This is a genomic window from Capnocytophaga granulosa ATCC 51502 (genome assembly GCF_000411115.1).
Lineage (GTDB): Bacteria > Bacteroidota > Bacteroidia > Flavobacteriales > Flavobacteriaceae > Capnocytophaga > Capnocytophaga granulosa.
Genome location: NZ_KE150242.1, coordinates 157,791 through 215,461, shown reverse-complemented (window position 1 = coordinate 215,461; position 57,671 = coordinate 157,791). Strand labels below are relative to the sequence as shown.

Genomic DNA, 57,671 nt, shown 5'->3' with positions numbered 1-57,671 from the left:
ATCATCAAAGAAGGAGAAGCCTTAGCGGCACTCCACTCTCAGATTGTGGTTAAGGTGCCTATGATCAAGGACGGGATACGTGCCATTCGCTACTTCTCTCAAAAGGGAATCAGAACCAACTGTACCTTAGTCTTTTCAGCAGGACAAGCGCTCTTGGCTGCCAAAGCAGGTGCTACTTATGTATCCCCTTTTATCGGCCGCTTGGACGATGTCTCTACCGATGGGCTTGGTCTGATTGCCGATATTCGCCTGATTTATGACAACTATGGTTACCAGACTCAGGTACTTGCCGCTTCAGTAAGGCATACTATGCACATCATAGAGTGCGCCAAGATAGGTGCCGATGTCATTACCGCTCCCCTTTCAGCCATTTTAGGCCTTTTGAAACACCCCCTTACCGATATAGGTTTGGCCAAGTTCTTAGCCGACGCTAAGGGATAAATAATTTCTTATAAAAACTTAACTCCCTCAGATTTCACGGATAACCTTCAAATCCATGTAATCTGTGGGAGTTTCTCTGCCTAGAAAGGTCTTTATTTTTTCAATCGAAAACGAATATAGGTAATAGGTTTGCCCTGAGCTAGATACTGCTTTTCATAAGTGGTCTGTATGGTCAGTACTTCCTTAGGAGCGCCTTCGTTACGATAGATATGATGATTGGCATAGAGAATCTCATGTCCCATACCATGCAAGAGTCCCAAGGTATATCCGTGCAAGTATTCACTATCGGTCTTCAGGTGTATAAGCCCTTCAGGGGAAAGGATATGCTTATACTTGGCCAAGAAATCCTGATTGGTAAGCCTATGCTTGGTACGCTTGTACTTGATCTGAGGGTCGGGAAAGGTAATCCATATCTCGGATACCTCTCCTTGAGCGAAAAGGTGGTCTATCAGTTCTATTTGGGTTCTAAGAAAGGCCGCATTGGGGATTTGCTCCTCCAAAGCAGTTTTCGCCCCTCTCCAAAAGCGTGCACCCTTGATATCCACACCTATAAAGTTCTTATCGGGGTACTCTTTGGCTAGATTTACCGTATATTCTCCCCTTCCACAACCCAATTCCAAGACGATAGGGTGGTTATTTTTGAAAAAATCCCTTGCCCACACCCCTTTGAGTGGGAAATTACCCGCGATTACCTCCTCTCGGTTAGGCTGAATCACATTGGCAAAGGTTTCGTTTTCTCTAAATCGTTTGAGTTTGTTTTTACTTCCCATGATAATTAATGTTTAATGATTAATGTTTAATGATTAATAACAAGGATATTAAAGGGATTAATAACAATTAGCCCTCCATTGATCATTAATCATTATTGGCATTAATCATTATTACAGTTCTTCCGCTTGTTCTATCAGCAAAGCAATATCGCTAACGGGGACGATTTCCCTTTGTTGGTTTTTCACCCCATCGGTGAGCATGGTATTACAGAACGGACAAGCCGTTACGATAATCTCAGGGCGTACATCCAAGGCCTGAGCAGCACGAGCATTGTTAATCTCTCCTGTTCCTTTTTCGGCTTCCTTGAACATCTGAGCGCCTCCTGCCCCACAACAGAAAGAGCGGGCTTTGCTTTTCTTCATCTCTACAATCTCGGCTTCCAACTTCTCCAAGATAGCCCTCGGTGCTTCATACTCTCCATTACCTCGTCCTAAGTAGCAAGGGTCGTGAAAGGTGATGCGCTTGCCTTTGAACATTCCCCCCTCTACCTTCAGTCGCCCCTCGTCCAAAAGCTGTTGGAGGAGCTGGGTATGGTGCAAGACCTCATACTTACCCCCTAGGGCAGGATATTCGTTGCGCAAGGTATTGAAACAGTGCGGACAAGCCGTTACAATCTTGGTAATACCATAGTTATTAAGGGTCTCTATATTGGTCAGCGCTTGCATCTGGAAGAGGAACTCATTGCCAGCACGCTTAGCGGGGTCGCCTGTACAACCTTCTTCGGCACCCAGTACCGCAAAAGAAACCCCCGCCTTGTGGAGTATCTTGGCCATAGCTTTGGTCACGCGGCGTGCCCGCTCATCAAAGCTGCCTGCACAGCCTATCCAGAAAAGGACGTCGGGCTTAATCCCTTGTGCGCTAAGCTCCGCCATAGTGGGAACATGAAAGTTCATAGACATATATTTTTCAAGCGGCAAAAGTACGAATAATTTGGTAATTTGACAATTTACAAATGAGCCAATTTACCATTTGGCAAATTGACTCATTGTCTCTTTTTTCTTTAGCTCTTTACCCTGTGTAAGTATGTACACTCAACTGGGCTGTAGGGAGGTAATTGACCCCAAACCAGCAGATAAGGAGCAATACAAAGGCTATCCCTACAATGATAAAACTCTGTAAGGGCTTTTTCTCTTTATGATTATACTTGTGATGCAGATAGACCAAATACCCCAGCCAAGTGATAAAAGCCCACGTTTCTTTAGGATCCCATGTCCAGTAATGCCCCCATGCTTCCTTTGCCCAAAGAGCGCCAAAGAGCAGCCCAAAGGTAAGGAATACATAGCCTATCTTGATAAGCTGGTCTGTAAGGGCAAAGACCGAAAGAATCTCCTGTCCCCTCTTATAGCGATAAATCCCATAAAAAGCCGTCAGTGAAGCCATACCGAGCATGGCATAGGCAAAGATATAGACGATCACATGCGGGATAAACCACACACTTTGCAGGGCAGGCATCAGTGCCTTGTTCATCGTATCGGGGTGGGTGTAGGTAAGTCCTACAAAGACAATACCCATCACTGCCGAATAGCTGAGCATCCATTTTTGCCTATAGAGCAGGTAGATCGCATAACCTATCAGCCCCATAAAGAAGGCATACCATATACGTGTTTCGGCCAAGGTACGCAAGGGCGGACGCTCCAATCCCTTCCACAAGGCAACAATAAAGCCTCCTATGAGTACTGTTGCTACCAAATGGCTCGTAATAGCAAAGCCTCTTAGGGCCTTACTTTTGCTGTAAATAAGCCCTCCTCCCACAAGCCATAAGGCTATGGTAAGGTAGGTGATGATGTTAAAATATGACCACATAATAAGTGAATAACGATTAGTGAATAACTATCAGTGATTAGTGGTTAGTTTCTAGAGACTGACAACTGACAACTAACAACTGACAACTAACAACTAACAACTGACAACTAACAACTGACAACTAATTCTTTTTTACTTCAAATAATAGCGCTACACCGCCTGCAATAAGTAAGAAAATACCTACATACACCACTGGAAGCCAAGGGTCTGATACCAGTTCCACTACACTGAGGTCTGACCAGCGCCCCATACGCTCATCATAACTGAGCTGATAGATACGCCAACCGCCTACACTTATGGGGTGATTGACTTCTATCTTTTCTTCCAAGATACGATTGCTACCCTTCTGATAGATAAGTACTTGAGATTGGAACTTACGTGCTTCAGGTGGCGCCATAACTAGAGTATGTTCTTTATCTAAGTCTATTGCACGAGGAGGAAGCTGGAAGTTCCCTGCCGAGATCCATTCTTTCTTCCTCTGGTGGGTACGCAAGTCCTCTACTGTAACTAGAGCTGCATTGGCAGCTCCCCACATGGTATGGTTAATATAAGTGGAATCTGTATCTGGAATGGCTTTTTCTAAATACTTGTGTAGGGTAATTTTCCAATTAAGCAGTGTGGCCTGCTCTCCTTCCCGCTCTAACATAAAACCAACAGGCTTGCCCTTAGGCAGCGAAGTACCTGTGGTATCTATCACAAAGAGTTTGTTAGGATAAATGTCTATAGAAAATTCCTTGAGTTCTATCGCCAGAGGCAGATTTACTACCTTATCATCGGCTGTTTTGGCCTGCCACTGGGGGATATCCTTCTTAAGGTCCATCGTAAGGCGAACAATATCTCCCTGACCTAAGACGCCTGCAAACATAGCCAGCCACAAACCAAAGTGATTGAGCAAGAAAGCAATATTCTTACGCTGATAAACCATAGAGCGCTTGAGGATAGAAAACCAAAGATTGGTTAAGGTCAAAAAGAAAACAAGGCCAAAATACCATGTCTTGGTAAGGTCATCTAAGCCCAACTTGCCCAGGATACCTTTAAGTCCCTCAGGCTTTACATTGATACTTCCCAGCCCAATGGTCAGTACCCCAAGTGTTACTACCGTAACAATGGCAAAAGGTGCCGAGGCGAAACGAAGTATAAAGTTAGTCTTGCGCCAAAGAAAATAAATAGCCGTTGTCAAAAAGACAAAGACGGCTCCCCCTACCACATTGTAAGGAAAGCTAAACCAACTCTTACTGATACTGCCTATGGAGAATTGTAGCACCAGTCCTACCACTACAGCGGTAAGAGAAAAAACAATAGCGAAAGGATAAGACTTCATTTTTCAAGATAAAAAGTAAAAAATAAAAAGTAAAGCCAAGCAAATACTTGGAACTTTGAAAAGTCGCAAAAGTGAGTATGTGAGTAAAAATTAGGGGCGAATTGTCATTCGCCCCTAATTATTTGTGCAGTTCGCACTATTTTTGTGTAACTAAGCGACCTTCTTTACGAGCTTCTTCGAGCCATTTAGGAACGATAGTTTTCAAGAATTCTTTCTTAGCTGCTTCTTCTTTAGGTATGTCTAAGCCTATTTCTTTTTGAGCTTTAGCCTTAGTACTAATGTCTGGCATTACGAACTCAGCTGCGATATGCAATTTTTCTTTAAGCACATCCAAGTTCTTTTCAGCTTCAAGAGCATAAATAAGCCCATCACTAAGGAGACGCTCTGACTCTATAGGAGCATGGAAAGCCGCTCCATGTGAGGAGTGTACCATATCCCAACGCCATTGAGACTTACGGATAAGAGCTAAGGTAGGTTTCATTTGTTCTTCAGTTGCCCCATTGTCCCACAAGAATTTAGCTTTAAAATGTACTTTAGCCAATTCCTTTTCAAGTTTCATACGCATACCATATACAGCATCTTGTCGGTCATATACATTCTTTCTAAGGTCTTCTTCGCTTTGGCGGTGACAAGTTTGGCAACTGGCAGAAATATTACGCAAAGGACTGGAGATTTGGTGATCAGTGAATTTCACAGCCCCATCGGTCTTGTAAGGCATGTGGCAGTCTGCACAAGATACTCCACGCTGTCCGTGGATACCGAGCTGAGAAAGCTCATAATCGGGGTGTTGTGCCTTGATAATAGGAGCACGACTCAGTTTATGAACATAGTCTGTCCAGCCTTCTTTGTCGTAGTATTCTTCCATTTTTTCCACAGTCATACCTTCGTCCCATGGGAAAGTAAGGTATTTCTTATCTCCTTTGAAGTAGTATTCTACGTGGCATTGGGCACATACAAGGGAACGCATTTCTTGGTGAGTCGCTTTGTTGATGTCTTTTCCTTGGCGAGCAAAAGCCTCAGCCAACGCTGGTTGGTGTACTTCCAATTTCATAGTCTTAGTATTGTGGCAAGTAGCACAACCAATAGGGTTCACTATTTCGCTACCCCACTTGTCCCAAGGGGCACTATAGTATTCTTCCAAACCTACTTTCTTCATAAGACGAGGTACATCAGGGCTCTTACAAGTCCAGCAAGTACCTGGCTGTGGAGAGTGGGTAGTCTCAGAAGGAGCTCCTGTACGGAGGGTACGAGTAACATCCTCGATAGTGTACATATGTCCACGTGGTGAAGTATAGTCCTTAGAGAAGGCATACCCTGCCCAAAGGATAACCATTTCAGGGCGTTGTGCTAACATATCGTCGGCACGGCTACTCATATACTTAGAGCGGAAGGTAGTATCGGCAGTAGCTTCCCAAGAGTCATACTGACGAGGGTAGAACGGTTTATAAAGCTCATTGCGGCATTCTTGGTCTTCCAAGTTATTACCACCTTTGGCTATAAATTCGGCCTCATGAGACCTATTCATTATGGAATTAGCTAACAAACCTAAAAGGAACGTCACTATAGCTAATATTCCTACTAGTAACCAATTTTTCTTTTTCATCGTTGTATAAATTAGTTTGTTTTTAATCAATTATTTTTTTTCTGTTTTTATTAAGTCCTGTATCCACTGCGGGGTATTTTCACCCATATCATCTATGATAGGTACAGGAGAGTGAGGAGCGGAGTTCAATCCGCGTACGCGACTGTGCGGCACCTCGCGGTGACACTCCCAGCAGAGCTTACCATTACCGGCATGTGCCATAGGAGCAGTTACTTTACCTAGCCTTACTTCAGAGACAAGAGTGCTATGGCAGCGGATACAGTTCTCCTGTACGACCTTCTGCCCTGGAGCATGCATTTTGATCACCTGTGGTTCGAGTCGAAAGGTGAACATGGTAGCATGCCTTAGCCCGTCATTGGCCTTGAAGTAATACTTACGGAACACATTGTCATGAGGTACATGACAATCGTTGCAGACCGTATTGCGACCATGTGAGGAGTGCGACCATGTAGCATATTCTGGCTCCATGATGTGGCAGTTCACACACACCTTGGGGTCATCCGAAAGATAAGAATGCGCCTTGGAAAGGTAAAATATATACCCACACAAGCCCAATATAATTCCTACAAAAGAAGGAATCAGATACCGAAAGAATCGGCCTTTCTTAGGGGTGCTTTCATTTGAAGACGTTGGCATATTATTAATGTTTTGTTTTTTTATTTCCATTGCAGAAATAATCAATTTTTCGCATTCTCCAAAGAAAAATAATGCTTCAAGGGTATTTTGTTTTCATTCTAAATAAACATAAATTTAACACTTATAAGTCCGAAATATCAATTGTGAAGTGGAAGAAGAGAAAAGAGAAAAGTATCCTCTTCACTCTTATTTTTTCCGCTTGACTGATTTATTTTCGCAAAAAGCTATTAGAATTAAAAAAATAAATGTACTTTTGCCACAACTTTCATTTCCTTAAAAATCATTTTACCTATGCAATCACTCATAGAAGGAACTATCATACTGATTGACAAACCTTTACACTGGAGTTCTTTCCAAGCGGTCAACAAACTCAAGTGGGCTATCATGAAGAAGTATCGTCTGAAAAAATTCAAGATAGGCCATGCTGGTACCCTTGACCCCTTGGCTACAGGGCTTTTGATATTATGCACAGGCAAGCATACCAAGCAAATCCCTCAGATACAGGACGCTCCCAAGATATACACTGGCACCATTGCGCTAGGAGCTACCACACCTTCCTATGACTTAGAAACAGAGATTGACGCCACCTTCCCAACCGAGCATATCACTCCCGAACTCATTGAGCAGGTCAGAGAACAGTTTGTTGGAGATCTCATTCAAGCCCCTCCCCTATTCTCGGCTATCAAAAAAGATGGAAAGCGCCTCTATGAACTCGCTCGCAAAGGAGAGACTACCGAAGTGCCCAAAAGAGCTATTACCATACATGCCTTAGAACTCTCCCTCATAGGAGAAAAAGAACTCTCCTTTAAGGTACATTGTAGCAAAGGGACTTATATACGTTCCTTGGTACATGATATAGGCAAGGCCTTAGGTAGTGGAGCTCACCTTACCTCCCTAAGGCGTACCCAGATAGGAGCATACGCTGTAGCACAAGCCTACACCCCTGAGGACTTTGTGCAACAATTTATAAACCACACCCCCCATGAAACTAACACAATACATTAAGAGAGAAATTGAAGCCACAAGCTTGTCTGGTAAGGAAAGGGCTTTTGTCATTACCTTAGTGATTATGCTTTGTATAGTGGTTTCATTTATTATCATTAGGGTCAATAATAAGCCTGAAGAGATTTGGTTAGAGATTCCCCCTGCCGAGGAAATAGACAAGCTCCTAAAGGAAGAAAAAATCCCTGAGGATACCCAAAAAGAACAAGAAAGTGTTCCCGATAATGCGCCAATAACCACCCGCTCCTATAACGAAGCTGATTCTCGTATCAAACAGGCCAAAGACCTTGAGAGTTTGGACGACCTTTTAGCCAAACAACAAGCTCAAGAAGCTTCTGGTCAGACAGATAAGACCCCTGGCGAAGCAGAAGGCATAGAACCACCCAAAGTGGAACCCTATAAGGTCAATGATGGTATGTCTTTCAAAGATTTGGAGAAATATAAGCCACAAAACAAGAATGAGAAAAAAGCCAATAAGCGTACCCTTATTTCCTATTATCTCTCTGGAAGAGAAGCCGTTGCAGAACTCCCTAACCCCGTCTATACTTGTGAGGAATCAGGCAAAGTGGTCGTCAATATCACTGTAGATGACCAAGGACGAGTCATAGAGGCCTCTTATAACAAAGCCTCTTCAAGTACAGCCAACGGATGCTTGATAGACAATGCTATCTATTACGCCCGCAAAGCTCGCTTTAACAAAGATAGCAAAAACAAACAACTCGGAACCATTACTTACCTATTTCAATGATACGTACAGCCACCCCCGCCGATGCCCCTTTTGTGGCACCCCTTATGTTTCAGGCTATGTCTGAAATCGTTTTCAAACTTATCCAGCGGGAAGACCCCCATGAGTCTGTCCGATTCTTGGAAAGACTCTTCTTAAAGCAGAACAATCAGTATTCTTACGAGAATACTTTGGTATATGAAAAAGACAAACAGATTCTCGGCTCGCTTGTCTATTACAATGGTGCCCATATAGATCCCTTGTCCCAGTCTGTTTTTGACTTTGTCAAAGCCTCCTACGGCCACAATATACGCTTAGAGAAGGAGACACAAGCCGGTGAATTTTATATAGATACCCTCAGCGTATCCCCAAAAGCACAAGGCAAGGGTATAGGCTCCTCCCTGCTACTTCACCTCAAGGAACAGCTCAAGGGAGAGACCATAGGACTATTGGTCTCCATGGACAACCCCCAAGCGGAAAAACTTTACCTTCGTATGGGCTTTGTATATGCCGATATGAAGATGCTCGCAGGGGCTCCTTACAAGCACCTAGTATACCAATCTTAAGGCGTTAATTAATCATTAAACATTACTTCATCAATCATTAAATTTCTTATCTTTGCAAATAAGAAATGAATCATCAATTATGAATATAAAAGATTTACAAGAGAAAATAGAGGCTGCATGGGAAAACCGCCATCTGCTTTCCGATGAAGCTACTATGAAAACCATTGATGCTACCATAGACCTACTCGACCGTGGAGAACTAAGGGTAGCCACTCCCTCTGATAAGGGTTGGTATGTACACGAATGGATTAAAAAAGCAGTCATTCTATACTTTCCTTTCCGCAAAATGGAAACCAAAGAGGTAGGGATCTTCGAGTACTATGATAAGATTCCCCTCAAGCACAACTATGAGGATAAGGGCGTACGTGTAGTACCCCCTGCTACCGCTCGTCGTGGGGCTTATCTCGCCTCAGGGGTCGTACTGATGCCTTCTTATGTAAATATTGGTGCTTATGTCGATAGTGGCACCATGGTTGATACATGGGCTACCGTGGGTAGTTGTGCCCAAGTGGGTAAGAATGTACACATAAGCGGAGGGGTAGGTATAGGAGGGGTATTGGAACCTCTACAAGCAGCCCCCGTTGTGATAGAGGACGGTGCTTTCTTAGGCTCTCGCTCCATCATAGTAGAAGGGGTACGTGTAGAGAAAGAAGCTGTCTTAGGCGCCAATGTTGTACTGACAGCCTCCACCAAGATTATAGATGTAACAGGTGAAAAACCAGTAGAATACAAGGGCTATGTCCCTGCCCGCTCAGTGGTGATTCCAGGGAGCTATACCAAGCAATTCCCCGCTGGCGCTTACCAAGTACCCTGCGCCCTTATCATCGGACAGCGAAAAGCCTCTACCGATCTAAAAACATCTCTAAATGAAGCACTTAGGGATTTCAATGTAGCGGTATAAATTACAATAATGTTATATTTTTGTTAATCTTTCTCTTTTTCTACAACTACGCAAAAACATTGCGCAGTAGGGTTATAATTTTGCACCCAGAAAGAGAGATTAACATTAGGACAGTAGCTCAATTGGGTAGAGCAGGTCAATAGTAAGATTATTCTCCTTGAGGAGGTCAATTACTATTTACTTCTGAGCTTCTAACTCCCTGGTTGCGGGTTCGAGTCCCGTCTGTCCTACAAAAAACAACTAAGAAAGGTCAAACAGAAGTTACTTCTCTCTTTTAGGTTAAGATTTACTTCTGTGATTACCTTTCTTTTTTTATTGTATAATGCTATGGAAAAGATAACTGCCCTACTGAAAGTTGCCCTTAGGCAAAACGCTTTATTCGTCCCTGATACGATGCCTTCTCAAAAGGCTATACAACCAGGTACCTTGGAATTGGTAGCTGCCTTGCGAAAGCATGGTTTTGGCCTTACCGAAGACCTTTTGCATGCTATCAATGGTACGACAAACGAGTATCGCCAGTCTGTTGTCAAGATAATAAAAGAGGTACTTCATGTAAAACTCAACTGGACACCCCTTATCAAGAATTGGGAAGTGCCTACAGGGGAAGGGTTCATTGACCATCTTATCACCGCTTTTTATAACCAATATCCTCATTTGATAAAGTCTGATGATTACTTTGACTATCTATATGAAGAGAGCTATAAGAAAGAAAATCATAAGGAGCCTTTTACCCCTAAGCATGAACGCTTTTCAGCCTGCGGACACTATATTCCTTATGGTACTTTTCCGCTGGATCGCTACAATGGTTGTCCTTTCTGTGGAACCCCTTTTGAATTGGGTGAAATAGAATATCAAGGACAGGGTAGCAAACTCAAAATCCTTGATCTATGGCGTGAGGCAGAGGCCAATACCTTTTTCCAAAACCTACTAAGCTCCAAAACTGCTTTGGATGCTACTCAGTCCGATTCGCTTAAGCTGCTGTTACCTTATTTCTCAGTGGCTCCTGAGACTCGTATTGGTATGAAGGAGACGCTCGTCTTGGTAGTAGATAGCTATATTGCTCAGGATAAGGAAGCCGAAGCTGGAGCTTGCTTTAGCTCTCCTACCGATATATTGCGCTATTTGTGGTATAAAAGAACAGGTTTTTTACAAATTGTAGAACCTAAGACCATCATGAAGAAGGACGCTAAGAACAACTATCATATCGTCAGATCCTTAGACCTGAGTATGACTGTCAAAGAAAGAGCACAAAAAGAACTCAAGCTCAAGTACTCCCGCCAGGAATGTGCCAGAGTAGCGCATTGGCTCAATGCCTTACCTCTTTCAGCGGAAAAGGCATGTGAGATCATGCACCCCAAGCGTGAGATGTGGGTGCGCTTTATCCGTGCCTTGCGCTTGGCAGAATACAGCAAGAAGAAGGGCTTTGAAAAGCTCGCTACCCTTTTGGACGTATTCTATAACGAGCGTTATAGTGTATGGCAAGCCGAACTTAATGCTGCTTACCAGAATATGGATAGCGAAAAGGCTTTTTTCCTGCTTAAACAGCGCCCTGGGGTCTTTGCCCGCTCTCTCTTTGCTTGTATGCTTTGGCTGGGAGCCGACGACACGCTTTCTACCTTCAAGGAAATCATAGACCAAGTGCCTACTCGCCTACTCTTTACCCTAAATACGTATGCCGATTTGTACTTTAGCAAAGAGGGCAAACGCAGCGTACAGACCATCATGGGAACACGAGTGGAGATTCCTAAGCATCCCTTGGTTGTCGAAAGCTATAATGAGGAGCAATTGGCTGAGATGAAGGCTAAGATAGAAGACCTTTGCTTATGGACAATACAGCATCAGTTCGCTAAGGAGGAAAACGAACATCATTTTATTTATATAGACCCACAACTCTACCATATACCGCTACCTATAGGTGATAGAAGCCATAATGTACATGACTTCAATGCGACCCTTATGGGTACTCGTTTCCCATTAGAGGGTAATGAGATACGCCTTTTTATGCAATGGGGGAAAGACCTGCCTGCTCAGCATCTCGATATGGACTTGTCCTGCCGCATCATCTATCAGGATAGGTCAGATATTTGCTATTTTGGGCGACTTACCACCTTAGGGTGCCAGCACAGCGGAGATATTCGCAGTATCCCTGACAAGGTAGGTACGGCCGAATATATCAATATTGATGTCAATACTCTACGCCAGCACAAGGCCAAATATGTAACCTTTGTCTGCAATGCGTATTCTTGTGGTGCTTTGTCGCCTAACTTAGTGGTAGGATGGATGGATAGTAAGTATAAGATGAAAGTATCCGAACGCACTGGAGTAGCTTATGATCCTTCGGCGGTGATTCATCAGGTACGTATCACCCAGCCCTTGCAGAAGGGACTGCTCTTTGGGGTGTTGGACGTGGAGGCTAAAGAGATTATCTGGATGGAACTCCCTTTCCAAGGACAGGTAGCCCAGGCGCTTTCTATAAGTGGCGTAAATGCTCTCTTAGAAAAACTCAACAGCAAATTCACTATCGGAAACCTACTAAAGCTCAAAGCCGAAGCCCAAGGGCTACAAATAGAAAATGACCCTACCCTTGCCGACGAGGTCTATGATATGCAGTGGGCAGGACAAGGAAAGGTGAGTGAATTATTTTTTAAATAATTTTCTCAAATATATTTTATTGTTTGGAGAAAAAATATTACATTTGTGGCAAAATTAAAGATAATACCATGAATCACAACATCAAACCTGGAGTTGCAGTAGGAAAAGAAGTACAAGAGATTTTCCAGTATGCAAAGCAAAAAGGATTTGCCCTCCCTGCTACCAATGTCATCAGTTCCAACAGTATCAATGGGGTATTGGAAGCCGCAGTAGCTATGAAAGCTCCTGTGATTATCCAATTCTCCAACGGAGGTGCCCAATTTATGGCTGGTAAAGGCCTTTCCAACGAAGGCCAAAAAGCAGCTATCTTGGGGGCTATCGTAGGAGCAAAACAAGTACACCAACTAGCTGAAGCCTATGGCGCTACGGTGATCCTACATACTGACCACTGTGCCAAAAAATTACTTCCTTGGATAGATGGCCTATTGGATGCCTCTGAAGCTCACTTCAAGGCTACAGGCAAGCCCCTTTTCAGCTCTCATATGATTGACCTCTCTGAAGAACCGCTCAAAGAGAACATTGAAATCTGTAAGAAATACCTCGAGCGTATGAGCAAAATGGGCATGACCCTTGAAATAGAGCTCGGTATCACAGGAGGTGAAGAAGACGGGGTAGATAACTCCGATGCGGACGAATCTCGCCTATACACTCAGCCTGAAGATGTGGCTTATGCTTACGAAGAACTCCTCAAGGTAAGTCCACAATTTACCATTGCGGCTGCTTTCGGTAATGTACACGGAGTATATAAGCCTGGTAATGTGAAACTTACTCCTAAGATTCTAAGAAACTCACAAGAGTATATCTCCAAAAAATACAATGTTGCACACAACACTATTGATTTTGTATTCCACGGAGGTTCAGGCTCTACCCTTGAGGAAATCCGCGAGGCTATCAGCTACGGAGTAGTGAAGATGAATATAGACACCGACCTACAATATGCTTTCACCGAAGGAGTACGTGACTATATGAAGAACAAAGCCGCTTACCTACAAGGTCAAATAGGAAACCCTGAAGGAGCCGATGTACCTAACAAGAAGTACTACGACCCTCGTGTATGGCTTAGAGAAGGTGAAAAGACTTTCATCGCTCGTGTAAAGAAAGCCTTCGAAGACCTCAACAATGTGAATACTTTATAAAAACTGCATTCATAAAAAAGCACTGCCCAAAAGGTAGTGCTTTTCTGTTTTTTCACTCTTCACTTAAACGTTTCTATTGCTTCATAGAAGTCTTGTTCATCTATACCGAGGTTTTGGCAGAGCCATTTGGCTCCTGATAGGTAGTTCATATGCTCCTTGCCTGAAATCATCAGGGGCATTTCGCCTTCTGGGGTAATAAGATAGGTAGTGCCTCTACTTTCTTGGTGTGGAGCTGTCTCATAAGGCATCAGGCGCAGTTGGTTTTCTGTACTTTCAGCCAATGCTTTGAGAGCCGCATCTTCCTCATTATATAGTAGTATCCCCCCTTTGGTAAGGGTATTTATGAAGTTGGTATACTGCTTTTCCTTACCATTCTCTATATGACTGATCAGTGCAAGAGTCGGGCGATAGAGCTGAAACATAGGTACTTGTTCTATGGGTGAGAGGGTATCTCCGCCCTCAATAAGTACGAATTCTGCCTCAGGAGAATACTTACAGGTAGGGATATTTCCTATAGGAAATTCCAAAAAATAATCTATCTTTTTGGAAAAATAATCCATCGTATGTAGTACCATGGCCGCTATCTCACTTTTTCCCTGAGTGCCAGCAATAACCACTCTGGTTTTCATCTTATGCAATTCATAGAGGAAAGCCCCATAGGAATAGATAGGCAATCCAAGTGCTTGTGCCTGTTGCCATTGCGGATGGGTTGGGGATACATGCTCTCCTATTACTACGGCTTCTGTACTTGGGGAAATCTCTGACACTGAGCCACTTTCTGAGACCTCATGCACAGGCGAGAGTGCCGCTACAAGGGATGACAGGCAAGACGCCCCCTCTGTAATAAAGTGTATTTTCATCGCTATTGTTTAGAAGTGCAAATGTACGAAAATTTTTTTTCTTTCCCATTTCTTTCCCAAATTATGTTTTACCTTTGCATCGTAAAATAATAAAATAATTAGATTATGAACACATTTAGAAAAATCGTAACTGTTGTTACTGTACTTTTTGCTGTAAACCTTGCTGCTGCTAATGACGTACCAATCAAATTCAGTGAATTGCCTCAGAAGGCGCAAACCTTTGTAAAAACGCATTTTTCAGAGTCCGATATAGCCTCTGTATGGAAAGATACTGAAATGCTTCTTGTAGAGGATTACACCGTTGTATTCAACAATGGTACTGAAATCGAGTTCTATCCAAGTGGCGAATGGAAAGAAGTAAAATCACGTGGTACAGAAATTCCTGCCAAGATTATTCCTAGTGGTATTGCCCAATATGTAAGCCAAAACTACAATGGTCATCCTATTAAAAAAATTAGTAAAAAACGCTATGGATACGAAGTAGAACTCTCAGGAGGAACTGACTTAGAATTTAGCCAAAACGGAAAATTCCTACGTATAGACGACTAATTAAAATAAAAAAATCGGGATTCACTCCCGATTTTTTTTATTCATTCATACTCATAAGGAACTCTTCATTGTCCTTTGTCTTCCTTATTCTGTCTTGGATAAACTCCATAGCTTCCACTAAATTCATATCTGACAGATACTTACGGGCGATCCACATACGCTGGAGTGTCTTTTCATCTTGCAAGAGATCATCTCGGCGAGTAGAAGAGTTCACCAGGTCAATAGCAGGGAAAATACGCTTGTTGGCAATACGGCGATCCAGCTGTAACTCCATGTTACCCGTACCCTTAAATTCTTCAAAGATAACATCGTCCATCTTAGAACCTGTATCGGTAAGGGCAGTGGCGATGATAGAGAGAGAACCTCCATTTTCTATATTGCGGGCGGCTCCAAAAAAGCGCTTAGGTCTGTGCAAAGCGTTGGCGTCCAATCCCCCTGTGAGCACCTTACCTGAGGTAGGTTGTACCGTGTTGTATGCACGTGCCAAGCGAGTGATAGAATCCAAGAGGATTACCACATCGTGGCCACACTCTACCAAGCGTTTGGCTTTTTCCAAAACGATATTGGCAATCTTAACGTGCTCAGTGGCTTCCTTGTCAAAGGTAGAGGAAATAATCTCCCCGTGTACACTACGTTGCATATCAGTTACCTCTTCTGGTCTCTCATCTATCAGCAATACCATGAGATACACCTCTGGGTGATTGTCGGATATGGCATTGGCTATATCTTTCAAAAGGCTCGTCTTCCCTGTTTTAGGTTGAGCGACAATCATACCACGCTGTCCCTTTCCGATAGGGGCAAAAAGATCTATGATACGGGTAGAGACAGAACTCCTACGCCCTGAAAGATTAAATTTTTCATTGGGGAATATAGGGGTTAGGTTGTCAAATGTTACCCTATCACGTACCGATTGTGGGTCACAACCGTTGATTTTCAGTACTTTAATAAGCGGATAATACTTTTCACCTTCCTTAGGCGGACGTACGGTTCCCTGTACAGTATCGCCTGTACGCAAGCCGAAAAGACGAATTTGAGAGGGAGAAACGTAGATATCGTCTGGAGAAGCCAAATAGTTGAAGTCCGAGGAGCGAAGGAAGCCATAACCGTCGGCTACCAGTTCAAAGACGCCCTCACACTCTACAATCCCGTCAAATTCGAAATCTGGAGAGCGATAGCGGTTCTTCTTCTCCTTATCAAAATTCTCATTGTTATTTACCTTAGGGGTATTGTTATGATTTGAAGGGGCAGCATTTGGCTGAGGAAGTGGATTAGGGGCGGTCGTCGGGGGGACAGTTTCCGTAGAAACTGGTTTTGCTGCTGGAGTAGGCTCTGTTTTTTTCACAGCAGGGATAGCTGTATCAGCCTCCTTTCGCTCTTGTTTGGGGAAATTATTAGCTTTTTTGTCCTTATTGGCATGTTGGGAGAATTTCCCTTTGTTTTCCTTATTAGTATTCTCTGGTTGTTTGCGAGCAGCTTGAGCAACAGCGTCCTTATTTTCCAAGACAGTACTATTTTCCTTGGGCTGCGCTTCTTTTTTGTTTTTCTCTTTTTTAGGACGTGCCTCTTGAGATTTTGTGGTATTAGGAGCTTTTTCTTTTTTATCTCTATTATCCTGATTTTCTTTAGCTTTAGGTGCCGCCTTGGCAGGTTTCACCTTTTTCTCTCCCTCCTCAGAAGGCTTGGTCTCTTTCTCAGAGAGGATCGTGGCTGGATTCTCGGCTTGGAAATCAATGATACGATAGATAAGCTCTTCTTTTTTGAGCGTCTTAAATTTTTTCATTCCTAAGGATTGTGCAATTTCTTGCAAATCAGGAAGTTTTTTCTCCTTCAGATCGGAAATTTCAAACATATATTCAATAGATTGATATGAGTTTATTTTATATAGGGGATTAAAATAGAAAAAATATTCTATTTGGAAAGATTTTTAAAAATATAGTTGGGAATATTTTGAGAATATCACCTGTAGAGCAAGCGATCTATTTTATTTTCAAGTACTTATTTGAGATGGCAAAGATACACATTTTTTTTAAGGAAAAACATTTTTTCATGAAATTTTTTTTTACTATCTTTGTCCCCACTAAATCAATGAAATGATACAACGTATTCAAACTATTTATATGCTGATTGTCAGCCTTATAAGTGGAGTTGCTTTGTTCTTTAGTTTTGGAGATTGGCCTTCATTATTGCTCTTTGGACTAAGTGCCCTACTGGCTATAATAAGCATATTTGCTTTCAAGAACCGACAAAATCAATTTGTTTTGAACAGATTCAACATATTGAGTAACCTTATTTTACTGGGTGTATTTTCGTGGAGGACGCTACAGTCATCTGGAGAAAATTCGTTTTCTGAGAAAGGTGTTCAGCTCGTAGTCCCATTCATTTCTATCGTATTTTTGTTTTTGGCCAATCGCGCCATTCGCAGGGACGAAGAATTGGTAAAATCGGCAGACCGCCTACGTTAGTACCAAGTAACTTTGTGTGTAAGCTATCCTACACCCCGTGTGTAGGATAGTTTTTTTGCTCTTATGTCAAAAGAAAAGAACTACCCCCCAAGGGAGATAGTCCTTTTTCAAACCTATGTTTAACAGAAAAATTATAAACTGGTATAAGGGGCTTTCTTGAATTTCTTTACCAAATCCTTAGGTGCTCCTTTTTGATTGACTAAGATAGCTATGGTTTTGTAGCGTACATAGTCCTTGCTGGCATACAGATAACCTTTGTTATCATTCTCTGTACCCCAAGAGTTCTTCACTATGTAGTATTCCTTACCTGTTTGGTCTTTCGCTAGGCCTACAATGTGCATAGAGTGATCATCAAGGGTTTGATAGTTATCAAAAGCCTCTTGGCGCAACTGGGGCGTAATTGTTTTTTCCTTCCAGTAAGTATGATAGTAGTTTTCTTGCTCTGCAGGGCTTAGGCTCTCAAAATCCTTTTCAGGAACGATTGCCAACCCATTCTGCCAGCTGAAGAATTTTTCAGAGACATCGGCCTCCCAACCTACAGTGTAACCTTTTTTGAGGGCATAGTCTATGGTTCTAATTAGATCCTCCATATTTACATTGAAGGCATAATCATAGCTCCAGTTATCAGGTACTGCCATAAGGACATTGTGATACTTAGGCTTGTCCTCTACGGAGATCATCTCTATGTATTTTTCATCTTCCAAACCTACATATTCTTTGGCAAAAGAGTGGGCATCATACATCTTACCATTGTACATAAAGGTCTTAGGCACTTCTCCTAAGTAGGCGTCCATTTTCTTTTCAAACACCTCTTTCCAGTTGTCTGGGAGTTTTTTCATTTTGACAAGCTCTTCTAGGTAAGGCTTTAAGTCCTTTTGCATCTCGTCAAAATTGTTATAGGTAGCCCCATTGATCAGCCCCGTATAAGCCGATTGTGGAAGCACTCCATAACGGCGATAGCTGTTGATTACATCATGAGGCTCGCCACCATCACCCCAGTTAAGTGCACCTTGCATACGCACATAATTGATAGCTTTGTCCAAATAAATCTTACGCGCAGTGTAGATCTCGGCCAAGTCTACAGGTTTTTTCTTCTTTTTCAAGGCTTCAGATTCCAAGAAAGACGAACCTGCATAGCTCCAGCAAGTACCACTCCAACCTTGGTTTTTTACATCGGTAGCATCCAAGGCCAAAACAGGAGTAATTTGGTAATACTTCTGTATGTCTTTGCCCTTGTTGTTGGCCAATGCGTTAATCAAGTTTTCTTGCGCAAAGGCCTGTCCTGCACTAAGAAGTACCAAGACAGAAAAAAATCTTTTTATCATTATATAGTAATTTTGATGCTAAGTATCACTAACTTACATACCCTGCTTTTTTGTATTTTTTAAGCAAGTCCTTAGGGGTTCCTTTTTGATTGACTAAGATAGACATAGTTTTGTAACGTACATAGTTCTTAGATACGTATAGATACCCTTTGTTATCATTATCAGCTCCCCAAGAGTTCTTTACAATATAGTACTCTCTACCTTTTTGATCTTTGGCTAGACCTACGATGTGCATGGCATGGTCATCGGTAGTTTCATAGTTATCAAAACCTTGTTGGCGCAAAGCTGGTGTGATTTCTTTTTCATTCCAGTATACATGGAAATAATCTTTTTGTTCTGCCTCTGTAAGGTCTTTGTAATCTTTTTCAGGTACCAAGGCCAATCCATTTTTCCAACTGAAATATTTCTCAGATACATCGGCTGCCCAAGCTACAGTATAGCCTTTGCTGAGTGCATAATCTATGGTGCGGATGATATCCTCCATACTCACATTGAAGGCATAATCATAGCTCCAGTTATCAGGCACTGCCATAAGAGTATTTTGATATTTAGGTTTGTGCTCTACCGAAAGCATTTCTATATACTTTTCGTCCTCTAAGCCTACTACTTCTTTAGCAAAAGATTTTGGATCGTACATCTTGCCATTGTAGAGGAAGGTTTTAGGCACAGCTCCTAAGTAAGTATCCATTTTTTGTTCAAATACTTCCTTCCAGTCGGCTGGTACTTTTTCACTCTCTACAATTCCCTTGAGGTAACCCTCTAGGTCCTTTTGCATTTCGTTAAAATTATTGACAGTAGCACCATTAATTAAACCTGTATAGACAGACTGTGGAACCGCTCCATATTTGCGATAGATATTGATAATATCGTGCAATTCGCCACCATCTCCCCAAGTAAGAGCACCATGCATACGCAAGTAGTTAATAGCCTTTTCCAAATACACCTTACGAGCTGTATAGATTTCTGACAAATCCACAGGTTGTTTTTTCTTTTTCATCATTTCTGACTCTAAGAAAGAAGCCCCTGTATAGCTCCAACAAGTACCACTATGTCCTTGGTCTTTGACATCGGTTACCCCTAAGGCAAAGATAGGCTTAATCTGGTAGTACTTTTGTACATCTTTTCCTTGATTGTTTGCCAAGGCATTGATCAAGTTGTCTTGTGCAAAGAGCTGTCCTGCTCCCATGAGCACAAGTACTGAAAGTATTTTTTTTGTCATAATTAATAATTTAGAATACTATTTATACTGTATTTTTTCAATTTTTCTCGTCCATGAAGAAAGTCCAATTCCATAAGGAAAGTACATTGTACGATTTCCCCGCCTAAGTGCTCTATGAGCTTGGTTGCTGCCTGTGCAGTACCGCCTGTGGCCAACACATCGTCATGCAAAAGCACGCGCTCGCCCTTAGCAATCGCATCGGTATGAATCTCTAAGCTACTGTTACCATACTCTAGGTCATAGTGTTCGCCTATAACCTCTCCTGGGAGCTTACCTGGTTTTCTAATAGGTACAAACCCCACCTTAAGCGCATGCGCCAAGAGGATTCCAAAAAAGAAACCACGACTCTCTATGGCAGCCACTTTGTCTATTCGCTCATTTTTGAGAGGGGCTAAGAGCTGTTGCAATACAGCCTCGGTTGCCTCTGCACTGGATAGTATAGGGGTTATATCCTTGAAGACTACTCCTTTCTTAGGAAAATCAAGAATGTCTCGTACAAAATCTTTTATTTGTATATTATTCATTACAATTGCTTTCAAAAAACCTTTTGCAAAGATACGTTTTTTTAATTGAAAAACCTAATATATAATGATTAATGTTTAATGATTAATGCCATTAATCATTATCGGCGTTAATCATTAAACATTATTGTATAAGTCCATCTACAATACGGATAATGCGTTGTGTCTGGGCGGCGATGTCCTCCTCGTGGGTTACGATAACAATGGTTGTGCCCTTGGCATTCACCTCTTTGAAGATCTGCATCACCTCTGCGGTTGTCTTGGAGTCCAATTGTCCTGTAGGCTCATCGGCCAGTAGCAAGGGCGCATTGGCAATCAGTGCGCGGGCTATGGCCACACGCTGTTTCTGTCCACCTGAAAGCTCATTGGGATAGTGCTTTGCCCAAGAGGCAATGCCTAAGGGTTCGAGCTTTTCCATGGCGCGCTCCTCTCGCTCCTTCTTAGGGACATGCTGGTAGAAGAGCGGCAGGGCTACATTCTCCACCACATTCTTATAGGCAATCAGGTTGGCCGCTTGGAATACGAAGCCTATATTTCGGCTGCGATAGGCCGAGCGCTCTACACTATCCAAAAGACTCATATCCTGACCATCAAAGTAATACGTACCACTATCGTAAGTATCCAATAGGCCTATGATATTCATCAGGGTTGATTTGCCCGAACCCGATGCCCCCATGATAGAAACCATCTCACCGCGCTCTACTGTGAGATTGATCCCTTTGAGCACCTGTAGGGTGTCATATTCGGTATGATAGGCCTTTTTAATATCATTGAGCTGAATCATTCTGCACTATTTTATCGTTAGTGGTTAGTCCTTTGGTAACTTCAGTATATTTTCCATCGGAAATTCCCAGTTCTATATACTTTTTCTCCAATGTTGCCCCATTTTTCACCCATACATAGGTAGAATCATTCTTATAACCAATATATTTTTCCTCGATAGAAGGTACATTCTTCTTGCTATTGAGGATAATTTCAGCGGTTGCAGAATAGCCAGAGCGAATCACAGGCATCTGTGCATTTACAGGAAATTCCGCCTCCAAGGTGTATTTCATGATCCCATTCTCCAAGGTACCTTTGGAGGATATTTTGGTGATTTTGGCCGTAGCCTTAAGGTCTTTATACGCATTGAAAGCCAAAGAGATACTATCCCCTAAGTGTATATTCTCCAAGTACTGTTCGGCCAGCTGAGTACGAAAAACGAACTCTCCCATTTTGGCCAAGATAGCCACGGTAATTCCTGAATTGAGGGTGTTACGCTCAATCACTGAAGCCCCTTCTTGCAAGGGTAGGTCTATGACCGTACCTGAAATACTGGATTTTACGATATTGGAGGTCTCACTCTTGCCGATCACCTTGCCTGTTTTCTGGATTGCCAATTGGTTCTGAGCCGATAGGAGTTGTTCCTTGGCCGTACCGTATTCTCTTTCTGCGGTTTCCATATTAGCTTGGGAAATAGTCTGTGCCTGATAGAGTTTCTTAGAGCGCTCATAGGACAGCTTGGCTGCATCAAAGTTTATCTGAGCCATTTTGACATTGTTCTCCAAGCGTTCCAGCTCTAAGGTACTAGGTACAAGGCTGATAGAGGCCACTGGAGACCCCTCTTGCACTACATCGCCTATCTTGACAAAGATTTTGTCCAAGACCCCTGAGAGCTGCGACTTGAGTTCTATTTCCTTGACAGGATACACATTGCCAGGGATATAGATTTCTTCCTTGATGTCTCTGTTGGCTATACTTACAGAAGGCATTTCCACCTGTGCTTTGGAGCTGTTAAGCCAAAGGAAGGCTACCACTCCCACGAGCACTATGGCTAAGAAGATAAAGAGTTTTTTCTTTCTTTTCATTACAATTAGTTTTGAGTTTTAGTATTATAAAGTCTAAGGACTATAAGGTTTTAGCTATTGATTCGCATTACTAATAATGATTCACTTTTCACTATTCATTGTTCACTTTTCACTCTTTTCTTTTTCCCCGAAAAGGTTCAGTGCTCTTACCCAAGAAGTTTTCTTGTAAGAGATAAAAATATCAATGACCAACAACACAAAGGCTATAGCTAAAAACCACTGGAATTGGTCTTTGTAATCGGAAAAAACCTGAGACTCATATTCGTTTTTCTCTATGTTGTCCAAGGCCTTTTTTATATTATCCAACACCTCACGTGTATTGGTACCGTCAAAATACTTACCCGATGCCCCTTGTGCTATTTCCTCCAATAGAGATTGGTTGAGCTTGGTAATGACCACCTGCCCATCTTTGTCTCTTTTGGGAAAGGTCTGCCCATTTTCAGTAATTGGAATGGTCGCTCCTTGAGCAGTTCCTAGTCCAATGGTAAAGATACGGATTCCCTTATCATTAATCTCTTGCAGCAAATCCCCTGCTCCCTGCTCGTGGTCTTCCCCATCGGAGAGGATCACAAGTATTTTGGAAGCCTGTCCAGAGTCCTTAAAGTAATCTATGGCCGTCTGTATAGCCTCCCTTATGGCCGTTCCCTGAGAGGAGAGCATATCGGTATTAATCCCTTGAAGGAATATCTTGGCGGCCGAGTAGTCCGATGTCAGTGGCAGTTGCGGGTAAGCCTGTGCAGCATAGGGCACAAAGGCAACCCTATCCCCATGTAATTGTTCTATAACTTGGGAGATAATATGCTTGGCTTTTTCTATGCGGTTAGGCTTCACATCCTCAGCCAACATACTCTTGGAGACGTCTATGGCAAAAACAATGTCCACTCCTTCTCGCTTTACAGTCTCCAGTTTTGTCCCTACTTTGGGATTGACAAGCCCTATGATAATAAAAGTGAATACAAGGATAAAGAAAACAAACTTTACCCAAGGCTTGAAGTGGGAAGTCTCCGAAGCCAAACGGGAAAAAGTGGGCTTCTCTGCAAAACGCTTTACAGCTCTTGCCCTCCAAAGCTGTACACCTACATAAAGTAAGGTAAAAAGAGGAAGCAAGAGCAATAGGTAAAAATATATTTTTTCTTCGAGGTGTATCATACAAAACTTCTAAAAACTGTGTGTCGTAATCCGAACTCAGCAGCCAAGAAAACCAAGGCTAAGAGTGCCCATAAGCGGAAATTCTCCTGATGTTGGTAGTACTTGAGTTCTTCTATCTTTGATTTTTCTAACTTATCTATTTCAGTGTATATTTGTGCCAACTTCTGGTTATCCGTTGCTCTAAAATACTGTCCACCTGTGGTTTGTGCTATCTGAGTGAGGAGCTTCTCGTCTATCTCCACAGGTACCATATCGTACTGCAAAGAGCCGTCGGGGTTATAGGCCACAGGCGAAAGTGCTTTACCGTTGGTACCTATCCCAATGGTATAGACACGTATACCATATTCTTTGGCCAGTTCGGCCGCACTAAGTGGGTCTATTACCCCCGTGTTATTTACCCCATCTGTCATTAGAATAATTACCTTACTCTTGGTCTTGCTATCTTTAAGGCGGTTAATGGCCGTCCCCAATCCCATACCTATGGCAGTACCATCCTCTATTTCTCCCTGCTTGATGTCCTTAAGTGCCTGAAGCACAACCGATTTATCCGTGGTAGCAGGTACCTTGGTATAGCTCTCCCCAGAATAGACGACAATCCCTATACGGTCGGACATGCGCTGCTCTATAAACTGAGATGCTACTCGCTTGAGCGCTTCTATCCTATTGGGTTTGAGGTCTTTGGCAAGCATACTGGAGGACATATCTATAGAAAGGATTATATCAATCCCTTCGGTAGTTTTCGTTTTGGTAATTTCTGAGGAAGAGCGTGGGCGCGCCAAAGCTACAATAAGTGCAGCCAATGCCAAGCCTCGCAGTACATACAAGAGTGGGCGTAACCTAACTCGCCATGTACGCAGGGGGTGTACCCCTTGCAGAGAAGAGAAAAGTACAGACGGCATTTCCTTCTTTCTGCTAAGCCACTGCCAAAGAATCAGCAGAGGAAAGAGTAAGAAAAGCCAAAAAAATTGGGGATTCTCAAAGGTGATATCTTTCATTTTTAATATTCAAAAACATACATGCTTTCAAGGCTCAAAGTTACTAATTTTTTCGGGATATTTCAATAGAAAAATTGTTTTTTTATATAGAACAGACTCATTTTAACTTACTTGCTGAACTCCCGTTAATTAAATAACGTGAGTTCGACGTAAGCAAAATTATATTTTTCTCCCACAGATTCCACAGATTTTCACGGAGAGAATGATACAACGACAAGTATAACTCCTTAATTTCCACGGATAAATAAGGCCTTTGGCCTTATAAAAATCTGTGTAAATCGCAACAGCACAATTACACAAACATAGAAAATCTGTGAAATCCGTGAAAATCTGTGGGAGCTTTCGTTATATCGAACTCACGTTAAATAAGAAAAGGCCGTCCCTTTGGGGACTGCCTTTTGTTTTACAAAACTATTTTAAATTAGTTTACAGCATTAGAGAGTTCAGTTCCAGGTTTGAACTTTACTACTTTTTTAGCAGGGATACTGATGGTTTTCCCTGTCTGTGGATTTCTTCCTTCACGGGCAGCCTTTTCAGATACTGACCATGAACCAAATCCTACCAAGGAGATCTTATCTCCCTTTTTCAAGGTCTTTTCTACAGTTGCTAAAAAAGCTTCTAAGGCCTTTTTTGCATCGGCTTTTGAAAGTCCAGCCTCTTGTGCAATTGCGTCGATGAGTTCTGTCTTGTTCATAAAATAAATACTTAAATCGTTAAATACAGTACAAAAGTAAGGTTTTTATTGAGATAACCAACCATTTAAGACGAAAATTCATTGAAAATGAAAAACTTTATCGTTTCCTTAGCCCTTACTTTATTTTTTTATGAGAAAATGACCTAAATAATCAAGCAAAAAAATCGCCCTCTGCAAAGTGAAAACCATTGAGAAACTCACGAGCACTCATGCGTTTTTTGGAAGGAAATTGCAAACTTTCTATCTTGAGAAAGCCGCCTTGTACAGCTACTTTTATCTGCTTATCTTCCAAGAAAACACGCCCTATAGGTAGGTTATGGGTAGCCTCCTGTGGAGTGGCTTCATATATCTTGACCGCATACGTCTCTCCCTCATGATGAAGCTGTGCCCAGGCTGTTGGGTAAGGCGACATACCACGTACAAACCTGTCTATCTGGGCAAGGGATTGCTCCCAAGATATGTGGGAAGTCTCCTTGTGTATCTTAGGGGCTGGTTTTTCTACCACTTGTTTCGGCTGTGACTGTGGAACTGCCTTATCTGAAGCAATCAGAGCGAGGGTCTCCACTACCAGGTCTGCCCCTACTGTCATGAGCTTGTCATGGAGTGTACCCGCCGTCTCTCTGGGAGCAATAGCTACTTCCTTCCTAAGGAGGATTGCCCCTGTATCTATCTGCTCATCTATAAGGAAAGTGGTTACCCCTGTGGTCGCCTCTCCACCAATAATCGCCCAGTTGATAGGGGCTGCCCCTCTATAATCGGGAAGTAAAGAAGCGTGTAGGTTGAAAGTTCCCTTTCGGGGCATCTGCCAAACTACCTTAGGAAGCATACGGAAAGCCACTACCACCTGTACATCGGCTTGGAAGGCCTTCAGCTGAGCTAAAAAGCCCTCATCGCGAAGGGAAATAGGTTGCAATACAGGAATCTGCTGAGAAAGGGCATACCTCTTGACAGACGACTCTTGTAGCCTCTGTCCACGCCCGGCAGGCTTATCGGCTACCGTTACTACGGCTACTACCTGTAAGCCCGCTTCTACCATGCGCTGGAGTACCCCCGTAGCAAAATCAGGCGTCCCCATAAATATAATACGTAAATCTTTCATCTTTAATTAGTTAATAGTGAAGAGTGAAAAGTGAATACCCGTTTTTCACTATTCATTTTTAATTTTTCGCTTAAAGGATTCCATTAAGTTTAGAGTGTAGCTTCGTCGTCTGTGTATCGGTAAGGCTGGCTACATAGCAGGTAATGGCCAATATCTGCTCATAGAGGCTGTCCTGTTCCTGTAAGTAACGTGCAGGAATGGTCTTGAGTATAATATGGTCATAGGAGGAAGTCGTCCCATGCCACTTGTGATAGACAGCTGTAAAATATACCCTAAGCAGATGCTGGAGAATTGCGTACCCGGCCAACTCCTTCTCTACAACCTGTGGTGACTGGTAGATATTGCCTACACTCAGGTCTATAATATCCTTGATTTGGTTCTTATACTTGCTTTGCTCCAAAAGTGAGGAGGTCAACTCCCCCCTGAGCAGCTTTTCTTCGTTTTCCTCAAAGAGGGCAACCGTCTCCCCTATCAGCGTACCTATGGAAAGTGCTCTAAGGTAAGCTACTCTATCTTGCTTATGGGTAAGTTGGTAGTACTTTTGGGTGATATTCTCAGGCTTTATTTTGCTCCCTCGTATCAGTTGTATAAGGTACTCCAAGGCATTGTCTTCGGGAATCCAACCCAAGTTGATACCGTCCTCAAAATCAATGAGCGTATAGCAAATATCATCAGCTGCCTCTACCAAGAAAGCCAAGGGGTGTCGTACATAGCGCGCTTGGTCTCCCTCGCCTATAGGTAAGAGCGAAAGCTCTTGGGCAACCTCATGGAAAAATGCCTTGTCCGACTGGAAGATATTATACTTCTTATCATATACTGCCCCAGTGGGTTTTATCGGTAAGGATTCCTTAGGATATTTGATAAAGGTACCCAAAGTAGCATAAGTAAGGCGCAAGCCTCCCTGTACTCCTGCGCGGCTTTCGGTCAGAATCTTAAAGCCATTGGCATTGCCTTCAAAACTACATAGGTCGGCATATTCCCGCTCGGAGAGCTGTTCTTTGAGTACGCTCCCCTCGTGATAGCGAAAGAAATCACCTATGGCCTTCTCACCACTATGCCCAAAAGGCGGATTGCCTATATCATGCGCCAAAGCAGCCGAGGCGACAATGGTACCAAAGTCATTCATTTGGTAGCCCAGCGCTTGCAAGTGGGGATACTTCTGGAGTACCTTGGCTCCTATGGCTCGCCCTAACGAACGCCCTACCACGGAGACCTCCATACTATGGGTCAAGCGTGTATGTACAAAGCCTGAGCCTGAGAGGGGAATGACTTGTGTCTTGTCCTGCAAGCTACGGAAAGCTCCAGAGAAGACAATACGGTCATAATCCACATCATAGCTCAGCCGTGTTGGGTCTTCCTCCTCACGTGAGCGAGTCTTGGTATCTCCTTGTTTACGCAAGGATAGTAGGTGTTGCCAGTCCATCATTTGAGTTTTGAGTTTTTAATTTTGAGTTTTGAGTTCGAAGGATTATAAGATTTTAGTATTTAAGAGAGTACCTTGCCAAACGCCTCTGAGTATTTGGTAGGGGTAAATTCAATGATTTGATAGGTAGCTATTTGGTGCTCATAGAACGGATCTTGGGCAATGATTCCCTCTACCTCTCCCCTATTGCTTGCCTTACACAAAATCACCCCTCCTGTGCGAGGTACTTGCGCTCCTGATGCTACAAAATACCCTGAAGCATAATGCTTATCTAAGTAAGCACGATGTGCCTCTAAGTGTTTTTCAACCTCATTGAGGTCTTTCTGATAGGTTAAAATAATAAGATACATAGGATAGTTTTTAGTGATTAGTAGTTAGTGTTTAGTGTTTAGTTATCAGCGACTTAGCTACTAATCACTATTCGCTGATCACTATTCACTATAAGTGGCAAAGATAAGAATTTATTTTGAGTTTATCAATTTTTTTATAGTATGATGGTGTATATATCGAAAAAAAATAATACTTTTGCACCAAATTAAAAAGCATTATATGTCTCAAACAAGAAAAGCAACTAGTTTGCACAGTAAAGTAACAGAGTTACTTCAAGCACAGATAGCTATGGAAGCCCATGCAAGTGCCACTTATTTGGCTATGTCTTCTTGGTGTGATGATCATGGTTATAAGAGAAGCGCTGCTTTCTTCCTTAACCATGCTGACGAAGAACGTGGCCATATGCTCAGAATATTTAACTTCTTGAACGAAAACGGTGTAAGAGCGCTCTCTCCTGAAGTGACCAACATCCAACAAGAATACAAGAGCCTTAAGGACGTGTTTGAAAAAACTTTAGAGCACGAAATCGCTGTTACCGACTCTATCAACAACATCGTAAAGGTAGCACGTCATGAAAATGATTTCGCTAGTGAAAGTTTCCTACAATGGTTCGTTAACGAACAATTGGAAGAAGAACGCCTTGTACATGATATACTTGATATGTTCGAGTTCGTTACTAAAGAAGAGCCTTTCGCTATCAAACTCCTTGACGAGCGTGTGCCACTAGAAAGCTAATCAAGCTCTTAACAGAATAAAAGGCTGCCTGAAAAAGACAGCCTTTTTTGTTATTCGATGATCAATTTTTCTTGTAGAGATGTCCTCTTATCTCATCTGTAGAAATAAAAAAATGCCCAAAACCTTTTTCTGTCAGCTCCAAAATAAGTTCTTTGTCTCTTGACCAAATTCTATGCTTGTACTGAAAGTACATAGCAATAAAAGGATAATCATCTTCGTCAATATCCTCTACAATAGTATATTTTTTTCCTTAGCCAGACGGAGGGCTACATTTCTATTGGTTTCTTTAGAAAGTGCCATAATAAATTCATAATCTTCAGGGCTTTCTTCTTCGAAAGTAGGCTCTACAAGGGCTGATTTTTCCCTTGTAACAGTCTTTTTTGTCTTTGTTTTGGTCCCCTTAAAGAAAACAAAGCTAAATGTCTTAAGAAGTTCCATAAGGGCAGAGGCTTGTGGGTGACTCGCATTAATGGTAAAGGTCATAGACATAAGATTCTTATTTTGTAAGGCAAAGATACAAAAATTATTCCAAAGTAGGAATTAGTGATCGTTTTTGCTTTTAAGGACAAAGCAAAAACATACAAGTAGCTTTAAAGCGAAGTAATAAAAGTTAAGAATCCTAAAACTACCCCTACCAAATTGGGGATAATGAGAATATAATCTGGCTTAGGCTCTTTTGTCCAGCCATACACCACCCAGATAAGACAAGACCCCGCTGCAAACAAAGGTTGCCAAGGTTGTGCTTTATGCCCCTCTAAGTTGGCCATAATTTGAGGAATATAGGCTACAAATACCGCCACTCCTATAAAGGCTCCTATGGAACCTATAAACAAATTAATTTTTTGCTTGATATTTCTTTTTTCGTTCATAATAATATTTTTTTCTGCAAAGGTAGTAATAATTTTCGTATTTTGCAAAGAAATCTCAAAAATAATTAGAAAAATTTTCATTTTACACTCTCCATAACGAAGTCTGTAATCTGCAAATATGAGGGTCTTCCACTACATCAATAATAGCTAAAATATCAGCAGGAATACGCATGTGATGAGTGAGTAATATTAAGCTTTTTTGTCAATTTCTAAATTTACTAATCAGCCTCACCAACTCTTCCGAAACCTTATATTTAAGGAGAAAAAACACACTCATCCCCGCTACAAGCAAGGATTTCAAACCAATATTCACCAGCGGGTGAAACGGAAAATCCCAAAAGAAAAAGCATCCTATCGCTAACAAACCAAAGAGAGTAGTCTGTAATGTTTCCTTATAAAAAGGCTGTAAGCCATACTTGCGATATACAAAAACCGACTTGAGCAAGTTATACGAACTAAAAGCAATCAGGGTCGCTACGCCCGCTCCATTAATACCGTAAAGGGGAATCAGCCACCTATTCATCAGAACGGCTCCTATGACCAAGAAAACGCCCAAAAATAGCACTGTGCGATAGTAAGGAGAATTGAGCAATACGGCATTACTAAACCCTACTAAGGCATCGGAGAGCTTTACTACGGATATGATAATAAGCACCCAAAGCCCTGTGCTGTAATCCTTATCAGGCAAGAGGGCATAACACTGCTGGGCATTGACCACAATAAGCACACAAATGACCATACTCACAAAGTAAGTATTTACCGTACTGCGCTTGTACAAATCTGCAAGCTCTTGGGGCTTCTGTTGGTTCATAAACTGTGCCGTGAGCGGACTTACAATCTGATACATACTGCGGTAAGGAATAGCAATCACTGTGGCGGTAAAGATAGCTACATTGTACACCGCAATCTCACTAATCGGCAAATATTGGTTGAGCATAAACTTATCTATGTCCATCAATACAGAAGCTACTGAGCCTGATAAAATCACAAAAAGACTATACAAAAAGACTTCTTTTTTGCCCTGTGGTAGCCCCCAAGCAAAGGTAGGTCGGCGTACATAAAAAGCGGAAATAAACATCAAGAACATACGCAGGGCATACACCCAAAACACGCCCCACATTAGCTGATGAAAATCAATAACACCAAAGTAAACAGCTACTAATAGAAGCATCACCCCTACCCTATGGAATACCTCCTTGAGGAAATTACCAAAGACCGTTTTGAGTTGTACCCGCATCCACGCGTAAGCTATCTCAAAATAGGCCATAGCCACTGCTGTAAGAAAGATAAGCCACACATACGGACGTACTTCTGCATTCTTTGCCGATAACCATTGTGTGATTTGCTCATATGCCATACTTCCAAAAAGCGTAGCAGGGAGAATCACTAGTAGTGGCAAAAGGCAAAGCATCAGGTTGAGTTTGCCTTGTTCCTGCCTATCGGTGTAAGCGGAGTAATAGCGTACCCAAGTGTTAGACACCCCAAAGGCTATCAGTGGAGAGAGAATCGTAGCAGTGGAAGTAACATAGCTTACCAAGCCATATTGTGCTTTGGAAAGGAAATAGGTAAATAAGAAAAGAGTGTTCAGTGCCCCTATGGCAAACCCCAAATAGGTAGCCACTACATTCTTAAACGATTGTCGGAGTACGATGCCCATAATCTTTTCTTGATTTTACTTTGATTTTAAATAAGCTACTAATTTCTTTTCTACAAATTCGGTCATAGTATCGGCTTGCTTGATGACCTTGGGTTTGGCGTATTCGTGGGCAAAGCAAAATATCTGCTGAGTGTCGGGAGCATAGAGCAGTTTGTCGCCATCGCCGTATTTCCAAAACTCTCCAAGCACTAAATAATCTTTGCCATTGAACACATCGGTATATAAGTCGGTAAAGCGGATTTCTACCCCTTCCAATCTGAGTTCCCCTATATGTTCGAAGAACAAAGTAAGTTCCTCAGAGAAAGTAACGCCCAAGTCTTGGCTCTTTTGGGTAATCTCGGCTAAGGGAATGCCTGCGGTAACCACATTATATTCATCAAAATCTTTCAGTACCTGCTTGGTAAGCTTGGGATATACCACCGAAAGTCGCTCCCAATCTTGAGGGGTAGCTGTTTGTGAGCTTGTCTGCTCTGCGCCTTTCCTTTTCTTCTTGAGTTCTTTGAGATAAGCAGAAACTGCGGCGACAAGCTCCGTATCAGTAGCCTCTGTGAACCATTTTTTTAGCGAGGTCGCATACTTGCCTTTTAGCCCTGCTTTCTTCAGATAATCAGATAATGCTTTGGGATTGGTCTTTTGCAAGTAAAACTCTATCATATTGCGAATGAGAAAGTCCTTGCTAAAGTGCATCGTTTTCTCACTCTTGATATAATCCATCTTGAGAATGGTAAAGTTCAAGAAATGATTGTCCGCCAATGCCACTGGGGCGATTTCCTCCAGGGTAACACCTGCATCTTTTAGTGCTTTATGTGTGTAATTTAGCACGGTAAAGCTCGGCATTTCTTCCTCGAATACCATATCTATAATAGCGCAAAGCTTATCTAATATCTGTTGATACTTTTCAGAAGCAATGAGTCGCTCCATTTGTTCTTTGTCTTTTTGCTCTATGGACATAATTGTAATGTTTTAATTATTGATTATAATCCACTTACCTGACTTTGTAGAACCTTCATGCTTGATAATCCCCAATTTAGTCATATTCTTAATATGGTATTTAATGCCATCAAGAGTAATACCTATAGTTTGAGCTAACTCCTTTTGAGTAACTTCTGGCTTTGCTTGAATAGCTACTAAAATTCTTTCTTGGGTAGTTTCTTGGGTAGTCCCTCCCGATTTATTGGGTAGTCCCTCTGATTTATTAGGTAGTTCCTCAAATTTATTGGGTGTTTCCCCTGATTTATTGGTAGATTCTTCCTTTTTATTGGGTGTTTTATTGGTAGATTTATTGGGTATTTTCTCTATTTTATTGGGTAGTTCCCCTGATTTATTGGGTAGTTCTTCCGATTTAATGGATGTTTTATTGGGTAGTTCCTCAGATTTATTAGGTGTTTCTTCCGATTTATTGGGCGTTTTATTGGGTAGTCCCTCCAATTTATTAGGTAGTTTATTGGGTGTTTTATCGGTAGATTCTCCTAATTTATTGTCAGATTCTTCTTCTCCAAAACCTTCTTCAAAGTAGGTTGTAGAAATTGGTTCTACAACTCTAAAAGCGGTAATAAGTGAAAAATCAAAAGAAGCCTTTCCATTGCCATTCTCTTCCAATTCTTTCTGTACCCTATATACGCCGCGACTAAAGCGGTTCACATAACCCAATACCTTCATAGCCTCTGCTATAAAAGGATTGCGATAATCACTTACATTGGGGAAATTATTAGCACTCACCTTACCATAAAGCCCTCCTGCATTCTGTATCTCGATACGGTCATCATACTCATAGAAAGCCACTGGTGCATTACTCTCATAATCACGATGCATTATAGCATTCATCAAGAGCTCACGAGTTGCCCAATAAGGATATTTGGATACTGTCTTTTCCCTCAATACACTGATAGGAATAGGACGCTTTTGTGCTATACTTGTCTCTACAAACACGTCTATCCTTGGGAGTACCTTACAGAGATTTCCTGAGAACTTATGTTCGTTAATGATATCCCCTGCCCTATCCAGTCCCTTAAAGCGGACATACTGAATATAAGCCCCATGCAAAAAACGTTCTGGATTATTACCAAATAAGACAATAGCGGCATTAGTAGGACACTGATAGCGTAGGTCATAGAGCCCCAAAGAGGCCATTTGCTCCTCTATAGTACGTTTGTCCTCTTGTAGAATATCCTCAGCAACTGCTTTAGAGAGGTATTCCTTTTTGAATAATGTAATATCTAAATCCTCAAGAGTGGTTCCCAAGCAAGGCATGGCATCAAAAGTGCGAATATTAGAAAGCCGACGCTCTGTCAAAAGCTTTTCTTCTGCCTCTGTGGCAATACTCTTTCTTGGACCTACCCTTACCCAAATACGCCCACGATAACGCACAGGAGGCACCTGAGAAGGCGTTACCTCTACTACCAAAACATCTCCCTGAGCAAAAGAAAACTTTTCTACCGTCATCACTGGTTGAGGCAGTATATTACCATCAGTACGGATATTAGAGATTTGCAGCAGTAATTTGTCATCTACTTGTAGGCCTGCTAATTCCCCATTGTCCCTGACCCCTATGATCAGATATCCTTTCTTTTTACTATCTGCTACATCGTTAGAAAAAGCACATATCGCCTGAGAGAACTTATCCATATTGTCCGTAGCGACTGTTTTTTCTATGTGATAGCTTTCGGTATCTGAAAGTATTTTCTGTAAATGTTCCTTGGTTATCATTGCTTGTTTTTGCTTTTGTTTTACCCCAACTCCTTAGGATCTATCCCTAATACCTTATACCACGCTTGAGCGTTATCTGAGGTTGGGTCTATGCCTTTGCCTTCGGTATAAAAAGGTTCCCACTGCCAATCCTCTCCTCCTATGCAGCCAATAGCAGCGTAGTTCATCAGAAATTCTTTAAAGCTACTGGCTATATAGAGTCCGTGGTTCTCACTGCCATCGTGACTGAGATACACAATCTTACCATAATTCTCTGGTTCTAACTCAATTGCGATATAGTCACCATTGCCTACTTGGTGAAAAGCCATTTTATTATGCCAAACGCGATCATATTCGTTATTATAATCGGGATATACCTCTCTTACCCAGCCTTGGCGATTATCCTCATAGTCCAAAAGTAAATCCAATCCAAAAAGCAACTGTCCACGAAAGATTTCAACTAATTTATCAGGTAGAGAAATGTCCCCCTCGTCTGTAATATCATTAATATCCCAATAAAAATCCAAATGGGCGGTGTTTTCCAAGAGTACTTCACGGAAATACGAAGGCAATATATAGCCTAATTGCTCCTCTACTGCTTTGATTTCCTCTTCGGTAGCTGGTTTTCCTATTGTTAAAGGGTCTATATTACCACCAAGGGTTTCTATCTTTTCTAAAAATAGGTTTAAACGCTTTCTAAAAAGATCGAAATTGAAAATTGATGTCATGATAATATTTATTTTATGGAATTAATTGTTTGTTTTTACTTCCCAAAAGCCATTTCGCTTGCCATTTTTGCGTTCAATAAGTCCCTTTTCTACCAGATTTGCTGTAATAGTCTTTACGGTACGTTCTGATTTTCCTATATGCTCAGCAATAATCTTTTGAGTAGCGGTAGGATTTTGTTGTAAGTATTGTAATACTGCCATTTCCTCCAAAGTGCAATTCAAAGTGCAAATTTTGCACTTTGGAATTTGTTCTTTTGCACTTTGAAATTCGTCCCCTACTAATAAATACCTGTTTTTAAGCTCGTTATCTTCGCCTAAAAGTAGGTTTCTAAAGAAACGTTCTATATATTCGGTAGTTGCTGTTATCCCTTTAGCAAGGTTGTTGTAATTGGCACGGACTAAGGCGTTACGAAAATACCAAGAATGGTAGGCAAAAGCGTCATTGCTCATCGCAAAGCCAAAGGTACGCAGATATTGAATTGTGAAAACCGCTGTGGTACGCGTATTGCCCTCGCCAAAAGGATGTATTTGCCAGAGTCCTGACACAAATTTGGCTATATGCTTAATCGCTTCCTCCACAGGCAAGCCTTGATAAGAAAAATGTTTTTCCTGCTCGAAGTCATAGTCTAAAGTCTCGCGCAAATGGTGTGCACTAGCGTAGAGAACCGTTTCTCCACCGAGTACCCACTCTTTTTTTGTGATATTGTAGTCGCGCAATTGGCCTGCAAACTTGTAAATACCGGTGAACAACTTACGATGAATGCCTATATATGCCACTGGGGAAAAGCTAAAAGCCGACTCGGTAAGCAATTCGGTGATGCGTGCCGAAACTTTGTCGGCTTCCTCCGTACGTTCTTCCCCCTGCTCGTGGCGTACTGTCTTGGACTGGTAATAACTATCAATGAGGTGCTTAGCTTCCTGTATAGTAATATCCCCCTCGATGTGCTGCTTTGCCGTTTGCACAAGATAATCCGAGGGTTTCAATCCATCTACCGCCTGCAAGCCAATAGCTGTCTGCCACGCCTCACCTTTTTCACGTCGATGGGGTTCTGTTTCCTTTATATATTGATCTAAGTCGTTCATTGTTTTTTAAACATTGATTTAAGCGTTTTTTAGAAACTCAAATAAATAATCACTATTTGCCTTTATTGCATTTTTACTTTCCTATGCAGAATCGTGAAAATATATTTCCCAAGACTTCGTCATTGCTCACCGCTCCTGTGATACTGCCTAAGTGATAGAGCATCTCTCGTATATCTATAGCCAACAAATCTCCTGAGAGCTGTGTAGCAAGTCCTTCCTCTACCCTATCAAGAGCTATAAGGGTTTGCTGAAGTGCTTCCAGATGACGAATATTGGTAATAATGGTAGCACTTTCTGTTGTGGTGAGTTCTTTGGCATAGGAAGAAAGAATCTCTTTGAGTGCTTCTATATTGTTTTTTTCTTTAGCCGATATTCTTAATTGACTATAATCATATTTTTGTTCTTTATGGTTTAGTTTTTCTTCTATTTCTTTATCAAAATCAGACAGACCTATATATTCATTATCTGTTTTGTTATGTAAAAGTAATATTTTTAATCCTTTTCGGTAATTCTCTTGTACAAATTGAACTACTTCATCGGTAGTATTCTCTTTTTCGTTGTACAAATAGAGTACGATTTGTGCCTTTTTTATCTTTTCCTTGGCCTTTTCTACCCCAATCGCTTCTATTTTATCTTGTGTATCACGGATTCCTGCGGTATCTATAAAGCGGAAAGTTACTCCTGCTATATGGAGTGTTTCTTCTATGGTGTCGCGTGTTGTCCCTGCTATGTCCGACACTATGGCGCGCTCTTCATTGAGCAGCGTATTAAGCAGAGTTGATTTGCCTGCATTGGGTTTGCCTACAATAGCAACAGGTATCCCATTCTTGATCGCATTGCCTGCGGAGAAAGATTGCACAAGTCTTTGCAGAGTTGTTTTTATCCTTTGCAAAAGTTGTTCCAATTGACGTCTATCGGCAAAGGCAACATCTTCCTCTGAAAAATCTAATTCCAATTCTATCAGCGAGGCAAAGTTAAGCAATTCTTGTCTAAGTCCTTCTATCTCGGAGGTAAAACCTCCGCGCATTTGTTGCAAGGCTATTTGGTGAGCGGCCTGACTATCCGAGGCAATCAGGTCAGCCACCGCTTCGGCTTGGTTAAGAGCTAATTTTCCATTGAGAAAAGCGCGCTTGGTAAATTCTCCTGCTTCTGCCAGTCTTGCTCCGTGAGACAAACATAGTTTGATCACTTCCTGAATGATATAAGGACTACCATGACAGGAGAACTCTACCACTGGTTCACCTGTATAGGATTTCTTTCCCTTGAAAATCGTTGCCAAACACTCATCTATCACTTGGTCTTCACTTTTGATCGTTCCCAAATGGACGGTATGAGAAGGCGCCTCGGATAAGGACTTTCCACTTAGTGTTTTGAATATTTTGTCAGAGAGTGTAATCGCTTCTTTTCCTGACAGGCGAATGACGGCAATAGCTCCCACACCTGTGGCAGTAGCTAAAGCAACAATAGTATCATCAGTATAAGGTGTTTTTTCGTGATTCATAGGTGAAGTACTTTAATTTATAGCTATTCTTTTTTATTTTTGATGATAAATAACCTGTAAGTCGTCGAGAAAAAATAATTTTTATAAACGAATAAAGCATAATCCCACTTAGGATGGGTATATATCAGATAGTTTTCGTATTGTTCTAAAGTTCCTCCTGAGATAGAAAAGTAGGAAGTATTATTATCCAAGAGGTTTTCTCCATCGAACATAGTCATTTCTTCTTTCAGATGAAAGGTTTTTCCATTTACCTCAATAGAAAGGAAAAGAATACCTTCTTCCCAAGTGGTACGATAAGAGATTGATCCTCCTCCAATTCCTGAGCCTATATTACTTCCTGAACTTTCTTTTTTGAAATATTGAGGAATGATTTTCTCACGTCTTTGGCTCTCTTCTTTAGGAATATTTTCATCTTTGTAAGAGAATAAGTCCATTCTTTTTCCTTTTAACATCTTATCATCACCAATGATATTCTCTTTTTCATAATCAGAAAGCTGTTCCATAGACTGAAAAGACTTATTGCCATCTATTGCCCAAGAGCAATAACGTTTTCCCTTAAAATCTACCAAATAATCCCCATAGAACCCATCAAAAAGATTCTCTATCCCATCTTTTTTTTCTATTTTCAATGTATCAATCCTGTTTCCTTGCGTATCATATTTGGATAAATAACCTAAAGGTTCATCATCACTTATAATAAGTTCATTTTTCTGATTGACAAAAGCAAATTCTATTAATTTGTTTTCTCCTTCGGGAAGCATCTCCATCGTATTTCCTTCATAAGAAATTGTATTTCCACTAAGTGTTACATATTTTTCATATTTAGAAGGAAGTGTCATATTTGAAAATGTTTTTACTATAGAGTTATAAAGTCCATCATAACCAAAGAGACTTGCTATTAATGGAATGACAAAAAGTCCTGAAATAAAAAGTCCTATTTTGGCTATTTTCCTAACTTTTTCTGATTTATAAAAGAAAGAAAAATAGATAAGTACTCCTATCACTAAGGTAAATATTATAGAAAGACATAACATAGCAATTATGATAAAGAAAAATAACATATATTTTGCTATGTCAGAATAAAATGCATAGTAAATCAAAAGCCCCAATACTAAAAGAAGAGGGCTTATAAGCACAAGAAATAGTTTTTCATTTATATAAGTATCAATATCATAGGTTACAATAGTAAGATATAAAGCATATAGTAAGATACTAACAAGAAAAACTTTCCAAAAGCGTGGTTTTTTATTTTTCATAAGTGTAAAATTATTTTATAAGAGATGAATTATGTACTTTGATACATTTTCACATAGAGATATATAGCCGAAACCATATTATTGACATTGCGAATAAAAATACTTGTTATCCAAAGTCCTTTCTTTGCCCATCTGTAGAAAAAACTATAAAATAAAAAGAATAATAAAGCTATCAATAAAGGAACCGCTATAAGATTCATATAGAAATACATCATTGAAACTCTGAAATTACTAAAATCAAGATAATCCAAATCGGTAATGTGTGCCATTATAGCGTAATAGAAATTGATAAGTAAGAGAATCAAACTTATAACGATGCCTACTGAGATACTTGGTTTCTTTTTCATAAACTAATGATAGTATCTTATCTTATAAATAAAACAAAGCTGCCATTAATAACGTAATAACTAATCCTATTCTCGCCCATTTATAGAAGAAACTATAAAATAGAAAGAATAATAGATTGACTCCAATGATAAAAGGAAATATATAGAATATAAAAAGATAAATAAAAAACTCTAAACTATTGTAATTAAATTCGAAACCATTTCTTTCTATATAATATACAAACATATAAACAATAGATAACACAGTAAGTGCTATGTTTATAATAATTCCTATTTTGATATTCGGCTTTTTCTTCATATAATTAATTTTTAATTAGTAAAACGGTTATATTTTAAACATTTATACTGTATAATACACAAAAACAAGACTATATAATAGAATAACCAACCAATGATAGCGCTTGACATAAGAGAGCACATTAGCAAGTGAGACAAGCCAAGCAATCATCCCTACTGAAATATAGATAAAAAGCTTAATAGGTACGTCAATATTAATATCTGAGGAATATTTTATCTTTGCTAAAACAATAAAAATTACTATCGGAAGCCAAGCCAATATAGGAAATCCCTTTTTATTTTTCGTATATTCTTTCATAATCTTCAAGATTTGTTTTTTATTAGGTAATATTTGTATCCTGTACCGAGCAAAGCATAGGATAAGTGTCTGTTAGTATATAATCGTATATCATTGTATATTTCCAGTGTTTCATTCTGATTCTGATAATAGCGAATATCATCGGTATGGCCAAAAGGAAAAAGATTTTGATAATAGAAAGTCTTTAGGTGTAGCTGCTGTTCATTCAAGAGCAACTTGAAATATACATCGCCTCGATATTTCTCTTCTTCAAAAGATTCTCTTTCTCCCAGTAGTTGAAGTCCAGAATTATAGGTTTGTTTTTTCAAATAATACACAGGTTCTATATGGCGCTCTTTTGGGGCTTCTCCTATTTCAGGAGTAGGATTTTTGAAAGTTGTAAACAAATAAAAATGAGCTGGAAAAGAAAAATCTATATCTTTTGAAGAGAAGAAACCTTTCGTATAGGAATAATACAATTCATTTTCTTTTTTGATAATAACAATTTGGTTCTCTTCACCATATATGTGTATAATGGTTATCAAATCGGTAGGATCCTCAAACAAATAGGCTTTTATATCTTTTTCTGAGAGTTGAGCTTCCCCTTTTAGTTCTTTCATAGGTAGAAAATCCTTCTTACCATCTATCATAAAAGAAGAATAGGATTTTTCTACAAAATCTATCAAATAGCCCTCTTTAAGTGCGATGTTTCTCTTCTCTTCCTGATGATTCTCCAAATATAAGGTATCCGAAAGGTTTCCCTCTTTATCATATTTCAATATACAATCCACGGGCGCATTGGCCTCTTTCTCATCATATTTGTAATACACTAACAGATTATCATTTGGGTCAAAGAACAAATCAGTATAAGCATATATGTCATTTTGAGGAATAGGCATAATTATTTTTCCTGCTTGCCTTACCTCTTTGTCATCTAACAAATCATATCCTCTAAGCTCTTTGGGCATCTCTATATAAGAAATAAGATATTTGTAATAGGAATATACCACAGACGAATGCTTAACAAGAGAAAACACAAGCATACAAATAGGAAATATACGTATAAAACGCTTAGTTACGCTATTCTTTTGATAGTAATAATAGGAAAATACACCTATCAAGAAAGATAACACATACAATGTATATAATAATATTTCTTTTTTTATAAATACAGTTCCATAATCACCTGATAAAATTAAAAAATATACCAATAAAAAAATAACCCCTGTAAGAAAAGCAAAAAACAAATGTGGTAATTTCTTTTTCATAGCTGTGAAATATTTATTTTATCATATAAACATATTCCCCATCATAGAAAATAGCATAAGATAGATGCTTATTGGTATAAAGAAACATATCTTTGTACTTCTCTAAGGTTTCCTCTTCATTTTCTATATAATAAGTAGGGGTTTTAAGTTGGTCGTATCCTTTATAGTTAGATACTTTTTCTTTTTTAAAGTGAAAAGTATCTTTTCCTATTTTAAGGTCAAATAACAATTGTATATCAGAATAAGCCACCTCACAATTTTCCCCTTCGTCATTCCTAAAAAAGCCATTCATAGTAAGATACTCATAATAAAAATCTTGTGGAAGAATATTTTTCCGCTCGAAGGAATACGCTCCCTTTTCTTCCTCTTTTTCCAATATGGAAAACAGATTACTTATAAGCATATTTTCATCCTGATCATCTCTGTACTGAGTATTCTTTTCTGATGTAGGAGGGAAAAAGTAATAGGCTTGGCCATCCTCTACAAATATTCCTATTATTGCAGGATATCCTCCACATTCTCCTTCATCAGAGAGGAATGTTTCGTAATAAGATATAGGTGCCGTCGTTTCTCTATGAGCAGGATCATATCCCTTCAAATATTCCATAGGTTGCATAATAAATGATCCGTCATAGGTATGATTTGCATATTCATAAGTACTAAGATCTATAATATAGTTTCCTTTTAGCAAAAACTCTCCTATTGGTTCTTCCTCTGGATGTGCCAAGAAAACAATATACTTAACTTTTCCTATTGTATCATACACAACCATATAAGGAGGTGTCTCAAAAGAATCATCACCTACAAGTTCCCCTGATATATAGAAAGGATTTTCCACTTGATGTTTTTCTGTATATAGTACTACTAACTCGTGATTTTCATTAAGCAAACATTGTTTTATATGATATCCTTCTTTAGTGGAAAGTAGCGAAAATCTCGTATTAGCTGTAACTCCTGAGGTATCTGCTAAGGAAAGGAAACGGCGTGCTTCCTCTTGCTTCCCAATACGTGAATATTGTAAAAACACTTCTTGGCATATATTTGGCGAATAAAGTACAAAGAGTACAAAAGCTGTAAACACCCCTATTCCATAGAAAAAAATTCTTTTAGCCCAACGATAATGAAAGCTATAAAACACCAACATTCCCAAGACAAAAGGAATAAGAACAAACTTTGCTAAGAACTTACCTCCCATTTGTGTAACTATAGTATATATCTCATAAACTATAAAAGCATAAACTACAACAAAAGCAATTCCTGTAAGAGAGGCAAAAAATAAGTGTAATAATTTCTTTTTCATAGCTGTAAATACTTTTAATTATGCCAAATAGGAAATAGAATATAATATAATGCAAACAAAAGAGGTGTATAATGGAATAATAAAGTACAAACTATAAGAATAACTCCGGAAGCAGCTAATATCTTCCATAATTTAGGATATATAAATACATAAATACCCAAAAATAACATTGATATTTCCGATATACGTCCCAGCATACCAAAGATTCCAAACCAAAATTCAAAGAATGATGAGGTATCAAAATAAGGAAAAAGAAAAGGAAAGGTAACAATAGAACAAATAATAATTCCCGTTTGGTTTTTCTTATATATATTATATCCTAACAGATTTACCATCAGGCAAAAGAAAAAAAGATATAGCACCTGAGGGACAACATAGAAAATGGCATATCCCGAACTATCTGTACGGAACATCCATAGGGAGAAGGCTACTAAAATAGCCAATAGTATAACCATTGCGATGGTCATAACTCTTAAAAAAGGAGGCTTTTCCATAGGATTATATTTTATAGTCTATAATTATTTCATTTAAGATTTGTACAAAAGAGTACTTTTTCTTATGTCGCTGCTTCAATTTTTCTATTAATTTTCTTATTTTTTCTTTTTCTTCAGGTGCATCCTCTATCATTTTACGAATAAACGAAGCTACTTTTTCATATTCGGTACGATAATAGGCATTTTCTGCATAAGCAATCACATCTTTATAAAGTTTGTCCATGATTTCAGTATCATGATTTTTCTTCAGATAATGTAGATAATTTAGGATCGTAGGTATATCCGTATTTTTTACCTTTTCCCATAGAACTTCGTGCATATCTTCTTTTTGGTAGATAAGAAAAAGAATAGGAGATACGACAGCAACATTCCTATAAGCACTCAATCTTTTCTTTCGTTCATTATAGTAGGTCTCTTGTTTCTTTATTTCTTCACTTATTACCTTTTCCCATTCTTCAGCGGTATAAGTGCTTTTCCAATTATCATAGTATTGACTATCTCCATCTCCATAAAAAGCATATTTCTTGTAATATTTCCGCATTGTATCAAAGTCTCCTTCCTCTTTAGCTATCTGTAACAGCAATTCTTCCCATTCTCTTACAATATTTTCTGTTCCATATCGCTGTTTTAGTTCTGTAATCCCTTCTTTTAGACATGTTTTTGCTGCTTTATAATCCTTTTTCTCTATAAGCATATCTACTTTAATCCTTCTAAAGAAAGGATGTTCTATATTTTTATCTATGATTTTATCTGCTTCTTTTTGTTTTCCTAATTGTGATAACAATTTTATCTTTTCAATCGTATAAAATCTCCTTATACTACCTGATATTCTATTTTTATCAAGTAATTTATCTATTGCCTGTAAATAATCTTCCTCTTTTTGTAATGTAATACTAAGTTTCCTACCTGCTTGAGGAAGTTTGTTATCATAATAATCTTCATAAAGTTCTGCATTTTTAACCATCTGCTCTAAGAGAAAGGAAAATATTACCTCTTTTAGGCTTAGTGGTACTCTTTCATCCTCTGCTAAGAAGATAATAACATCTAGTACCTTATTAGTATTACTGATAAAGGTATTAATTGGATAGCTTGACTTAACGATTATCTCATGTAACTTGACAAAAAGACATTTAGCGAATATAAAAGCATCGCGATAGTTACTATTTCCTATATAGGTATTAATAGTTTTAAGGTGTTTCTTAATTTCTTTGTTCAGGTCTGGTAGATTTTGAGGCTCGCCACCACGATAGCGAGGCTTGATGGTTTGGTCTATAATATCTGTTATCTTCTTTTCAAAATCGTTATTCTCATTTTTATCTATAAAATAAAGTTGAAAATCACTTTTGAAAACCTTATTCTTAGTCATATAAGTTTTGATAAATTCCTCCAGCTCTGTACGGGATATTTTTTCCAATAAGCTTTTAAGGCTATCTCTCTTACTTTTAGTTCCTTGTTTTCCTTTGGCTGCTTCTTGTTGTTTTTTAGCCTCTATAGCCAAGAAAACGGCTACCATATGCGAGCAAACACCTTTTTTTTATGCTCACAAGAGCAAGAAGTCTCCCTAATGGTATTCTTATGCAGTAGTATTTCCACTTCATAAGTAGTAGCTCCCTCTACCGAGGCGACCCATAGACCGTCCTCAAGCTCTTCTAAGGAAGATACTTTACCTTGTTCAAAGGCTTCTTCGCCTTGTTTTACCAAGATTTTATCTACAAACTTATCAAAATTCTGAATAGTCATGATTTTTTTACTCTTTTATGAGGATTATTTTATAATATAAGTACCCACAGGGGTATATAGTAAATGATATTTCAGGTTTTTATTACTATATAAATAGATATATTTACACATTTCAAGAGGCTCTGTGCCATTTTCCCAATAGTAAGTAGGGAACTTTACACTTCTTCCATGATAAACAAAGGATAAGAGCAATTTACTCGGCAAAGATAGTGAAAATATTTGTTAATTGTTAATTGTTAATTGTTAATTATTACACCCGCATTTTATTGATATTGTTATCATCAAAATTTACTTTTACCTATCATATAAACTCATTGACAATCAATATTTTAAAAATATATTTAGTGCTTATTTGTTATTTAAAAGTACTTGCGAAATTGGAATGAATAATTAATGTTTAAAATATTTTATTTTCTCAGATAAACGAAGTATATTTGCACTCTGATTAAAAACAGCGAACAATGATTAGGAAAATCTTATTTTTTCTTCTTTTAAGTGTAGGTTTCTCCCTTTCACTTTCTGCACAAGTACAGAATCTTAACTTAGAGCAACTTGCCTATATCAATGTAGATCAACTCTCTGACGAACAAATTCAATCCTTTTGGGAAAAAGCACAAGCACAAGGCTACTCCATCACTGACTTAGAGACTGCTGCTCGTGTAAAAGGCGTGCCTGTCTCTCAGATTACTAAGCTCAGACAACGTATCATGACCCTTTCTACTACTGCCAAAAGGAAAACAACTACCCCAAGTAGTAAGCCTACCTCTTCTGAGCAAGAAGTATTTGGCCGTACAGGAAAAGAAAGAGATTCTATCATGGTTATGAAAAAAAGTAGAGTTTTTGGCTACGATTTTTTCCAAAATCCTAAAATCTCCTTTAACCCAACGATCAATGTACCTACCCCTGAGAGTTACATCATCAATACAGGAGACGAACTCTTGGTAGAGGTATGGGGTGCTGCCGAAAGTAGCACTACCCAAAAAGTGGATAATCAAGGAAATATTATTCTCCCTATGGCTGGAAAGGTGCATGTAGGAGGTCTCAACTTTGTAGAAGCTAAAGCACGTATCAATACTGCTTTGCGTAAGATATATGCAGGTATCTCCGCCCCTGAAGGTAGTTATGCTAAGGTATATACAGGCGTTTCCATTGCCAATATCCGTACCGTAAAAGTCAATATCATAGGAGAAGTAGAAGCCCCAGGCACTTACTCTCTTAGTGCTCTTTCTACAGTAATCAATGCGCTCTATGCCAGTGGAGGCCCTACTGAAAATGGTTCTTTTAGAAATATACAAGTGGTTCGTGGAGGAAAAACCATCGCCCACTTAGATATTTACAACTTCTTACTCAAGGGTTCCCAAGAAGGGAATATCAACCTCAATGACCAAGATGTCATCATTGTACCTCCTTATAAAAACCAAGTAGAGGTAATCGGCTTTGTCAAAAGAGAAGGTATCTATGAGGTCAAAGATGGTGAAAAACTCTCTGCTTTAGAGGATTATTTTGGAGGATTCAAATCCAATGCCTACAAAGATGTAATGGTAGTAGAGCGCATCATAGGTGCCAAGCGCGAAGTAAAGGAAGTCCCCTATAATGAAGCCAGCAAATTTACTATGCAAGCAGGTGACAAACTCCTAGTACATAAGCTCTCCGATGTATATCACAACCGAATCAGTATCACAGGGGCGGTATATCAACCAGGCAACTATGCTTACTCAGAAGGTATGACCGTCTTAGACCTTATACAAAAAGCTGCAGGTGTAAGGGAAGAAGCCTATCTGAATCGTGCTATTCTCTTCCGCTCTATAGACCATGTAGATAAGCAAAGTCTTAATTTTTCACTCAAAGATCTCTTAGAAAAGAAACAAAGTATTGCCCTACAACCCAATGATAGTCTGCATATATATGGCAGAGATAGTCTCATCGCCAAGCCTATGGTACGTATAGAAGGAGCTGTACGCAAGCCTCAGAAGTTTGCCTATGCCAAGGGACTACTCCCTGCCGACCTTATCATCATGGCTGGCGGCTTTATAGAAGGCGCTGACCAAACACAAGTGGAGGTAGCTCGCCAACTGAATGATGCCAATTTCAAGACCATCAGCAAAGTATATACTGTATCCCTCTCTAAAGAAGGAGGGGAAAGTATCGCCTTAGAACCCAATGATATAGTAACCGTCCGCTATCAAAAGGGCTATGTACCCCAACAAGTAGTCAAGATAGAAGGAGAAGTCTCTTTTCCTGGTTTTTATGCTATCCTTACTAAAGAAGAGCGTATCTCAAGCCTTATAGAACGCTCTGGAGGATTAGCTCCTTATGCCTATGTGGAAGGTGCTACCTTAGTAAGAAGGAAAGATAAAGACGAAAAAGATCGAAAAGCCCAAGAAAAACAACTTAAGAAACTTAAAAAGACGGACAAGGATCTCACTCTTATTGAAACTAAAGAGGAAGAAAATACCCCTGAAGCGTCTGAATACCGTGTAGGTATCAATCTTAAAAAAATCATGGAGAATAAGAACTCCTATCAAGATCTTGTACTAAAAGATGGGGATGTTCTTATTATCCCTTCTGAAAAACAAACCGTTGAGGTAAAGGGATTGGTACTGGCTCCTTCTTTAGTGCGCTATGAAAAGGGAAAATCTACTAAATCCTATATCAATAGTGCAGGAGGATTCTCCGACAATGCTCAGAAAAAATCAGTCTATGTAGTATATGCCAATGGAGATGTAAAAGGTACCAACCGCTTCCTTTTCTTTAGAAGCTACCCTAAAGCTGCTCCAGGAGCATTGGTGATTGTTCCTGAAAAACCAGAGAAAAAAGCAGTCTCTACAGCTGAAACGGTTAGTATAATGACCGCAATAACTACCTTAGCTATACTTATTTACAACACTTTTAAATAATAGAAATATGGATCAAGAAATACAAAAAGATGATGAGATAGATTTGCTTGCCCTATTGCTAAAAATATGGAATGGAAAGAAAACTATTTTAAAATATTTTATCATATTCCTACTTATAGGTATTTTTATTGCTATTTTTTCTAAAAAGGAATATACTGCTACTTCATTAGTATTAGCTCAAGAAAGTAGTTCCTCCTCTGGTGGAGGCTTATCAGGCTTGGCTTCTTTAGCGGGTATCAATTTGGGTTCCTCTTCAGGAGAACTAATTTCTCCTAAGCTCTATACAAGTATTGCCTCCAGTATTCCTTTTCAAAGGAAGATGACACAAGTTTCTATACAAACTTCCAAAGACAGTACTCCTATAACTTATGAGCAATATTGCCAGAAATACCAAAAAGCAGGAGCCTTGGACGTGGTAAAGAAATATACCATTGGCTTACCTGGAGTTATCATAGGAGCCTTTTCCTCCAAAGATAAAGAGGTTGTACCTGAGCCAACAGCCGATGGTTCCTTAGAAGTATATAGTGTTACTCCTAAAGAGAAAGAATTATTTTCTCTACTAAGCAGCCAACTACAGATCACTAATAACGAGAAAGACAATACTATTTCTTTCTCTTTCTCCATGGGTGATCCTGTAGCTGCTGCTCAGATGCTAAGTCAGGCTAAAAAAACACTACAAGAGACTATCATAGAGTTCAAAACTCGTAAGGCTAAAAGCCAATTGGAGTTTATAGAAAGACAGTATGAAGAGGCCGAAAAGAACTTTAAGGAAAAACAAATGAGATTGGCAGCTTTCCAGGATAGTAATAGAGGTCTTATCACTGCGGTACCTATGACCCGCCAAACACAATTACAAGCCGAATATAGCTTGGCTAATAATGTGTATATAGAACTGGCCAAGCAGCTTGAAAACCAAAAAATCAAACTACAAGAGGACACCCCTGCTTTTATTGACATAGAACCTGTCAGTATTCCCTTAGAAAAATCAAAACCTAAAAGAGGCATGATTATTGCCATTTGGGGATTTTTGGGTATCGTTGTAGGAATTGGCATTATTTTTGGTAGAGATTTCATCAAGAGTATAAAAAATAAATCTACTTCTGAGGGAGATATATAAATAGTATCTTTAAAATATTGATTATTATGGGTTTAAATAAAAATTCTGTTTTAGGATATGCTACTTTGATTATGATCCTCTTTGGATTAATACTCATAGGGCTGGGTATCTTCCGTTATGAAGATGTAGCTGGCTGGGGATTTGCTGCTACTGGGGTGGGATTCCTAGCTATTGCTTGGGTGTTTGATGCACTAAAAGGCAGAGTATAAAACAACTTAACTATAAAATAATGAACGAATTTCAACCTATACCTAAGGCTTATGTTTGTAACCCCTTACATCATAAGACTTATCTTATAAATGGAGAACTCAGAGAGTGGAAAGGAGCCTGTGATGAGGTGTATTCCACTATTTCCTCTACAGAACAATATGCTCCTACCTTGGTAGGAAGTGTTCCTCACTTGACTGAAAAAGAAGCTCTTGAAGCCCTTGAAGCAGCAGCAAATGCCTATGGAAAGGGTAACGGCCTATGGGCTACTATGCGTGTAAAAGATCGTGTAGAGATCTTGGAACGCTTTACCAAAGAGATCCAGCACAAGCGTGATGAGGTGGTACAGCTGATGATGTGGGAGATTGGTAAAACAATTCTTGAATGTCAAAAAGAGTTTGATCGCACCATAGAATACTTATACAATACCTTAGAGGAGTATAAGAAATTAGATCGTGATAGTGCCCATTTCCAAAAAAAAGATGGTATCTATGCTCATATTCGTCGTGGCCCTTTAGGAATTGTCCTCTGTTTGGGGCCTTATAACTACCCTCTTAATGAATCATTTGCGCTGCTGATTCCTGCACTGCTGATGGGAAATACGGTTATCTACAAACCCCCAAAATATGGCGTATTGCTTATTACTCCTCTATTGGAAGCCTTTAGAGATTGTTTCCCTAAGGGAGTTATCAATATTGTTTTTGGGCGCGGTAGAGAAATTGCCTCTCCTATTATGGAAACTGGCCGTATAGATGTTTTAGCACTTATCGGTAATAGCCGCTCGGCTATAGCCCTACAAGACAAACACCCTCACAAGAATCGATTGCGTTTGGTACTAGGCTTGGAAGCTAAAAATCCTGCCATTGTCCTACCCGATGCAGATATAGATCTTGCTGTAAAAGAATGTGTGGCAGGAGCGCTTACCTTCAATGGGCAACGTTGTACCGCCTTGAAAATACTCTATGTACATGAGGATGTAAAAGAGGCTTTCTTGTCCAAATTCACTGAGGAGGTAGACAAACTCCCCTTTGGAAACCCTTGGGAGGTGAACGTAAAACTCACTCCCCTACCCGAGCCTGATAAACCACAATATATCCAAGACCTTATAGATGATGCCCTACAGAAAGGAGCTAAGATTCTCAACAAGAAAGGTGGTGAGCGTTGTGAGAACTTTATCTTCCCTGCGGTACTTGCTCCTGTGAGCCCCGATATGCGTGTCTATCAGGAAGAACAATTTGGCCCTGTGGTACCTGTACGTTTCTTTACTGATATTGACCAAGTAAGAGAAGAGATTGCCGACTCTCACTATGGCCAACAGGTGAGTATCTTTGGGCATGATGTCTATACATTGGCACCACTAATTGATGCTATGGTAAACCTTGTATGTAGGGTGAACCTCAACAGCTTATGTCAGCGAGGTCCTGATGTATTTCCTTTCACAGGCCGCAAGGATTCGGCTGTGGGTACTCTTAGTGTGTATGATGCACTTCGCTCGTTCTCTATACGTACTTTTGTAGCTTCTAAGGATAATCCATATAATAATGAAATCCTTGAAAACTTACTAAAAACAGAAACGTCCAACTTCATCAATACCACTTATATACTATAGGATTTTAATTTTTTAATATATATCATATGAAACTATTTGTCATCGTATTGATTATCTTAGGCCTATGTGTTCTAGGCATGGCAATAAAAATATGGGGCAAAAAAGGAGGTCGATTCTCCGGTACTTGTGCCAGCCAAAGTCCTTATTTGAACCCTGAAGGGACGCCTTGCAGTTTTTGTGGAAAGCTCCCCGATGAGGCGGAATGTAAAAAATAATATTCAACAAGTCAGTTATCCTAAGGGGTAACTGGCTTTTTTGTATATCAGATGAAGCCTACTCCCTTCAATTTCCCCTTGTGCATCCTTCTTTTGGGTATGATCCTTGGTATTATAGGACAAGACTTACTCAATAAGATAGGAATAGCCATGAGCCTGCTGTTGAGCGGAATAGCAGTAGGGGGTATTTATTACTGCCATTTTAGACTGAAAAAGTTCCTAAAAGAGACCGTATTTTTAGCAGGAATGAGCTTGGGTATTTTGGCCTACAATATACATTATGAACCTAGCGATAGCAAGCATTACCTACATAAGCTCTCCCCTGAGAAAGCATATAGCCTTGTGGGAAGGATAGAACACATCAAGAATAGGCAGGTGATCGTTGCGCTAGAACCTACAGAAACGGCGAATTATAAAGGGAAACTCGTACTTTACCTAAAGGATACCCTCAGGGAAAAGGCTTTAGGACAAGCGATTCTCTTTCACAGTAAGCTCTCCCCTATTGCTCCTGCTCAAAATCCCTATCAGTTTGATTACAAACGCTATATGGAACACCAAGGGATCTATTGGCAGGGCTACCCTACCTGCTATGAAATCAAGGATGCTCCTTCCTTTTCTCCCTTTATAAAAGCCAAACAGCTACAAGGCTACTTGGCAGCTACCCTCTCCCACTATCCATTCTCTAAAGAAACTGTGGGGGTACTCAAAGCCTTAGTCTTGGGGGTTCGCTCGGATATTACTCCAGAGCTCTACCAACAATATATCAATGCGGGAGCTGTCCATATCTTAGCTATTTCAGGGCTTCACATAGGTATTATTACCTATTTGCTAACGCTTTTTATCTCCTTGGTGGTACCTGCACATAGAAAAGGGGTAAAAATAGTACTCCTCTTAGTCTTTTTACTTACTTATGCGGCTATTACAGGATTTTCTGCTTCTGTTCTGAGAGCTGTAGTCATGTTTGGCGGCTATAGTATTGCTTATTTGGCAGAAAGTAGAAGAGCTCGCTATGATAGTCTGCTACTTTCGGCTTTTATACTACTGCTTTGCAAACCCACTTTTCTTTTTGAGGTAGGATTTCAGCTGAGTTATATGGCGGTACTCTCTATTGCTTTGTTTTTACCGCTAGGAGAGAAGTATCGATTTGAAAATAGATTTCTTAACTTTTTTTGGGATATTATAAAGGTGAGTATCGCTGCTCAGATAGGTGTGTTACCACTCTCCTTGTACTACTTTCACCAATTTGCGGGATTGTTTCTAGTAACCAATGTACTGATTTTACCAATCTTAGGAGTTATCCTATCCGTAGGAATAGGCGTTGTCCTTTTGGCCAGTATACAGCTACTCCCCTATTGGCTTTTAGTCTGTTACGAGAAGGCTCTTTCGCTGATGAACCATATCATAGGCTATATAGCTTCGGTGGAACAGCTGGTTATTCGCGATGTGTATTTTGACACTATCTGCTTGTGCTTGTGTTACTTAGCTATTGCATGGGCTGTCATATACCTAAGGGCTAGAAAGATAAAATTTGTCTATTTTTTCTTTCTAACGCTACTGTCTTTGCAGACCTATTTCTTTTATCTGAAATATGAAAGTGCAAAAAAGGAGCAACTTATTGTCTTTCACCAATATAAAAAGACTGTTATTGCTTTACAGCAGGGTAGAGAAGCTACTTTTTATCTTTCTGACACTTTGTCAGTACCTCAAACTCTTATTAAGAATTTCTGTACTCAACAACAAGTGTCAAACCTTCATTATAAGGCCTTAGAGAATATAGTCCCTTTTAAAGAAGATTTTCTCACCATCATTGATGATAAATTCTATTTGGATACCTCCTACCCGACTCATTACCTATTGCTAAGAAATAATCCTAAAATTCACTTAGAGAAATTTTTGAGTAATATCCGCCCTAAAATGCTCATTGCCGATGGTAGTAACTACCCTTTTATCATAGAAAAATGGAAATATACCTGTCAGAGATTACAAATTCCTTTCTATGAGACGAAAATAAAACCAATAATAGTGACTAATGACGAGTGATTAGTGATTAGTGATTAGTGGTTAGTGGTTAGTGACTAATAGTTATTAGTGGTATTAATCATTAATCATTAGTGGCATTAATCATTAAGTTTCTGGTTTGTTGAAACTCTGCTAATACTTCCTCGAAGACCTCTTTGACGGTTTTTACCTCCTCTATCAGGCTGCTTACTTGGCCTATTTCTAATTCGCCTTCTTTAAGGTCTCCGTCATACATACCTAATTTGGTTCGTCCCTTACCTAATAGCTGTTTGAGATTCTCAGGGGTGGCTTCTCTTTGCTGATAAAGAGCTTCTACCTGCTCGTAGAAAGGATTCTTTAGCAGACGTACGGGAGAGAGTTCCTTAAGAGTTAATACCGTGTCACCCTCCTTGGCTTTGAGTACCTCTTGTTTGAAAAGGGAATGTACAGAGGCCTCCTCTGTGGCAATAAAGCGGCTACCCATTTGCACCCCTTGGGCACCGAGCGCCATAGTAGCATACATAGCGCTACCTGTGGCAATTCCTCCAGCTGCAATCACAGGAATGGTTACTTTCCGACATACCTCAGGCACTAATACCAAAGTGGTGGTCTCCTCTCGTCCGTTATGTCCGCCAGCTTCAAAGCCTTCGGCTACTACGGCATCTACTCCTGCTGCTTGAGCTTTGAGCGCAAACTTACTACTACTTACTACATGTACCACTTTCATTCCTTTCTCATGGAGCTTATCTGTCCAAAGGGCTGGATTCCCTGCCGAAGTAAAAACTACAGAGACGCCTTCGTCCATAATGACCTCCATGGTTTGGGCACTATTGGCGTACATAATAGGCACATTTACCCCAAAAGGTTTGCTAGTATGTGCTTTACACTGCCTGATTTGAGTACGTAACTCCTCGGCTGACATAGAGCCAGAACCTAGCAGCCCCAATCCGCCTGCGTTACTTACGGCTGTTACTAACTGCCATTGGCTCGCCCATATCATACCCCCTTGAATGATAGGATGTTCTATACCTAATAAAGTTGTTATTCTTGTTTTCAATTGTTAATTGTTAAATGTTAGAGTGTAAAAAAGTAGGAATAATTTCCTTTATCCCTACTTTTTCATTAGTCATTAGCCATTTAAGTTTCGCAAGCTCTGTAATCAACTGATTCTCAAAACATCCCCCCTACCCCCCCTCAAGGGGGGAGTTAGTAAGTAGTAGAGGTTCAATAAGTTATAGAAGGGAAAATTTCTAATTTAATAAACAAATTAGACCATTTCAACGCCCTTAAAGATACATACTCCGCTCTCGCAACTCACATACTCTGCTCCAAGTATTCGCAGACTATCCTTTGGAGGGGGGTGGGGGGAGGTTTTTACAAATAATTGTTTATCAGTTACTTGCAATTTTAATAGCAACCTAAAAACAACTTACGAAACTTAAATTAGTCATTATAAAATGTCCTTAATATGCTTTATACTATTGGCAATACTTTCTTTGGCTTCAGAAAAATCACCTTGTCCTATTTTCTTCATCACATTGGTAGCAAAACCTTTCATCTGGTCAAAAGTAATGTGAGGAGGCATGGCCAAGGTATCGCGATTGGTGTAGATATTGACCAAAGTAGGTCCCTCATGCTCAAAAGCAGCTTTTACAGTGGCTTCCAACTCTTCTGTTTTGTGTACCTCATAGCCCTTGATATTCATCAGGTCGGCTATTTTGTCAAAAGGAGGATTGACCATATTGGTCTGCCAATCTAGATAGCCAGAGACTTCCATTTCAAGTTTGACCATGGCAAGCGAACGGTTATTAAATACAAATATCTTTACAGGGTATTGATATTGCATAAGGGTAGCCAAGTCGCCCAAAAGCATAGAGAGTCCCCCGTCGCCACACATAGCCACTACTTGTCTGCCTGGAGAGGCAGCCGCTGCTCCGATAGCCATAGGCAGTGCATTGGCCATAGACCCATGGTTGAAAGAACCAGTGAGGTAGCGCTTGCCTGTACCCTTGACAAAACGAGCCGCCCAAACCACATTCATACCTGTATCTACGGTGAAAATAGCGTCCTCAGCGGCGTATTTGTCTAAAAGTTTAGCTGCATATTCGGGGTCTATCTGGTCTTCTTCGGTCTTTCTCTTGGTATAATCGTCCAAAGACTTCTCAAGTGACACATATTCCTTGTGGATATCCTTAAGGAAGCTATCATCGCTGCGTGGGGTAAGTTTAGGCAATAGCGCGGCAATGGTATCTTTTACATCGCCTGCAAAACCATAATCCACTTTGGCACGACGGCCGATAATATCAGGGCGCTGATCTATTTGGATGATGGTATTTTTCTTAGGCAAGAACTCGGCATAAGGGAAGTCAGTGCCTAGCATCACAAGTACATCGGACTCGGCACAAGCATCATAGCCAGAGCGATGTCCTAGGAGTCCGTTCATACCTGCTATATAGGGGCTATCGGTACGGTCAAAGAATATTTTCCCGCGGAAAGAAGTTACAATAGGTGCCTTGAGCGTCTCGGCTAGTTGTTCTACTTCACTTACAGCATATTGGCAGCCATGTCCGCAGTAAAGGGTTATTTTCTTGTGCTTGGTGTCGTTCAATACTGCGGCCAACTTATCTAGCTCGCTATCGGAAGGACGTACAACGGGCTTGGCCAAAAAGGTCTGAGTAGCGGTAGGTACTTCTTCCAAATCAGCTCCCGCCACATCGCCAGGTAAGCCCAATACAGCCACTCCTTTTTCGTTGATTGCCGTTTGTATAGCTCGCTGCATCATGGTAGTAAACTGCTTAGGCGTGTTGGCCACATATACATATTTGCTACAATCTTGGAATAACAAAAAAGGATTTGTTTCTTGGAACCAGTGGGTACCAAACTTCTGTGTAGCACAAGTACTAGCTATAGCAATGACAGGGTTGCCTGCACGATTGGCATCATAGAGCCCATTGATAAGGTGTACATGTCCAGGGCCTGAGCTTCCCATACAACAGCCTATGCCATTAAGTTCGGCATCCATAGAGGCTGCATAAGCTGCTGATTCTTCGTGGCGTACATGTATCCACTCAAGACGACCATCGCGACGAATGGCATCATTTACAGGGTTGAGGCTATCTCCAGTAATGGCATAAACTCTTTTTACACCTGCTTGTACTAACATTTCGACCAATTGGTCAGATACATTTTTACTCATAATAGGTATTTTAATCTTTTTAATTCATCTAAATCAAACGCAAAAGTACGTTTTTAATTTTTCACTTTTGTTTTTTTAAGAACAAATAACAGAACAGAGATTAATCCCCCTAACCCCAAAGGGAGGAAAGAGTAATCCCCCTAACCCCCGAAGGGGGAAAGAGAGGCGAGTACAATAGGATTAGTCACTTGTCACTTGTCGTTTGTCACTATCTAAGTCCAAACATCTCCGCAACGCTGACTCTCTTCGGGGGCTGGCGACACTCTATGGAGCCAGTGAGCGCATCGGGGGCGTCGTCATGGGCATTGGTGCCCACGCGGAGGTAACCCGTCAGGTCGCGGGCAAACTTGGGGAAGCGCTTTTTCCAATCCAGAGGCATCTTAATCAGCTTTTGCACTGAGGCGGAAGCGGCAAAAATCCTTGCTGTTTTGTTCTGATTCTGGTGAAACGGATTGAAGCGCGTCAGTCGGTTGCCTGTGTCCCATGAGCGTTGCTGGAGGTTGCTGACAAAGAGGTTGCCGCCGTTGTTACTCTCAATATGGCAGCGCTCTACTTGGTGTTGTTGGAGCATATAGGTCAGCGTGGTTTCCGTGACCTCCATAGGGTCTTTGGTGTAGAGCACATCTGTAATATAGTTGCCGTCTTCGGCTTCCTTATAAAATAAAGCACATAGGTAATCCGCCCCACTATCAGCCGCGTCAATATACGCTACTGAGTAGGAACGAGAAGGCAAGTCGGTATAACAAGTAAATTCCTCGTACATCAACCCTTGGGAAGGCTGTGGATTCTGTTGGTACAAACTCTCAAAGACAGTTGGGGAGCGACCTTTTATCTCTAAGAGTTTTTCCAAGCTATGTCGTTCAGGCCATAGGGGTTCGCCTTCTGCTCTAGGGTCTTGCTCGCTTGGCGGCCTGTTCTGTATAGCGGGGAAGCTCACCAATAGCCAACCTTGCGGGTTTTCTATGGGGTCATATATGCCCTCTTGTTCGAGCAAGCGTCCTGCTAAATCTTCCATATGCCAGCGGGTAAAGACCAACAGCTGTTGACTATCATTGTGCAAACGTGTGGAGGCTACTGTATCGTACCAGTCGGCCACGTTCTGTCTGATGACAGGCGACCAAGCCGACGATGCATCTTTGTATAAGTCGTCCATAATCAGCATATCCACAGGTTCGCCAGTTAGGGAACCTCCTACACCAATCGTCTTAAAGCTGCCTTGGTAGCCTACAATTTCGCACTCATCGGAGTTGCGGGCATAGTTGCGACTACGTCGGCCTTGTTCTTGGTAGCTTGCCTGACCCGCAAGGAGCGTTTGAGGAAACAGCTCATAGTAGCGGTCATCGTCCATGATACGTTGGAGTTCGCGGTTGAACTTACGCGCTTTGATAGCATTGTAGGAAACAATAGCAATACGTTTGTCAGGATCTTGCCCTAAGACAAAAGCAGGTAGGCGACGAGTAGCACCTTCGCTCTTGCCGTGTTGGGGCGGCATGGTGATCATCAGCTTTTTGATTTCTCCCAAGGCAAAGCGTGTCAGCACCTCGTAATAGGCAATGTGGAAAGGGGCGGGGGCAAAAGAAGGGAGTGTATGGCGGGTGAAGGATAGGAGGTTTTCTTGGGGCACGAGCTGCAAGCTCGCGCCAGCAGTGGAAGCTGTATTGGGTTGGGGATATTGGTGTTGAGCAGGTGTAGGGGCAAAGTCCGCGAGAGCGGAGTATGTGAGCAATTCGCCCATGTTGGGCAATTCGCCCTTATTTGATAATTCGCTCCCATTATGATTGTTCGTGTTATTATTCGTATTGTGTTGGGTATTTTGCGATTGGGCGAATTGCGATTGAGCATATTGGGGTTGGGCGAATTGCCATTCGCCCCTACTTTTAGACGCTGGCAAATCATGTGTTGCCCGCTTTTCACTATTAACTTTTCTCTTTTCACTTTCCATAGCCCATCCTTCCAAGCGCATAATGATACGAATGGCGGCAATACTATTGTTGATGGTAGGGACTATAGTCTCTCCATTGCTATCCAAAGGCTCACGACGAGCGTATGTCCAAAGAATTTCTAAAGCCTCTTCCATAATGATTAATGCCAACAATGATTAATGATTAATGCCAACAATGATTAATGATTAATGCCATAATGATTAATGATTAATGCCAACAATGA

At 40.4% G+C, this 57,671-nt stretch carries 53 protein-coding genes, 1 tRNA gene and 1 pseudogene (1 of these 55 only partly in view); 17 read left to right on the top strand and 38 right to left on the bottom strand.

The window, feature by feature from the left end; genetic code table 11:
* Nucleotides 1–441, top strand: the 3' portion of a protein-coding gene (gene fsa / locus HMPREF9331_RS00945; protein ID WP_009643056.1) for a fructose-6-phosphate aldolase. Its footprint begins 207 nt before the window's first position; only the last 441 of its 648 coding nucleotides appear in the window; the start codon falls outside the window, past its left edge; the stop codon is at nt 439–441.
* A 92-nt stretch (nt 442–533) separates the two neighbouring features.
* Here fsa and trmB read toward each other — a convergent pair whose 3' ends face one another.
* The 6 genes from trmB to nrfH form a co-directional block, all read right to left on the bottom strand.
* The gene (trmB, locus tag HMPREF9331_RS00940; protein WP_016419319.1) at nt 534–1,211 is read right to left on the bottom strand and encodes a tRNA (guanosine(46)-N7)-methyltransferase TrmB; all 678 of its coding nucleotides are present in this window, start codon (nt 1,209–1,211) and stop codon (nt 534–536) included.
* A gap of 111 nt (nt 1,212–1,322) precedes the next feature.
* Entirely contained in the window at nt 1,323–2,111 is a 789-nt protein-coding gene (locus tag HMPREF9331_RS00935) for a (Fe-S)-binding protein (protein ID WP_040356825.1), read from the bottom strand.
* Between the two features lie 109 nt (nt 2,112–2,220).
* Nucleotides 2,221–3,015: a cytochrome c biogenesis protein CcsA gene (ccsA, locus tag HMPREF9331_RS00930; RefSeq protein WP_016419317.1), complete on the bottom strand. Its 795-nt coding sequence runs from the start codon at nt 3,013–3,015 to the stop codon at nt 2,221–2,223.
* Nucleotides 3,016–3,136: 121 nt separating this feature from the next.
* Nucleotides 3,137–4,336 carry a cytochrome c biogenesis ResB family protein gene (locus HMPREF9331_RS00925; protein ID WP_016419316.1) on the bottom strand — a complete coding sequence of 400 codons (1,200 nt, stop codon included), beginning with the start codon at nt 4,334–4,336 and terminating at the stop codon, nt 3,137–3,139.
* 136 nt (nt 4,337–4,472) lie between these two features.
* A complete protein-coding gene (gene nrfA, locus HMPREF9331_RS00920; RefSeq protein WP_016419315.1) occupies nt 4,473–5,939 on the bottom strand; it encodes an ammonia-forming cytochrome c nitrite reductase in 1,467 nt (488 codons plus the stop codon).
* Nucleotides 5,940–5,969: 30 nt separating this feature from the next.
* Nucleotides 5,970–6,575 (bottom strand): cytochrome c nitrite reductase small subunit, encoded by a 606-nt coding sequence (gene nrfH / locus HMPREF9331_RS00915; RefSeq protein WP_016419314.1) that lies wholly within the window; start codon nt 6,573–6,575, stop codon nt 5,970–5,972.
* Between the two features lie 291 nt (nt 6,576–6,866).
* Here nrfH and truB point away from each other — a divergent pair, with 291 nt between their 5' ends.
* From truB to fbaA, 7 genes are all read left to right on the top strand, one after another.
* Complete coding sequence (truB, locus tag HMPREF9331_RS00910; protein ID WP_016419313.1) at nt 6,867–7,580, top strand: tRNA pseudouridine(55) synthase TruB; 714 nt, start codon at nt 6,867–6,869, stop codon at nt 7,578–7,580.
* Nucleotides 7,558–8,325: an energy transducer TonB family protein gene (locus tag HMPREF9331_RS00905; RefSeq protein ID WP_016419312.1), complete on the top strand. Its 768-nt coding sequence runs from the start codon at nt 7,558–7,560 to the stop codon at nt 8,323–8,325. The genes truB and HMPREF9331_RS00905 overlap by 23 nt, the downstream gene beginning before the upstream one ends.
* Nucleotides 8,322–8,867 (top strand): GNAT family N-acetyltransferase, encoded by a 546-nt coding sequence (locus tag HMPREF9331_RS00900; protein ID WP_016419311.1) that lies wholly within the window; start codon nt 8,322–8,324, stop codon nt 8,865–8,867. Before HMPREF9331_RS00905 ends, HMPREF9331_RS00900 begins: the two co-directional genes overlap by 4 nt.
* A gap of 79 nt (nt 8,868–8,946) precedes the next feature.
* On the top strand, nt 8,947–9,768 hold the full coding sequence (locus tag HMPREF9331_RS00895; protein ID WP_016419310.1) for a 2,3,4,5-tetrahydropyridine-2,6-dicarboxylate N-succinyltransferase: 822 nt from the start codon (nt 8,947–8,949) through the stop codon (nt 9,766–9,768).
* A gap of 107 nt (nt 9,769–9,875) precedes the next feature.
* Nucleotides 9,876–9,998 (top strand) — tRNA-OTHER (locus tag HMPREF9331_RS12895).
* A 97-nt stretch (nt 9,999–10,095) separates the two neighbouring features.
* The gene (locus HMPREF9331_RS00890; RefSeq protein ID WP_016419309.1) at nt 10,096–12,420 is read left to right on the top strand and encodes a TerD family protein; all 2,325 of its coding nucleotides are present in this window, start codon (nt 10,096–10,098) and stop codon (nt 12,418–12,420) included.
* A gap of 68 nt (nt 12,421–12,488) precedes the next feature.
* Nucleotides 12,489–13,556: a class II fructose-bisphosphate aldolase gene (gene fbaA, locus HMPREF9331_RS00885; RefSeq protein WP_016419308.1), complete on the top strand. Its 1,068-nt coding sequence runs from the start codon at nt 12,489–12,491 to the stop codon at nt 13,554–13,556.
* A 59-nt stretch (nt 13,557–13,615) separates the two neighbouring features.
* On the opposite strand, the gene HMPREF9331_RS00880 is transcribed toward fbaA, so the two are convergent.
* Nucleotides 13,616–14,416, bottom strand: coding sequence for a Mur ligase domain-containing protein (locus HMPREF9331_RS00880; RefSeq protein ID WP_016419307.1), 801 nt, complete (start codon nt 14,414–14,416; stop codon nt 13,616–13,618).
* A gap of 105 nt (nt 14,417–14,521) precedes the next feature.
* On the opposite strand from HMPREF9331_RS00880, the gene HMPREF9331_RS00875 reads away from it, so the two are divergent.
* Nucleotides 14,522–14,965: a PepSY-like domain-containing protein gene (locus HMPREF9331_RS00875; protein WP_009642713.1), complete on the top strand. Its 444-nt coding sequence runs from the start codon at nt 14,522–14,524 to the stop codon at nt 14,963–14,965.
* Nucleotides 14,966–15,002: 37 nt separating this feature from the next.
* Here HMPREF9331_RS00875 and rho read toward each other — a convergent pair whose 3' ends face one another.
* On the bottom strand, nt 15,003–16,814 hold the full coding sequence (gene rho / locus HMPREF9331_RS00870; RefSeq protein ID WP_016419306.1) for a transcription termination factor Rho: 1,812 nt from the start codon (nt 16,812–16,814) through the stop codon (nt 15,003–15,005).
* A gap of 241 nt (nt 16,815–17,055) precedes the next feature.
* On the opposite strand from rho, the gene HMPREF9331_RS00865 reads away from it, so the two are divergent.
* Complete coding sequence (locus HMPREF9331_RS00865) at nt 17,056–17,427, top strand: DUF4293 domain-containing protein (protein WP_016419305.1); 372 nt, start codon at nt 17,056–17,058, stop codon at nt 17,425–17,427.
* Between the two features lie 131 nt (nt 17,428–17,558).
* Here HMPREF9331_RS00865 and HMPREF9331_RS00860 read toward each other — a convergent pair whose 3' ends face one another.
* The 11 genes from HMPREF9331_RS00860 to HMPREF9331_RS00810 all read right to left on the bottom strand — a co-directional run bounded on the left by HMPREF9331_RS00860 (nt 17,559) and on the right by HMPREF9331_RS00810 (nt 28,049).
* Nucleotides 17,559–18,752: a C1 family peptidase gene (locus HMPREF9331_RS00860; protein WP_040356821.1), complete on the bottom strand. Its 1,194-nt coding sequence runs from the start codon at nt 18,750–18,752 to the stop codon at nt 17,559–17,561.
* Nucleotides 18,753–18,780: 28 nt separating this feature from the next.
* Nucleotides 18,781–19,971 carry a C1 family peptidase gene (locus HMPREF9331_RS00855; protein WP_016419303.1) on the bottom strand — a complete coding sequence of 397 codons (1,191 nt, stop codon included), beginning with the start codon at nt 19,969–19,971 and terminating at the stop codon, nt 18,781–18,783.
* A 2-nt stretch (nt 19,972–19,973) separates the two neighbouring features.
* Nucleotides 19,974–20,486, bottom strand: coding sequence for an adenine phosphoribosyltransferase (locus HMPREF9331_RS00850; RefSeq protein ID WP_172539832.1), 513 nt, complete (start codon nt 20,484–20,486; stop codon nt 19,974–19,976).
* A 130-nt stretch (nt 20,487–20,616) separates the two neighbouring features.
* On the bottom strand, nt 20,617–21,276 hold the full coding sequence (locus HMPREF9331_RS00845) for an ABC transporter ATP-binding protein (RefSeq protein ID WP_016419302.1): 660 nt from the start codon (nt 21,274–21,276) through the stop codon (nt 20,617–20,619).
* The gene (locus tag HMPREF9331_RS00840; protein WP_016419301.1) at nt 21,260–22,339 is read right to left on the bottom strand and encodes an efflux RND transporter periplasmic adaptor subunit; all 1,080 of its coding nucleotides are present in this window, start codon (nt 22,337–22,339) and stop codon (nt 21,260–21,262) included. The genes HMPREF9331_RS00845 and HMPREF9331_RS00840 overlap by 17 nt, the downstream gene beginning before the upstream one ends.
* A gap of 102 nt (nt 22,340–22,441) precedes the next feature.
* Complete coding sequence (locus tag HMPREF9331_RS00835) at nt 22,442–23,488, bottom strand: vWA domain-containing protein (protein WP_016419300.1); 1,047 nt, start codon at nt 23,486–23,488, stop codon at nt 22,442–22,444.
* Nucleotides 23,485–24,483, bottom strand: coding sequence for a vWA domain-containing protein (locus HMPREF9331_RS00830; protein ID WP_016419299.1), 999 nt, complete (start codon nt 24,481–24,483; stop codon nt 23,485–23,487). The genes HMPREF9331_RS00835 and HMPREF9331_RS00830 overlap by 4 nt, the downstream gene beginning before the upstream one ends.
* 421 nt (nt 24,484–24,904) lie before the next feature.
* Nucleotides 24,905–25,177 carry an HU family DNA-binding protein gene (locus HMPREF9331_RS00825; RefSeq protein WP_009642725.1) on the bottom strand — a complete coding sequence of 91 codons (273 nt, stop codon included), beginning with the start codon at nt 25,175–25,177 and terminating at the stop codon, nt 24,905–24,907.
* Between the two features lie 151 nt (nt 25,178–25,328).
* Nucleotides 25,329–26,276: a methionyl-tRNA formyltransferase gene (gene fmt / locus HMPREF9331_RS00820; RefSeq protein WP_016419298.1), complete on the bottom strand. Its 948-nt coding sequence runs from the start codon at nt 26,274–26,276 to the stop codon at nt 25,329–25,331.
* A gap of 70 nt (nt 26,277–26,346) precedes the next feature.
* Complete coding sequence (dgt, locus tag HMPREF9331_RS00815; protein WP_016419297.1) at nt 26,347–27,702, bottom strand: dGTP triphosphohydrolase; 1,356 nt, start codon at nt 27,700–27,702, stop codon at nt 26,347–26,349.
* Nucleotides 27,703–27,761: 59 nt separating this feature from the next.
* Nucleotides 27,762–28,049, bottom strand: coding sequence for a YciI family protein (locus HMPREF9331_RS00810; RefSeq protein ID WP_016419296.1), 288 nt, complete (start codon nt 28,047–28,049; stop codon nt 27,762–27,764).
* A 199-nt stretch (nt 28,050–28,248) separates the two neighbouring features.
* Between HMPREF9331_RS00810 and HMPREF9331_RS00805 the strand changes: the two genes are divergently transcribed.
* A complete protein-coding gene (locus tag HMPREF9331_RS00805; protein ID WP_016419295.1) occupies nt 28,249–28,764 on the top strand; it encodes a ferritin in 516 nt (171 codons plus the stop codon).
* Between the two features lie 61 nt (nt 28,765–28,825).
* Here the strand turns inward: HMPREF9331_RS00805 and HMPREF9331_RS12665 are convergent.
* From HMPREF9331_RS12665 to HMPREF9331_RS00720, 16 genes and pseudogenes are all read right to left on the bottom strand, one after another.
* Nucleotides 28,826–29,005, bottom strand: a pseudogene (locus HMPREF9331_RS12665) (PIN domain-containing protein); the annotation flags it as partial.
* A complete protein-coding gene (locus tag HMPREF9331_RS00800; RefSeq protein WP_009642726.1) occupies nt 28,993–29,253 on the bottom strand; it encodes a hypothetical protein in 261 nt (86 codons plus the stop codon). The gene HMPREF9331_RS00800 and the pseudogene HMPREF9331_RS12665, both read right to left, overlap by 13 nt.
* 101 nt (nt 29,254–29,354) lie before the next feature.
* Nucleotides 29,355–29,633 (bottom strand): SemiSWEET family transporter, encoded by a 279-nt coding sequence (locus tag HMPREF9331_RS00795; RefSeq protein ID WP_002666358.1) that lies wholly within the window; start codon nt 29,631–29,633, stop codon nt 29,355–29,357.
* 202 nt (nt 29,634–29,835) lie between these two features.
* The gene (locus HMPREF9331_RS00790) at nt 29,836–31,290 is read right to left on the bottom strand and encodes a lipopolysaccharide biosynthesis protein (RefSeq protein WP_016419294.1); all 1,455 of its coding nucleotides are present in this window, start codon (nt 31,288–31,290) and stop codon (nt 29,836–29,838) included.
* Between the two features lie 15 nt (nt 31,291–31,305).
* Nucleotides 31,306–32,241 (bottom strand): hypothetical protein, encoded by a 936-nt coding sequence (locus HMPREF9331_RS00785; RefSeq protein ID WP_016419293.1) that lies wholly within the window; start codon nt 32,239–32,241, stop codon nt 31,306–31,308.
* Nucleotides 32,242–32,253: 12 nt separating this feature from the next.
* Entirely contained in the window at nt 32,254–33,996 is a 1,743-nt protein-coding gene (locus HMPREF9331_RS00780) for an RNA-binding domain-containing protein (protein ID WP_016419292.1), read from the bottom strand.
* 20 nt (nt 33,997–34,016) lie between these two features.
* Nucleotides 34,017–34,703 (bottom strand): SMI1/KNR4 family protein, encoded by a 687-nt coding sequence (locus tag HMPREF9331_RS00775; protein ID WP_016419291.1) that lies wholly within the window; start codon nt 34,701–34,703, stop codon nt 34,017–34,019.
* A 21-nt stretch (nt 34,704–34,724) separates the two neighbouring features.
* Complete coding sequence (locus HMPREF9331_RS00770; protein ID WP_016419290.1) at nt 34,725–35,786, bottom strand: Fic family protein; 1,062 nt, start codon at nt 35,784–35,786, stop codon at nt 34,725–34,727.
* Between the two features lie 73 nt (nt 35,787–35,859).
* The gene (mnmE, locus tag HMPREF9331_RS00765; protein WP_016419289.1) at nt 35,860–37,287 is read right to left on the bottom strand and encodes a tRNA uridine-5-carboxymethylaminomethyl(34) synthesis GTPase MnmE; all 1,428 of its coding nucleotides are present in this window, start codon (nt 37,285–37,287) and stop codon (nt 35,860–35,862) included.
* Nucleotides 37,288–37,310: 23 nt separating this feature from the next.
* Nucleotides 37,311–38,543, bottom strand: a complete 1,233-nt coding sequence (locus HMPREF9331_RS00760; protein ID WP_016419288.1) for a cytochrome c oxidase subunit II — start codon at nt 38,541–38,543, stop codon at nt 37,311–37,313.
* Nucleotides 38,544–39,230: 687 nt separating this feature from the next.
* Complete coding sequence (locus HMPREF9331_RS00745) at nt 39,231–39,485, bottom strand: hypothetical protein (protein ID WP_009745611.1); 255 nt, start codon at nt 39,483–39,485, stop codon at nt 39,231–39,233.
* A 5-nt stretch (nt 39,486–39,490) separates the two neighbouring features.
* On the bottom strand, nt 39,491–40,507 hold the full coding sequence (locus HMPREF9331_RS00740) for a hypothetical protein (protein WP_248641616.1): 1,017 nt from the start codon (nt 40,505–40,507) through the stop codon (nt 39,491–39,493).
* 238 nt (nt 40,508–40,745) lie between these two features.
* The gene (locus tag HMPREF9331_RS00735) at nt 40,746–42,032 is read right to left on the bottom strand and encodes a hypothetical protein (RefSeq protein ID WP_016419284.1); all 1,287 of its coding nucleotides are present in this window, start codon (nt 42,030–42,032) and stop codon (nt 40,746–40,748) included.
* A gap of 14 nt (nt 42,033–42,046) precedes the next feature.
* Nucleotides 42,047–42,526, bottom strand: a complete 480-nt coding sequence (locus HMPREF9331_RS00730; protein ID WP_016419283.1) for a hypothetical protein — start codon at nt 42,524–42,526, stop codon at nt 42,047–42,049.
* 4 nt (nt 42,527–42,530) lie between these two features.
* On the bottom strand, nt 42,531–44,039 hold the full coding sequence (locus tag HMPREF9331_RS00725) for a hypothetical protein (RefSeq protein ID WP_016419282.1): 1,509 nt from the start codon (nt 44,037–44,039) through the stop codon (nt 42,531–42,533).
* Complete coding sequence (locus HMPREF9331_RS00720) at nt 44,033–44,266, bottom strand: SWIM zinc finger family protein (RefSeq protein WP_016419281.1); 234 nt, start codon at nt 44,264–44,266, stop codon at nt 44,033–44,035. Before HMPREF9331_RS00720 ends, HMPREF9331_RS00725 begins: the two co-directional genes overlap by 7 nt.
* A gap of 461 nt (nt 44,267–44,727) precedes the next feature.
* Here HMPREF9331_RS00720 and HMPREF9331_RS00715 point away from each other — a divergent pair, with 461 nt between their 5' ends.
* From HMPREF9331_RS00715 to HMPREF9331_RS00695, 6 genes are read left to right on the top strand one after another with little or no spacing between them, the layout of a single operon-like run.
* The gene (locus tag HMPREF9331_RS00715; RefSeq protein ID WP_016419280.1) at nt 44,728–47,163 is read left to right on the top strand and encodes an SLBB domain-containing protein; all 2,436 of its coding nucleotides are present in this window, start codon (nt 44,728–44,730) and stop codon (nt 47,161–47,163) included.
* Between the two features lie 7 nt (nt 47,164–47,170).
* Entirely contained in the window at nt 47,171–48,280 is a 1,110-nt protein-coding gene (locus HMPREF9331_RS00710; protein ID WP_016419279.1) for a Wzz/FepE/Etk N-terminal domain-containing protein, read from the top strand.
* Nucleotides 48,281–48,306: 26 nt separating this feature from the next.
* The gene (locus HMPREF9331_RS00705; protein WP_016419278.1) at nt 48,307–48,489 is read left to right on the top strand and encodes a CAL67264 family membrane protein; all 183 of its coding nucleotides are present in this window, start codon (nt 48,307–48,309) and stop codon (nt 48,487–48,489) included.
* A 20-nt stretch (nt 48,490–48,509) separates the two neighbouring features.
* Entirely contained in the window at nt 48,510–50,096 is a 1,587-nt protein-coding gene (locus HMPREF9331_RS00700) for an NADP-dependent glyceraldehyde-3-phosphate dehydrogenase (RefSeq protein ID WP_016419277.1), read from the top strand.
* 26 nt (nt 50,097–50,122) lie between these two features.
* On the top strand, nt 50,123–50,311 hold the full coding sequence (locus HMPREF9331_RS12660) for a hypothetical protein (RefSeq protein ID WP_016419276.1): 189 nt from the start codon (nt 50,123–50,125) through the stop codon (nt 50,309–50,311).
* Between the two features lie 51 nt (nt 50,312–50,362).
* Nucleotides 50,363–52,351, top strand: a complete 1,989-nt coding sequence (locus tag HMPREF9331_RS00695; RefSeq protein WP_016419275.1) for a ComEC/Rec2 family competence protein — start codon at nt 50,363–50,365, stop codon at nt 52,349–52,351.
* A 61-nt stretch (nt 52,352–52,412) separates the two neighbouring features.
* Here HMPREF9331_RS00695 and HMPREF9331_RS00690 read toward each other — a convergent pair whose 3' ends face one another.
* The 3 genes from HMPREF9331_RS00690 to terL form a co-directional block, all read right to left on the bottom strand.
* On the bottom strand, nt 52,413–53,366 hold the full coding sequence (locus HMPREF9331_RS00690; RefSeq protein WP_016419274.1) for an NAD(P)H-dependent flavin oxidoreductase: 954 nt from the start codon (nt 53,364–53,366) through the stop codon (nt 52,413–52,415).
* 393 nt (nt 53,367–53,759) lie between these two features.
* Entirely contained in the window at nt 53,760–55,505 is a 1,746-nt protein-coding gene (locus tag HMPREF9331_RS00685; protein WP_016419273.1) for a thiamine pyrophosphate-dependent enzyme, read from the bottom strand.
* A gap of 208 nt (nt 55,506–55,713) precedes the next feature.
* Entirely contained in the window at nt 55,714–57,582 is a 1,869-nt protein-coding gene (terL, locus tag HMPREF9331_RS00680; RefSeq protein ID WP_016419272.1) for a phage terminase large subunit, read from the bottom strand.
* Between the last annotated feature and the right edge of the window lie 89 nt (nt 57,583–57,671).

Excerpts from the sequence above, each read along its gene's own strand:
- trmB (WP_016419319.1), bottom strand. The coding sequence starts at position 1,211 with ATGGGAAGTAAAAACAAACTCAAACGATTTAGAGAAAACGAAACCTTT.
- HMPREF9331_RS00935 (WP_040356825.1), bottom strand. The coding sequence starts at position 2,111 with ATGTCTATGAACTTTCATGTTCCCACTATGGCGGAGCTTAGCGCACAA.
- ccsA (WP_016419317.1), bottom strand. The coding sequence starts at position 3,015 with ATGTGGTCATATTTTAACATCATCACCTACCTTACCATAGCCTTATGG.
- HMPREF9331_RS00925 (WP_016419316.1), bottom strand. The coding sequence starts at position 4,336 with ATGAAGTCTTATCCTTTCGCTATTGTTTTTTCTCTTACCGCTGTAGTG.
- nrfA (WP_016419315.1), bottom strand. The coding sequence starts at position 5,939 with ATGAAAAAGAAAAATTGGTTACTAGTAGGAATATTAGCTATAGTGACG.
- nrfH (WP_016419314.1), bottom strand. The coding sequence starts at position 6,575 with ATGCCAACGTCTTCAAATGAAAGCACCCCTAAGAAAGGCCGATTCTTT.
- truB (WP_016419313.1), top strand. The coding sequence starts at position 6,867 with ATGCAATCACTCATAGAAGGAACTATCATACTGATTGACAAACCTTTA.
- HMPREF9331_RS00905 (WP_016419312.1), top strand. The coding sequence starts at position 7,558 with ATGAAACTAACACAATACATTAAGAGAGAAATTGAAGCCACAAGCTTG.
- HMPREF9331_RS00900 (WP_016419311.1), top strand. The coding sequence starts at position 8,322 with ATGATACGTACAGCCACCCCCGCCGATGCCCCTTTTGTGGCACCCCTT.
- HMPREF9331_RS00895 (WP_016419310.1), top strand. The coding sequence starts at position 8,947 with ATGAATATAAAAGATTTACAAGAGAAAATAGAGGCTGCATGGGAAAAC.
- HMPREF9331_RS00890 (WP_016419309.1), top strand. The coding sequence starts at position 10,096 with ATGGAAAAGATAACTGCCCTACTGAAAGTTGCCCTTAGGCAAAACGCT.
- fbaA (WP_016419308.1), top strand. The coding sequence starts at position 12,489 with ATGAATCACAACATCAAACCTGGAGTTGCAGTAGGAAAAGAAGTACAA.
- HMPREF9331_RS00880 (WP_016419307.1), bottom strand. The coding sequence starts at position 14,416 with ATGAAAATACACTTTATTACAGAGGGGGCGTCTTGCCTGTCATCCCTT.
- HMPREF9331_RS00875 (WP_009642713.1), top strand. The coding sequence starts at position 14,522 with ATGAACACATTTAGAAAAATCGTAACTGTTGTTACTGTACTTTTTGCT.
- rho (WP_016419306.1), bottom strand. The coding sequence starts at position 16,814 with ATGTTTGAAATTTCCGATCTGAAGGAGAAAAAACTTCCTGATTTGCAA.
- HMPREF9331_RS00865 (WP_016419305.1), top strand. The coding sequence starts at position 17,056 with ATGATACAACGTATTCAAACTATTTATATGCTGATTGTCAGCCTTATA.
- HMPREF9331_RS00860 (WP_040356821.1), bottom strand. The coding sequence starts at position 18,752 with ATGATAAAAAGATTTTTTTCTGTCTTGGTACTTCTTAGTGCAGGACAG.
- HMPREF9331_RS00855 (WP_016419303.1), bottom strand. The coding sequence starts at position 19,971 with ATGACAAAAAAAATACTTTCAGTACTTGTGCTCATGGGAGCAGGACAG.
- HMPREF9331_RS00845 (WP_016419302.1), bottom strand. The coding sequence starts at position 21,276 with ATGATTCAGCTCAATGATATTAAAAAGGCCTATCATACCGAATATGAC.
- HMPREF9331_RS00840 (WP_016419301.1), bottom strand. The coding sequence starts at position 22,339 with ATGAAAAGAAAGAAAAAACTCTTTATCTTCTTAGCCATAGTGCTCGTG.
- HMPREF9331_RS00835 (WP_016419300.1), bottom strand. The coding sequence starts at position 23,488 with ATGATACACCTCGAAGAAAAAATATATTTTTACCTATTGCTCTTGCTT.
- HMPREF9331_RS00830 (WP_016419299.1), bottom strand. The coding sequence starts at position 24,483 with ATGAAAGATATCACCTTTGAGAATCCCCAATTTTTTTGGCTTTTCTTA.
- HMPREF9331_RS00825 (WP_009642725.1), bottom strand. The coding sequence starts at position 25,177 with ATGAACAAGACAGAACTCATCGACGCAATTGCACAAGAGGCTGGACTT.
- fmt (WP_016419298.1), bottom strand. The coding sequence starts at position 26,276 with ATGAAAGATTTACGTATTATATTTATGGGGACGCCTGATTTTGCTACG.
- dgt (WP_016419297.1), bottom strand. The coding sequence starts at position 27,702 with ATGATGGACTGGCAACACCTACTATCCTTGCGTAAACAAGGAGATACC.
- HMPREF9331_RS00810 (WP_016419296.1), bottom strand. The coding sequence starts at position 28,049 with ATGTATCTTATTATTTTAACCTATCAGAAAGACCTCAATGAGGTTGAA.
- HMPREF9331_RS00805 (WP_016419295.1), top strand. The coding sequence starts at position 28,249 with ATGTCTCAAACAAGAAAAGCAACTAGTTTGCACAGTAAAGTAACAGAG.
- HMPREF9331_RS00800 (WP_009642726.1), bottom strand. The coding sequence starts at position 29,253 with ATGTCTATGACCTTTACCATTAATGCGAGTCACCCACAAGCCTCTGCC.
- HMPREF9331_RS00795 (WP_002666358.1), bottom strand. The coding sequence starts at position 29,633 with ATGAACGAAAAAAGAAATATCAAGCAAAAAATTAATTTGTTTATAGGT.
- HMPREF9331_RS00790 (WP_016419294.1), bottom strand. The coding sequence starts at position 31,290 with ATGGGCATCGTACTCCGACAATCGTTTAAGAATGTAGTGGCTACCTAT.
- HMPREF9331_RS00785 (WP_016419293.1), bottom strand. The coding sequence starts at position 32,241 with ATGTCCATAGAGCAAAAAGACAAAGAACAAATGGAGCGACTCATTGCT.
- HMPREF9331_RS00780 (WP_016419292.1), bottom strand. The coding sequence starts at position 33,996 with ATGATAACCAAGGAACATTTACAGAAAATACTTTCAGATACCGAAAGC.
- HMPREF9331_RS00775 (WP_016419291.1), bottom strand. The coding sequence starts at position 34,703 with ATGACATCAATTTTCAATTTCGATCTTTTTAGAAAGCGTTTAAACCTA.
- HMPREF9331_RS00770 (WP_016419290.1), bottom strand. The coding sequence starts at position 35,786 with ATGAACGACTTAGATCAATATATAAAGGAAACAGAACCCCATCGACGT.
- mnmE (WP_016419289.1), bottom strand. The coding sequence starts at position 37,287 with ATGAATCACGAAAAAACACCTTATACTGATGATACTATTGTTGCTTTA.
- HMPREF9331_RS00760 (WP_016419288.1), bottom strand. The coding sequence starts at position 38,543 with ATGAAAAATAAAAAACCACGCTTTTGGAAAGTTTTTCTTGTTAGTATC.
- HMPREF9331_RS00745 (WP_009745611.1), bottom strand. The coding sequence starts at position 39,485 with ATGAAAGAATATACGAAAAATAAAAAGGGATTTCCTATATTGGCTTGG.
- HMPREF9331_RS00740 (WP_248641616.1), bottom strand. The coding sequence starts at position 40,507 with ATGCTTGTGTTTTCTCTTGTTAAGCATTCGTCTGTGGTATATTCCTAT.
- HMPREF9331_RS00735 (WP_016419284.1), bottom strand. The coding sequence starts at position 42,032 with ATGAAAAAGAAATTATTACACTTATTTTTTGCCTCTCTTACAGGAATT.
- HMPREF9331_RS00730 (WP_016419283.1), bottom strand. The coding sequence starts at position 42,526 with ATGGAAAAGCCTCCTTTTTTAAGAGTTATGACCATCGCAATGGTTATA.
- HMPREF9331_RS00725 (WP_016419282.1), bottom strand. The coding sequence starts at position 44,039 with ATGGTAGCCGTTTTCTTGGCTATAGAGGCTAAAAAACAACAAGAAGCA.
- HMPREF9331_RS00720 (WP_016419281.1), bottom strand. The coding sequence starts at position 44,266 with ATGACTATTCAGAATTTTGATAAGTTTGTAGATAAAATCTTGGTAAAA.
- HMPREF9331_RS00715 (WP_016419280.1), top strand. The coding sequence starts at position 44,728 with ATGATTAGGAAAATCTTATTTTTTCTTCTTTTAAGTGTAGGTTTCTCC.
- HMPREF9331_RS00710 (WP_016419279.1), top strand. The coding sequence starts at position 47,171 with ATGGATCAAGAAATACAAAAAGATGATGAGATAGATTTGCTTGCCCTA.
- HMPREF9331_RS00705 (WP_016419278.1), top strand. The coding sequence starts at position 48,307 with ATGGGTTTAAATAAAAATTCTGTTTTAGGATATGCTACTTTGATTATG.
- HMPREF9331_RS00700 (WP_016419277.1), top strand. The coding sequence starts at position 48,510 with ATGAACGAATTTCAACCTATACCTAAGGCTTATGTTTGTAACCCCTTA.
- HMPREF9331_RS12660 (WP_016419276.1), top strand. The coding sequence starts at position 50,123 with ATGAAACTATTTGTCATCGTATTGATTATCTTAGGCCTATGTGTTCTA.
- HMPREF9331_RS00695 (WP_016419275.1), top strand. The coding sequence starts at position 50,363 with ATGAAGCCTACTCCCTTCAATTTCCCCTTGTGCATCCTTCTTTTGGGT.
- HMPREF9331_RS00685 (WP_016419273.1), bottom strand. The coding sequence starts at position 55,505 with ATGAGTAAAAATGTATCTGACCAATTGGTCGAAATGTTAGTACAAGCA.
- terL (WP_016419272.1), bottom strand. The coding sequence starts at position 57,582 with ATGGAAGAGGCTTTAGAAATTCTTTGGACATACGCTCGTCGTGAGCCT.